We start from the raw sequence: 56,488 nt of genomic DNA, 5'->3' as shown, positions 1-56,488 counted from the left end.
ACCCCATCCGTTGGTACGTAGGCTCCGGCACGCCTAGCAATGGCAATCCGGCTTGTTCGCAAGATCAATCGCTGTTCACCAGCTTTGACAATTTCAATAACCTCAGCAACAACGCCAGTGCGATGCGCGATCTATTCGATCACGGCAATCCCCACGCAATGCGCATTGGTGACAACACCATGCTTCTTGATCAGGCTGATGGGATTGCCCCGGAATTCGTTCGCAGAATCAATAGCTGCAGCGCAGCCGGCAACCGTACTTGCGAGTACGTGACTGTGTTGGTCGTTGCACAGTCGCAGAACGCCGTCCCAACAAAGATCACGGGTTTTGCATGCCTGCACATCCTGTCCGGTACCGTCAACACTAGCGGGGGCAATGGCAACTACTACGTAACGGTCGAGTTAAGCACGCTATGTCAGAACAACTCGTCGGCAGGACTCTCCCAGCCCAACGCGGTTTACCGGGTGAGGCTTGTTCAATAGGCGCAACGCACTCGCGCGCCAGCTGACGTGGAGACCTCGAAAGTGGTGGTCAGCTGGTAGGCATCTCTTCACAGTGACAATGACGGAATGTCCGACCTGATCGGCCGTCAGTGCCCGAGTGCGAGTACCCAGTGAAACTCAACGAAGTCTCCCGCCTTCAGGTCGGCGACGCTGCCGTCGGCGAATGCTACGCCGCCGGAAGCGTGCCATCACAACAAAGCGGCCCGCCTGGACATCGGAGCCCAAGACCGCCCCCCGCAGTGCGGCCGCCGACTGCACCTGGGTGGCGCTGTCGGTGTCGTAGCGCAGTCCATTGAGGATGATGCTGCCCAGACCATCGGCCGCTCCGGTGCCGGCGGCGTCGGCGGTCACACGCCCGTGCCACCCGAGCCGACGCCGGAGCCGCCCATGCTGCTGTTGCCGGCGGTACTCGTGCCGCTTTCCGTGCTGTCTGTGACATCTGTGCTGTTGGAGTCCGCTCCCGCTCCTGCAGCAGGGGTGTCCTCTCCTGTGCCTGTCGCTGCCGCACCACCCGTTCCGACACCAAGACCAGCCGCCAGACCTCCGCTGCTGCCGCATGACAGCAGCAAGGCTACGAAGCCCGCGGAAAAGAGGCCGAGCGTGAATCGCTGCCAAGGGGGCTTGATCTTGTTCATGGCGTGGGCGCGCTTTCAGTCTGGTGGTCGGGGTGGTGGCACGCTCTCGTCTTCGTAATAGGTGTAGATGCCGACCCGGATGCGCCCCGTTGCTCCGGAAGGGGCGCGGTCGACCGCCTGCGTCATTTCCTGGGCCAGCTCGTGGTGCAGGGCGGCCCATCGCTCCCTGACCAGACGCTGTATCTGCTCGCATTCCTGCAGCGTGAGCCCGCGCGCATACACCGCGCGCTCGAGCATCCTGGGCTCCTCGCCCAGCGTGTTGGAGACGGCCGCCAGCAGATGGTCGCGGCCGTTGTCGCCCAGGAAGGCGAGCATCGATTGCAGGTCTTCCACCGGCACGAAGCCGTCGGTCGTGAGCTCGACCACGCCTTCTTCCTCGCTCACCATGTTCAGGCGCACCAGCTCGTCGAGGATGGTGCGGTGATGCACGTCGCCGCGGCTGCTCATCCGCGCCATGGCCTCGAAGGAGGGGGCAGCGTTGCCGGCGGTGATGGGCAGGCGCCGGAAGGATTCGTTCTGCGTAAGCATCTGCAACCACAACGTGAAAGTCTTGGCTGCTGCCGACAGTTCTGTGTGGGGCAGGGGGTCGACGGTGGCCCGTACCTTGGCGGTCACCGCCTTTCGGTTCAGGCCGGTCGTTATGGACAGTTGGCTCAGGTTAGGCCTGGGCACGCCCTGGCCGCGCCAGCTTCGCTGCGCCTCCTCGATCAGAAGGTCGCGCAGCAACTCCTCGAGGTGGGGATGCTTGACCCCCATCGCGAGGGCAAGCCTTACCACCGGGCGAAGAATGCGAGCGCAGGCAGCAAGAGCCCAGTCCAGCCGGTGTTCCATGGAAAAGAGCGTTATTCCATAAGGTACGTTTGAAAAAGGGTCTGCGGCGCCTACCGACGATGGCAGTTTGCGCACTATTGTCCTGCGCAATAGTTCTCATGTGAATTCTTTGGACTACTGTTTAAGCGTTATCCGGCGCCGGTTCCATCGGCCAAACGCCTTATGCAGGTCTCGCGAGTGCCTGCGACCAGGGCCTAGAAGGCAAGGGCGCCCGCCTCGGGGTGGCGAGCTTGCAACAGTCCATTCAATCCCGTACGCTGGCCCGAAGTCCACGCACCGTGTCCGAGGCTGCCAAGCGGGCCTTCCGGGACGCCAAGGAGTCCAGCCATGGCAAGCCGATCGAACGGCCTCGCGGCCGAAATGGAAGCAGTGCGAACACTGGCGCTCGTCGGTGCAGCCGCCGCCGGCAAGACCTCCCTTGCCGAAGCCATGCTGCACAAGGCGGGTGCCATCGGAGCCTGCGGCAGCGTGGAGCGCGGCAGCACCGTCAGCGACCACGATCCGCTCGAACGACGCATGCAGCACTCGCTCAACGCGTCCGTGATGCACCTCACCCATGCCGGCACGCGCATCCACTTCATCGACACGCCCGGCGGCCCCGACTTCCTCGGTCAGAGCCTGCCGGCGCTGGAGGCGGTCGAGACAGTAGCGGTGGTCGTCAATGCCGCCACCGGCATCGAGCCGATGACGGTGCGCATGATGGAGTACGCGGCCTCGCGCCACCTCGCCCGCATGATCATCGTCAGCAAGATCGACTCGCAGGGCATTTCGCTGGCAGGCCTGCTGGCCGACATCCAGGCGACCTTCGGCCGCGAATGCCTGCCGCTGAACCTGCCCGACGGGGTTGGCAGACAGGTTGTGGACTGCTTCTTCAACCGATTCGGGCAATCCGATTTCGGCCCCGTCGAAGCGGCGCACCGCGCGCTGGTGGAGCAGGTGGTCGAGGTCGACGCGGCCTTCGTCGACCGTTACCTGGAGGAGGGCGACGTGAGTCCGTCGGAGCTGCACGCGCCGCTCGAGCAGGCGCTGCGCGAAGGCCACCTGATCCCTGTGTGCTTCGTCTCGTCGCGCAGCGGCGCCGGTGTGGCCGAATTGCTGGACGTGATCGTCAAGCTCCTGCCTGACCCGACCGAGGCCAACCCGCCGGACTTCATCGTTGGCGAAGGCGCCGAGGCCAAGCCCATGGAGGCCAGGCCCGACCCGACGCTGCACGTGCTGGCGCACGTGTTCAAGGTCACGAGCGATCCCTATGTCGGCAAGCTCGGCATCTTCCGCGTACACCAGGGCACGATCACGTCCGACAGCCAGCTCTACGTCGGTGACGGCCGGAAGCCCTTCAAGGTGGGGCACCTCTTCATGCTGCAGGGCAAGGACCACGTGGAGGTCTCGCGCGCGCTGCCGGGCGACATCGTGGCGGTGGCCAAGGTCGAGGAGATCCATTTCGATGCCGTGCTGCACGACGCGGCGGAAGACAGCCACGTCCATCTCGCGCCGCTGGCGTTTCCCGTGCCGGTGCACGGGCTGGCCGTGGAGCCCAAGCGCCGTGGCGACGAGCAGCGCGCCTGGGAGATCCTCGGCAAGCTCGCGGCGGAGGACCCATGTTTGCGCATCGAGCACGTGGTTGCGACCAACGAGACGGTCCTCTACGGGCTTGGCGAGCTTCACCTGCGCACCGTGCTCGAGCGACTGCGCGAGGTGTACCGCTTCGAAGTGCAGACCAGGCCGCCACGAATTGCCTACAGGGAGACCGTGACCGCACCGGCAGAAGGCCATCACCGGCACAAGAAGCAGACCGGAGGCGCTGGCCAGTTCGGCGAAGTCTTCCTGCGTATCGAGCCGCTGGCACGTGGCGCGGGCTTCCAGTTCGCGGACGAAGTCAGGGGCGGCGCGATTCCGGGCCAGTTCATCCCGGCGGTCGAGAAGGGCGTGCGGGAGGTGCTGGTGTGTGGCGCGATTGCCGGCTACCCGGTGGTCGACGTCCGCGTCGTGGTGCACGACGGCAAGCACCACAGCGTCGACAGCAAGGACATCGCCTTCGCGACCGCCGGCCGCAAGGCTTTCATGGCTGCGATTCGCGAAGCCCGGCCGGTGGTGCTCGAGCCGATCGTGCAGATCGAGATCGACGTGCCCGAGCACTCTGTTGGCGACGTCACGAGCGATCTGTCGTCGCGGCGCGGCCTGGTCACCGGGACGTCGACCCTGGGAGCCGGTACCGTGGCAGTCGGCGGGCAGGTGCCGATGGCCGAACTGGCCAACTACCAGTCGCGGCTCAACGCCATGACCAGCGGACAGGGCCGCTACACCATCGCGCTGTCGCACTATGAAGCCGTGCCGCCGAGCGTCCAGCAGACGCTGATGGGGCAGTATCGGGGGCGGGAAGAGGACTGAAGCTTGGGTGGCAATTTCGCGTGCCTTCGAGTGCGCATGATATTTAACATAATGCACATTGTGTGGAATATGGACGAGTTCCACAGTTGCCCAGTGCACCCAGCATTAGCATCGAATCACCTCAAAAGCCCTCGCACCATGTCGAACGCCAGACTGCCTTCCTTCAGATTCCTCATCGGCTTCGAAGCAGCCGCTCGTCTGGGAAGCTACTCGCGCGCTGCTGACGAGCTTTGCATCTCCCAGTCCGCGGTCAGCCACCAGATTGCGCAGCTCGAGGAGCAAGTCGGCCAGCCGCTGTTTCGGCGCAAGGGCCGTGGCGTCGAGCTGACTGTCTCCGGGCGTCTGCTGCTCGACAGCGTGAGCAAGTCGCTCGACCAGATCCGCAGCGGCTTGAGCCGCATCGAAACCTACATGGACGACAGCCTTGTCACGGTGGTCTGTCCGGCGCCAGTCGTCAAAGGCTGGCTGCAGCCGCGCGTGGACAAGCTTCTGCAGGAGCATCCAGCGCTCTGTCCGATCATCTCCATCGACGAAACGGCTCGCTACATCGACGAGATGGACGTGGACATCGCCATCACCCGCGAGCCGCTCAGGCAGCGCGGCGTGCTCGAAGTTCCATTGCTGGACGACGAGCTCGTCGCGGTCGTGCATGCAGACTCCGGCGGCGAGCCCTCGGGAATGCTCTGCCTCGAAACCGACCTCACGAGCGACCGTATCGGCCCGTTCATCCGCGAGCACTTCGGCAGCCTGCGCAAGCTTGCGATCTACGACGATCCGCGCCTCCTGCTGGACGCAGCCTTGCGCGGGCATGGCATCGCGCTGGTGTCGCGCCTGCTGGCCGATGAGGCTCTGCGCAACGGCCAACTGCGACACCTCACCGCATACCCGAGCCTGCCGCTCGGCACGCTCTGGATCTCGCGCACCGAGGGTGAACCGCGCCTGCCGCTCGTTCGGCATGTATTCGAGAGCCTGCTGGACTACGCCAAGGCCTGACAACCAATTCATGAGCCTGATTGGCCAATCAGTCCAGAAAAGATCAATTTTTTAAATGAGTAAAGGTCGACAGAATCCGATGCCTCAGTAGTAACCCTAGATTTTCCCAATGACGACTCGACGTGCCCTGATGGGCCTTGGCAGCCTCGGATTCATGAGCGGACTCCTCTCCGCATGCGGCGGCGGCGGTAGTGGCGGCGGTGGCTCCCAAGCCTTTTTCCCCATGCCGGCCCCTGCTCCCACTCCTTCCTCGAACACATCTTCGCCCTCCCCGCAGCCGGCCGAAGCCTGGCGCATGCCCGACGAAAGCGCACCTCACCGCGCCGTCTGGATGGCCTTCGCCGCACGCGAGTCCGTATGGACTTCCGCCATGCGCCAGCCGGTGCAGCAAGCCTTGGCGCGCATCGCCAATGCCATCAGCGTCTACGAGCCGGTGAAGATGCTTGTCGGTGCCGACGATTTCGCTACGGCCCGACAGCTCTGCGGCTCCAACGTGCAGTTGATCCAGCACGAGATCGATGACCTCTGGATGCGCGACACCGGTTGCGTCTTCGTGCGCAATGCCCGTGGCGAGCGCGCCGCGGTGAGCTTCAATTTCAACGGCTGGGGCAACAAGCAGCCGCATGCCCGCGACGCCACGGTCGCTGCACGCATGGCCGAGCTGACCGGCGTTCCGCTGCTGCGCAGCCGGCTGGTGCTGGAAGGCGGCGGCATCGAGGTCGACGGACAGGGCACGGCCATCATCACCGAGAGCTGCGTGCTCAACGCCAACCGCAATCCGGGCGTCAGCAAGGCCGACGCCGAGGTCGAACTCAAGCGCCTGCTGGGCCTGGAAAAGATCATCTGGCTGCCGGGCATCGCCAACCGCGACATCACGGACGGCCACACCGACTTCTACGCCCGCTTCATCAAGCCTGGCGTGATCGTCGCCGCGCTGGAGAACTACGAGCAATCCTTCGACCACGCCGTGACCAGGCGCCACCTGGAGCTGCTGCGCACCGCCACCGATGCACAAGGCCGCGCGCTGAAGATCGTCGTGCTGGAAACGCCGTCCAAGGTGCGGCCCGAGTTCTCCCGCAAGGACTTCGCGGCAGGCTACGTGAACTTCCTGATCACCGACAAGGCCCTTTTCCTGCCCGAATTCGGCGATGCTGTCGCCGACCAGGCAGCTCGCAATGCGCTGGCGGCACAGTTGCCCAGCCACCAGATCGTGCAGCTGAACATCGACGCCATCGCCGCGGGCGGTGGCGGCATCCACTGCACGACGCAGCAAGAACCCGCGTAGGACTGACCGAAATGCGCATGCCCTCTCCCCTGCTGACCCGTCGCCGCCTGCTGGGCGGCCTGAGCCTCGCGCCGCTGGGCCTGGGCCTGCCGTCGATGGCGGCTGCATCCGAGTCCTGGCAGATGCCCGACGAAGGCGATCCGCACCGTGCCACCTGGATGTCCTTCGGTGCCAACGAAGACGTCTGGGGCCGGAGCCTGCTGAAGCCGGTGCGCGAGCACCTGGCGCTCATCGCGCGCACGATCGCGTCCTTCGAGCCGGTGCGCATGCTGGTGAACGAGGAAGACCACGACCTCGCGGCCCGCCTGTGCGGCAACCGGGTGCAGCTCGAAGTGCAGCCGGTCGACGATCTCTGGATGCGTGACACGGGCCCCGTCTTCGTGCGCAACGCCTCGGGCCAGTGGGCCGGGGTGGACTTCAACTTCAACGGCTGGGGCCGCAAGCAGGAGCATGAGGCCGACGCCGAAGTTGCCGGGTACGTGGCGGGCGCAGCTGGGGTGCAGCGGCTACGTACCCGACTCGTGCTGGAGGGCGGCGGCATCGAGGTCGACGGACAGGGCACGGCCATCATCACCGAGAGCTGCGTGCTCAACGCCAACCGCAACCCCGGACTGGGCAAGGAGGCCTGCGAAGCCGAACTGAAACGGCTGCTGGGCCTGCGCAAGATCATCTGGCTGCCCGGCATCGCGGGACGCGACATCACCGACGGTCACACCGATTTCTACGCGCGCTTCGCAGCGCCGGGCGTGGTGGTGGCCGGTCTCGACGAAGACCCCGATTCCTACGACCGTGCCGTGACCCGGCGGCACCTGGAAATCCTGAAGCAGGCCACCGACGCACGCGGCCAGCGGCTGCGCGTGGAAGTGCTCAAGGGACCGGAATCGGTGCGCAGGAAGCTCGAAACGCCCGAGTTCGCCGCGGGCTACATCAACTTCTACGTGTGCAACGGCGCTGTGATCGCGCCGCAGTTCGGCGATTCACGCGCCGACGGCAACGCCCGTTCATTGCTTCGCGAGCTGTTCCCGCGCCGCGAGGTGGTTCAGCTCGACATCGACGCCATCGCAGCGGGCGGCGGCGGCATCCACTGCACGACGCAGCAACAGCCGCGCTGAATTGAAGGGCGCCCCTCAGGGCCTTACCACTTGCCGTCCTTCGGGACGGCCTTGGCCGCGTTGGCCTTTGCGTTGGCAGCCGCGGCGATCATCGAAGCGGCTTCCGAGCGGTTCGCCTTGTTGGCGAAGTCGACGGCGGTCATGCCGAGCTGGTTCTTCATGGTGGTGTCGGCGCCCTCGTCCAGCAGCAGCTTCACTGCATCGTTGGAGCCGTACATGGCCGCCATCATCAGCGGCGTGGTGCCGTTGGGCGACTGCGCATCGATGAAGGCGAAGTTCTCGAGCAGCACTTTGATGATCGCGATCTGCCCGCTGGTGGCCGCGTAGTGCAGCGGTGTCCAGCCGGTCTTGTTGACGGCAGCGTCGCGCTTGAGCAACTGGTCGACCACGTCCTGCTGGCCCTTGATGGCGGCCAGCATCAGCGGCGTTTCGTCCTTCGGGCTGGCGATGTCCACGTCGGTCTGCGGCGCCTCGATCAGCACCTTGACGACCTTCGGCGAAGGCTCCCGCAGCGCGATCAGCAGGCCCGTCTGGCCATGCTCGTCGCGCGTGTTGGGGTCGAAGCCGCGCTGGATCAGGTTGCGCACGCCGCCGGCGTTGTCGCCGCGCACAGCCCTGAAAAAGTCTTCGAACGAACCAGCATGCGCGGCAAAAGATGCAGCAATGACAATGAGATAAATCGATTTCTTGAAGTAGTTTTTCATGATTTGACTTCCCTGAACAACGTTTCGAAGTTGTCGCTCGTGGCCTTGGCGACGGCCTCTACGGGCATCTTGCGCAGCTCTGCGATCTGTTGCGCCACGTAGGGCACGTATGACGGGTTGTTGGTCTTTCCGCGGTACGGCACCGGCGCGAGGTATGGGCTGTCGGTCTCGATCAGCATGCGGTCGAGCGGCACGAAGGCGGCCACGTCGCGCAGGTCCTGCGCCTTCTTGAAGGTCAGGATGCCGGAAAACGAGATGTAGAAGCCCAGGTCGAGCGCGGCGCGCGCCACTTCGGCGGTTTCTGTGAAGCAATGGAACACGCCGCCCGCCGCGCCTGGCGAGGCGTCCTCGCCCTCTTCCTTGAGGATCGCCAGCGTGTCCGCCGACGCTTCGCGCGTGTGGATGATCAGCGGCTTGCGGGTCTGCCGCGCGGCGCGGATGTGCACCCGGAACCGGTCGCGCTGCCATTCCATGTCAGAAATGCTGCGGCCGCCCTTGCGCTCTTCCATCTGGTAGTAGTCGAGGCCGGTCTCGCCGATGGCGACCACGCGCGGCCTCGCGGAAAGGCGCACCAGGTCTTCGACCGAGGGCTCGGCGATGTCCTCGTTGTCGGGGTGCACGCCCACGCTGGCCCAGAAGTTGTCGTAGCTCGCGGCCAGCGCCTGAACTTCGTCGAATTCCTCGAGCTTGGTGCAGATGCAAAGTGCCCGGTCGACCTGCGCCGCGGCCATGGCGGCGCGGATCTGCGGCATCTGGCCCGCGAATTCGGGAAACGTGAGGTGGCAGTGGGAGTCTGTGAACATCGGAAATGGTGGAGCGCGCGGCGCTCGCCCTTGTCTGGCCCTGATTCGGCCTTTGTATGGGAGGTGGCGCCGTCGACCGAGTTCCGCGTCACGAGGACGGCGGAGAACTCAGATGGTTTGCGTGGGGCGGTCGGAGGCCATCGAGCCGCCGAGCGCCGCCTCGATGCGCGCCTTCAGCTGGCGCGACTTCTCGTCGGAAGGAAAACGGATGCCAACGCCCGGGGCCCGGTTGCCGGCGGCACGCGGCGGCGTGATCCAGGCCACCTTGCCGGCCACCGGATAGCGTTGCGGGTCTTCAGGCAGCGTCAGCAGCACATAGACGTCGTCGCCGAGCCGGTATTCGCGCGAGGTCGGAATGAAGATGCCACCCTCGGCGAACAGCGGGATGTAGGCCGCGTACAGCGCGCCCTTTTCCTTGATGGCGAGCTGGATGACGCTCGGCCGGGCGGGTGTGGGGGTTGCTGCGGACGCAGCGGAGGCGGCAGGTTGGTTCATGGGCGACGAGCGGCAGAGTTTAGGGTGGTTCGCGCTTCGCTCACAAGCGCTTCGAGCATGAGGCCCGCATTGAACGGGTGCTCCGCGGTTCTCGCGGCGCTGGCGAGCGACTTCGACCAGCGCGCAAGCGCCAGCCGGGACGGCGCCGCGGGCAGATCGGCGGCATCGAAGAAACGTGGCGCGGCGCCGTTTCCGACAGCCATCAGGTCGTGGCAGAGCTTCTGCAGCGCGCCGACGGCCTGCGCGGGCGCGTGATCGGCCAACGCCCCCACTTCGCCGCGCACCATCGCCTTCGGAAGCAAGGCCCACGCCTTGGGCGACTGCCCCGAGCGCGCAAGCCGCAGGGCGTCGCTGGGCCGCCCGCCGGCGGCACGCAGCAGGGCCGCGGCATCGGCCGCAGGCACGTCCTGAGCGGTGAGCCAGGCCTCAGCCTCGGCGGTTTCAGGCCAGGGCAGCGTGAAGCCAAGGCAGCGGCTGCGGATGGTCGGCAGCAGTTGCCAGGCTGCCTCGCTGGCGAGCACGAAGCGGACGTCACCGACCGGCTCCTCGAGCGTCTTCAGCAGCGCGTTGGCGGTGATCGTGTTCATGCGCTCGGCCGGGTACACCAGCACCACCTTGCCTCGCCCGCGCGCACTGGTGCGCTGGGCAAAGCCGACCGCATCGCGCATCGCCTCGACGCGAATCTCGCGGCTGGGCTTGCGCTTCTTGTCGTCGATATCGGCCTGGGCCTTCTCGTCGAGCGGCCAGTTCAGCTCCTGCATGGCGACTTCGGGCATCAGCACGCAGAGGTCGGCGTGGGTGCGGACCTCGATCGCATGGCAGCTGGAACAGTGGCCGCAGGCGGTGCCCTCCTGCGTCGGCTGCTCGCACAGCCATGCGGAAGCCAAGGCCAGCGCCAGTTCGTACTGGCCGATGCCGGAGGGGCCCTGCAGCAGCCACGCATGGCCGCGCTGGCGCAGCAGTTCGGTGAGTGGCCGGCGCAGCCAGGGCGACAGTGCCTCGGCGCTCATCGAACCGCCCTGCCGTCCAGCACGCCACGCGCCAGCAGCTCCGACTCGACCTGCCGCCAGACCTGATCGCGCGCCTGGCTGGCATCGATGCGCACGAAGCGCTGTGCATCGGCGGCGGCACGGGCTGCATAGCCCTGCGCCACGCGGCGGAAGAACTCGACCGGCTGCGCCTCGAACTTGTCGGGCACCCGCGCGCCGGCCAGCCGCTGGGCGGCGATCTCGGGCGCCAGGTCGAACCACAGCGTGATCTGCGGCTGCAGCAGCGTGGAGGCGGGCAACGCAGCCCTTCCCGCCTGAACCCACTGCTCGAGCGTCGACAGGACGGCCGGATCGAAGCCACGCCCTGCGCCCTGGTAGGCGAAAGTGGCGTCGGTGAACCGGTCGCAAAGCACCACGTCGCCGCGCGCCAGCGCCGGCTCGATGACCTGCACGATGTGATCGCGCCGGGCGGCGAACACCAGCAGCGATTCGGTCAGCGGGTCCATCGGCTGTTCGAGGATCAGCCCGCGCAGCGTCTCGGCCAGCTGTGTACCGCCGGGCTCGCGCGTGCGCACGACCGTGCGCCCCTTCGCCTTGAACAGCGCCTCCAGCGCGTCGAGGTGGCTCGACTTGCCCGCGCCGTCGATGCCTTCCAGCGTCAGAAACAGGCCTTGGTCACTCATTGGGTCGCCTTCGGTTTGGAGTCGCCGCCGCCGCGCTGGTAGCGGTTGACCGCGCGGTTGTGGTCGTCGAGCGAACTGCTGAACTGGCTGGTGCCGTCGCCGCGCGATACGAAGTACAGCGATTTGCTTTGCGCCGGCTGCACAGCCGCCAGAAGCGCCGCCTTGCCCGGCATGGAAATGGGCGTGGGTGGCAGGCCGCCGCGCGTGTACGTATTCCAGGGGGTGTCGGTCTGCAGGTCTTTCTTGCGCAGATTGCCGTCGAAGGCGGTGCCCATGCCGTAGATGACGGTCGGATCGGTCTGCAGCGGCATGCCGATGCGCAGGCGGTTGGTGAATACGGCCGCGATTTCCGCCCGGTCGTTGGCCTTGCCTGTCTCCTTTTCGACAATGCTGGCCAGAATAAGCGCCTCATCGGCCGATTTCAGCGGCAGATCGGAGGAGCGGGCCGCCCAGGCGGCCTCTAGCTTCTTGTCCATGGCCCGCATCGCGCGCTGCAGCAGGGCGATGTCGGTCGAGCCCTTCGAATAGGTGTACGTGTCCGGAAAGAAACGTCCTTCCGGATGCAGGCCCGGCTTGCCGAGCTTGGCCATCAGCGCCTCGTCGGTCATGCCCACGCTCTCGGGCTTGAGCTGGTCGGCCTTGGCGAGCGCGGCGCGCACCTGCCGGATGTTCCAGCCCTCGACCAGCACCAGGCTGCGCGTGGCCTCCTCGCCGCGCACCAGGATGTTGAGCAGCAGCTTGGGCGTGACGCCGCGCTCCAGTTCGTAGCTGCCGGCACGCATCTGGCGGTCTTGGCCCGAGACGCGGAACCACAGGTAGAGCAACTGCGGCTGCACGTCCACACCCGTGTCGGCAACTGCCTGGGCAATGCCGCGCGGCGTGGTGCCGGGTTCGACCGAGAGGTCGACGCTGGGCGCCGGCAGTTTGAGCGGCTGGTGCACCCACCAGAGGCCGGCACCGCCGAGCGCGAGCGCGGCCAGGGCGGCGAGCAGGAAAAGCGTGAGGAAGAAGCTGCGCACGAGTCCGATGTGGGGATGACGGGAAATGAGCCGGGGCAACCTGAAAAAAACGGTGCCCTTGCGAACCGAAGGGCTGGAGCCCCTGCCGCCCCGAAGGGACAGGCACGGCCATGATAATTCAGCGATGACCACTGTCGTTCTCAATGGGGTGACCGCCCTCTCCCACCTTGGCGTGATCCGTGTCGAAGGCCCTGACGCCGCCAGTTTTCTCCACGGCCAGCTCACGCAGGACTTCTCCCTGCTCGGCGGCTCCGACGCCCGCCTCGCCGCGCTGTGCACCGCCAAGGGCCGTGTGATCGCAAGTTTCATCGGCATCAAGCCGCAACCCGAACTGATCCTGCTGGTGTGCAGCCGCGACATCCTCGCCGCCACGCTCAAGCGCCTTTCGATGTACGTGCTGCGCGCCAAGGCCAAGCTGACCGACGCCACTGAACAATTCGCGCTGTACGGCCTGGCCGGCACAGCCCTGACCAGCAACGGCCTCGACGCCGCGACCCCGCCCGGCAAGCGCACTGCCGTCGGCGACGAAATCAGTGCCGTGTCTCTTTATCCGGCAGATGGCGTGCCGCGTGCCCTCTGGATCGCACCGGCCGGCCATGCCGCCCCCGCGGGCCCGGTGCTCGACGACAACCTGTGGCAGTGGAGCGAGGTCCGCAGCGGCATCGTGACCCTGACCACGCCGGTCATCGAGGCCTTCGTGCCGCAGATGATCAACTACGAGTCGGTTGGCGGCGTGAACTTCAAGAAAGGCTGCTACCCCGGCCAGGAAGTGGTTGCGCGCAGCCAGTTCCGCGGCACGCTGAAGCGCCGCACCTATCTCGTGCAGGCCGATGCGCCCGTGTCCGCCGGACAGGAAGTGTTCGCCGCCGGCGACGCGGAGCAGCCCGTGGGCACCGTGGCACAGGCCGCGCCGGCGCCCGACGGCGGCTGGTCTGCGCTGATCTCGATGCAGATTGCCGCGCTCGAGGCCGGTGGCCTGCGCGCGGGCGCGGCCGATGGTCCGGCGCTCACTGTCGAGCCGCTGCCGTACCCCCTGCTAGAGGACATCTGAGCCTCCCGTCCCCTTACCCCCAACGCCCCTGAAAAAGGCGTTTGGCGCTATCGAACAGATGGCGCCATTTTTTTTGCGTGTCTTCTAACCCTGTTGCCGTTGCTGCGCCGTAGAAGCCAGCACCGATCAACTCCTGGCAAGGAAGACACACCATGAAGCGCAGACTCTTTTCCACCGCCCTGGCCCTCAGCGCCATGGTTTCGCTACCGGCCTGCGCGCAGAACCCGGAGCGCTCCTATGCGCCGCCAATGCCATCCAGCCGCATCGGCTCGCTGATGCAGATCAGCGTGGTCGACCGCGGCACCGGCGCCGAACTGCCGATCTACCGCCACCGCGGCGAATACTGGGTGGCCGGTCGTCCCGGTGCGCGCTACGCCATCCGGGCGCGCAACGCGATGGGCGAGCGCATCATGGCCGTGATGTCGGTGGACGGTGTCAATGTCGTCACGGGCGAAACCGCAGGCGTCCTGCAAAACGGCTATGTCTTCAGCCCGCGCGAGCGCAGCGACATCACCGGCTGGCGCAAGAGCGACTCGCAGATCGCGGCCTTCGAGTTCGCGGCGGCCGGCAACTCCTACGCAAGCCGCACCGGCCGGCCCGACGACGTGGGCGTGATCGGCGTCGCGATGTTCCGCGAGCGCATGCCGGAGCCGCCGCCTCCTCCGATCACACCCTTTCCGCGTCGCGACGAATACGGTGGATACGGCAGCGAGCGCGAACGCCGCAGCGAGTCATCGTCGTACCAGGGCGACGCGCGCGCGAAGGCGGGCTCGGCAGACAACGCTGCCCCGGCAGCCGAATCCTCCGCGGCAGGCAGCGTGGCCCGCCAGTCTGCCCCCAGCCCGAGCCTGGGCACCGCCCACGGCCGCCGCGAAACCTCGTATGTCGGCAAGACCACCTTCGAACGCGCGCAGTCGTCGCCCGACGAGGTGGTCCGAATCCGCTACGACAGCCGCGAGAACCTCATCGCCGCCGGCGTGATCCCGGTACCGCCCGCGCCACGCTGGCCGCGCCCGGCCGGTCCGTCGCCGTTCCCGGGTTCGGACGCGGGCTACGTGCCGGATCCGCCCAGCCGCTACTGAGAGGAAGAAGAGAGAAGAGACCGGCGCATCTCGATGTGCGGAATGCCGGCCTCTTCGAAGCCGTCGCCGTGCGGCACATAGCCCAGCCGCCCATAGAAGCGCTCGGCACTGCGCTGGGCGTTCAGCGCGACCACGCTGGCACCGCGCGCCTTGGCTGCGTCCTCGAGTGCCTGCATCACAGCGGCACCGTGGCCACCACTGCGCAGGCTGCGATGCACCGCCACGCGGCCGATATGCGAGATGCCGTTCTCGGCGGGCAACAGCCGGGCCGTGGCAATGACCTGTCCGAGACGGTTGCGCGCCACCGCGTGCAACACGACAGCGTCCTGCTCGTCCCATTCCATCGCTTCGGGAATGTTCTGCTCCTCGATGAACACGGCGCGCCGCAAGGCACCGGCGCCTTCGCCCAACGTGGCCCAGTCGCCCGTCTCGATGGTCCGCATGGACTCGCCGGCCTCGAACCCGGTCAGCACCTCGCGCAGGGCTGCCGGCACCGGCTTCGATGTCTGCGTGGCCGGGTCGGCGAACACATAGACCAGCTCGCAGCCCACCAGGAACTGGTCCTGCCGGAACAGCCCGCCCTCGAACACCATCGACGAATTGCCGATGCGCGCGCAGCGCATGCCCACGTCGAGCACGTCGTCGATGCGCGCCGAGGCACGGAAATCGACCGTCGCCTTGCGCACGTACAGGTCGCCGCCCATCGCGTGCATCGACTCCTCATACGGCAGCGCCAGCGCACGCCAGTAGTCGGAGATGGCGGTGTCGAAGTACATCAGGTAGTGCGCGTTGAAGACGATCTTCTGCATGTCGACCTCGGCCCAGCGTACGCGCAGGCGGTGGAAAAAGCGGAAATCGCTACGTTGCATTCATATCTCCGGAATAGTTGATGGAATCGAAAGATGGAAATGGATTGCGGCAATCCGAAGCGCCTCAGGTTCGGGCCGGTGAAGCCTGGCCCAGGGCGAGCAGATTCTTTTGTACCGCACGGCCCTTGCCACCGAGCTTGAGCTCTTTCAGCAGCCCCAGCGTGGTCGGGGGCAGCGCGCGCTGCGAGCTCAGTGCAATCTCGAGCAACAGTTCCATCAGCGCGGCCAAGTCCTTGGGTGGATTTTCGGCGTCCGCAGTCAACATTTCGCAGAGAACATCGAAGGCCGGCGCGGCCAGCCGGGCATCGGCGCGCACAGCTGCCTGCAGGCTCTTTCCGTAGCGTTTGGCCATCACGAGCGATGACGCTAGCAGCGCGCGCATCTGCGACCCCAACGCCGGCACGTCGAGCCGCGCTTCGGTGTAGGCATGCACGAGCGCATCGACGGCAAGCGCAGTCTGCCCAGGCTCCTTGCCCGCAAGAGCCAAAGCCAGCAACAGCACCGCCATCGGCTGCGAGGCGGTGACGGGTACCGAGGGATCGAGCAGCGGCACGAGATAGGCGCGGTTCTGCCACTGCGCCTCCCACCAGTCGAGGTTGTTGCCGATCTCGCGGCAGCCGGCCGCGAAGAAGCTCTCCAGCGACGACGGCAGCACCGTGGCGGCGTAGCGCAGCAGGGCTTCGTCGTAGTCACCCTCGATGCCGGCGCGGCGCACCGCGACGAGCGCGTGCGGCGTGTCTTGAGGTACCGCGACGGACGCCAGCAGGAAGTCGTGATGAACGTAGGTCTTGCCGTCGTAGGTGGAGCTCCTTGAACTCACCGACCATGTGTAGTGAGCAGCGTTCGCGCCGTCGGGGCCGAAATCTCCCAAGACCGCCAGTACTCGCGGATCGTCTCCGCCCGGGTGTCGAACGCGCGCGGCGGCCGCGAACAAGGCCTCCTGCACCTGATCGGCCTTGGTTGGAATGGCGACGCCATCCTCGCCGAGCGCGTGGCGCAGTGCCCGCACCAGCGGAACATCGGCCAGGCGGCGGGCCTTCTCCTGCAAGGCTGCCGCGCCTTGCCCCTGCACCGGAGCCAGCCGTAGCAGCCCCCTCACCTGCTCTCCCTGGATCGGTTCCGCGCCGCGCGCCTGATACGCCGCGATGCGCTCGACGAACACCGCCGCGTCGATGAATCCCCGTGTATGCGTGGCCGACGACAATGGTGCCAGGCCCCAGCCTCGTGCGGCCTGATTGACGAGATCGTCGATGCGCAAAGCCAGAAATTCGTCGGCCTGCGGCTTCTGCAAGCCGAGCCGACGCGGATCGTCGCGCAGGTCGGGCAGGCGCTCCCCGCTCGTGACGAAGACCAGCAACCGCGCCAGCCGGGCCGGCACCTCGCTGTGCAGCAGCTTGCGGGCTCGCTTGACCACGGGCGCGCACTGCTTCACCAGCGCTTCCGGCAGCGGCGCCATGCGCACCAGTGCCTCGACAACGCGCTCCAGCTCATCGACGTCGTTGGAGTTTTCGAGCACGAAAGCGATCCGTTCGACCAGCTCGGCGGCATCGGCGATCGGCACGAGCGCGCGGCTGGCGTCGAGCGGATCCATCGGGCCGTCTCCCGCACGTCCTGTCGGAGTCTGCTCGACGGCCACCGGCACCACGGCGAGTACAGAGGCATCCCCGAGCAGTGCCGCAAGCGCCGGCCGGTTGACCGCCGCCACGCTGTCGACATACGCCGCCAACTCACCTTTCGCCGCGTCGTCAACGCCCCAGCCCTTGAGCCGTTCGATGATCTTCTTCTGCAGGTCGGCAGCCTCGTGCACCAGTCCGCACAGCACCACCGCAGAGGCCTCATGCGCGAGCGAGGGTTCGCGCCTGACGACAGCCTCCGCCAGCTTCAGAGCGGCTTCGACCTGCGACTTGGCACTGGCGTAGAACGCCGGGCGCAGCGCGGCCAGCAGCGATGCTCCGTCGACGTGCCCCGCCGCCTGCAGCGTTTTCAGCGCACCGAGCGTCAGCGCGACGGTCGGCGGAATGCGGCTATGGCACAGGCCAAGGTAGCGCGCTGCAAACGGCGCCATCTCGTCCGCGTCGGGCGCCAGCGTCTCGTGAAAGCGCGAAAACCAGCCCGCGCGGAATTGGGGCCAGTCCTTCTCCAGCGTGCCGAGCGTCTTCTCGAGCAGCTGTGCGCGTGTGAATTCGCCCCGTACCGCGCCCTCCATGAAGATGTACGACCAGGAGTTCTTCGGCGAGTGGTTGTACTTGTCGACCGCGGACAGGTTGTGCTCGCCGGTCCCCTCCACGCCGAAGAGGCGCAGCACGGCCTGGTACAGCCCGGGGTCGCGCTCGAAATGCTGGTCCATCGTGGTCAGGCGGGAAAGCGCGCGCGGCAGGGCCATGAGGCCGATGGCGTACTCATCGCCTTGCGGGCGATCGATCAACCCCGCCGCGACGAGGTTCTGCACCGGCATGATGTGGGCCGCGAAGGCTTGCAGCCTGGCCTCGGCCGCCTGCTGCAGCGCGGCGCGCCAGCTGGTGGCATCGATGCCGAAGCGCTTGCACAGCGCCAAGACGGTTTTCTGGTCGAGCGCGACCCGCAGGCTCGCATGATCGAGCAAGGCCTTGGGCTCCATGCACACGACCACGGCAGCCTGCAGCGCGCGGTACTGCGCGGCCTGGGCCTCTCCGCCCCACAGGCGTGCGTACGGGCTGCCCTGCCAGTGGCTCGACCGCATGATCTGGCCCATCTTCTCGATCGATTCCGCACTGGCCTTGCGGCCGGCGGCAGGCATGGCCTCCAGGCTCGCGAGAGCCGTCTCGAAGTCGCCGCTGTAAACCGCCTGCTCCAGCGCGCCGGCCGGCACGAATGCCGGCAGTTCCTCTTCATTTCTCATTGCCCGCCTTCCGCCGCGAAGGCCGTCGCCTCCACCGCCAATACATGCTTGCAAGGGCCGCGCTCGCCCTGGTGCTTTGCATACCAGGGACAGGTGCAGCGCAGCTCCCCATCGATCTCCCGAACGCTGTACGAAGTGCCTGAGCTGCTCACTTGCGCCTCGACCGGGCTGGCGTTGGCGATGGTGACGGCACCGCGCGCCATGAGCTCGCGCGCATCGGCTAGGCGCGGGTGCATGTCCTCGACCGAAGACAGGTCAAACGGCAGCACGCGATGAAAGTAGCGCCGCTCGACCAGGTCGAAGCCCACAAGGCCGGAGGCGCCGAGGATGCGCAGGCTGTCTTCCACGCTCGCCTCGGCGATGTCCAGCGTACGCCCCAGCGCCGGCGCGTCGATCAGCGCCTGCCAGTTCAGTTGCGCCCTCACCTGCGACACGGCGCGCTCATCATCCATGCGCATCAGCGCGCGCAGCGCCTGCCCCTCGCCCGAGAAGCCGCGCCAGGGCTCGGCGCTGAGCGCCAGTGTGAGCCGTGCGCCCGGAAAATCCAGCACCCATGCGCTGGCCTGCTGCGCCTCGTCGGCGTGCACAGCGAGGCTTCGGGCCTTGGGCAGCAAGGCTTCGAGCACGCGAAGGCGGCTGGCATCGGTCACCCGCACGCCTTGCGGGTGCGGCTTCGTCGTGGTGAAGGGGCCTTTCGGCGACGGCACCACCCACAGCGGGGTGCGGCTGGTCGAAGCCCTGGGCAGCGTGCGAAGGAAGCGCAACGCCTCCAGCCCCTTGAGCTCGAAGCGCTGCCGCATGCTGGCCAGGTACGACTGCACCTCGACCATGCCGCGCAGCCAGCGCAACGGCAACGCCACCTTGCGCTCGACCACCTCGCTGTCGCCCGATTGCAGCGTCAGCGCATCGCGCCCGACCGAGAGCGCAAGCCCATCGGCATCGCGCATCCGGGCCAGCGCGGCGCGCATGGGAGCGTTGAAGTCGACATTCGTCGTGCCCTTGCCCATCACCTGCCCATCGTAGGAATCGGGCAGCAGGTCCACCCGCACATAGCAGCTGCAGCAAGAAGAAAAGCCCTCGAAGCGCAACAACTCGCCGCCGGCCGTGACCACCGGATCGGCCAGCGCGATGGCGCGTGCAACGCTGTTGGCGGGCGTGAAGAAGCGCGAGCCGACCACCAGGTGCACGGCACTCAGCAGCTCGGCGCACAGCCGGGGCTGGAGCAGCTGGCCCTCGAAGAAATGCGGATGCGCCGTGCCGCCGTCGGTCTGCGGGCTGGAGGTCGCAAGGCTCAGCCGCGGGCCCGACGGCTCCGCCAGCGCAGCCGATGCGTGCGCGTACCGGTAGGCATGCGCGACCGCGCTCAAGGCTGCAAGGCCTCCCGCAGTGCCCGGGCCGCATCATCCTGCGCTTGCAGCGCCTCCGGAATCGCCCTGCCCATCTTGATGAATTCGTGGATCACGCCGCGATAGATTTCCAGGTCGACCTGCACGCCCGCCGCGCGCAGCTTGTCGGCGTATGCGATGCCTTCGTCGACCACCGGATCGCTCTCCGCCAGCCCGATCCAGGCCGGCGCCACGCCGTCCACGTCGTCGGCCAGCAGCGGTGCGAAGCGCCAGTCGTCGCGGTCTGCCGGCGTGCGGACGTACTGCGCGAAGAAGAAGTCGATCATCGCCTTGGTCAGCAGCGGGCCGTTGACATGGCGCAGGTGCGAAGCGGTGTCCTGGTGCGCCGTGGTGCCGGGATAGATCAGCATCTGCAGCGAAAGCGGCAAACCCCCGTCGCGCGCGAGGATGGCGCACACGGCCGCGAGCGTGCCGCCGGCGCTGTCGCCACCCACCGCCAGCCTCGACGAGTCCACGCCGAGGCTCGCGCCTTGCTTCGCGATGAACTGGAAGGCGTCCCAGGCGTCGTTCGACGCGGTCGGGAACTTGTGCGCGGGCGCCAGCCGGTAGTCGATGGACACCACCGCGCAACCGCTCTTCGCGCTCAGCACGCGGCACAGCGTGTCGTGCGTGCGGATGTTGCCGACCGTGAAGCCGCCGCCGTGGAAATAGATCAGCACGGGCAGCACCGCCGAAGACGGCGCATACAGCCTCGCGGGAATCGCGTATCCGTCGCGGGCAGTGATGGTGAAGTCTTCGACACGCGCCAATTCAGGCTTGGGCACTTCGAGCACGCCCGCGCCTTTTTCGTAGGAGGCCTTGGCCTCGTCGGGCGTCTGCTGGTCGAGCGGTGGATGGCCGGCGCGCGCCATGCGCTCGACGACGCTGGCCATCTTCGGCGTGAGCCGCGGGCCGGACGGTGTTCCGGGCGCGACAGCGGCAAGGGTTTCTTTCGTGTGCAAGACGGGTCGCTCTTGTTAGATTTGGCTGGTCGGCAATCGTACTGCCCCGGGCTCCCCGAGGCCTTCATCCCCATGGCACTCATCCAATACCTCACCCAGATCCAGTTCGAGTTCGGCGCGATCAAGCTGCTGTCGGCCGAATGCGCGCGCATCGGCATCAATCGCCCGCTCATCGTCACCGATGCCGGCGTCCGCGCGGCCGGCGTGCTGCAGAAGGCGCTCGACGCCATCGCCGACCTGGAAGTCTCGGTGTTCGACCAGACGCCCTCCAACCCCACTGAGGCTGCAGTGCGTGCGGCCGTCGAGCTGTATCGCAGCGGCCGCTGCGACGGCCTCGTCGCCGTGGGCGGCGGCTCCGCCATCGACTGCGCCAAGGGCGTCGCCATCGCGGCCACGCACGAAGGCCCGCTCAAGACCTACGCCACCATCGAAGGCGGCTCGCCGCGAATCACCGAGCGCGCGGTACCGCTGATCGCGGTGCCCACCACCAGCGGCACGGGCAGCGAGGTGGCGCGTGGCGCCATCGTCATCGTCGACGACCATCGCAAGCTCGGCTTCCACAGCTGGTTCCTGATGCCCAAGGCAGCCATCTGCGACCCCGAACTCACGCTGGGCCTTCCGCCCCGGCTCACGGCCGCCACCGGCATGGACGCCATCGCGCATTGCATGGAGACCTTCATGTCGGCCGCGTTCAATCCGCCAGCCGACGGCATCGGCCTCGACGGGCTCGAGCGTGCCTGGGGCCACATCGAACGCGCGACGAAGGACGGCAGCGATCGCGAGGCGCGCCTCAACCTGATGAGCGCATCGATGCAGGGCGCGATGGCGTTCCAGAAGGGCTTGGGCTGCGTGCATTCGCTGAGCCACAGCCTGGGCGGCGTCGATCCGCGCCTGCATCACGGCACGCTCAACGCCCTCTTCCTTCCCGCGGTGATCCATTTCAATTCAGGCGCGGAGTCGGTGCAGAAGGAACAGCGCCTGCAGCGCATGGCGCAGGCCATGCATCTCGATTCAGCCGGCGATCTCGGCGATGCCATCCGCGACATGAATGCGCGCCTCGGCCTGCCCAAGGGCCTTGCCGAAGTGGGTGTGACGCCCGCGATGTTCGAGCAGATCATCGACGGCGCAATGGCCGACCATTGCCACAAGACCAACCCTCGCCTGGCCACGCGCGACGACTACAAGGCCATGCTCGAAGCCTCGATGTAAGAACCGCGTAAGGGGGCTGTAAGGGCTTCTTCTACGCCTCGTTCCAAAGGGGCGTTTCAGAGGGAAAAGACAGCGTTTTGCGGACCTCACGTCATTTATGTGACATAAGGGATTTCTAGACTGTCACCGAAGGTTTCCCAGCCGCGGAAGCCCAAGGGTCAGGGAAGTTCCGAATGCAGCGCACCGTCCAAGTTCACACCGTCCTGAGCGCCGAGCAGCTCAAGTTCCGCTCGATGCGGGGACAGGAAGGACTCTCCCGACTCTTCGAGTTCGAGGTGGACATGGTCAGCACCAGTTTCAGCCTCGACCTGAAGCAGCTGCTCGGCACTTCGCTCACGCTGGAGCTCGCCGATGAAGGCGGCCCGCGCTTCCTCAACGGCACCGTGGTGCGCTTCGAACTCGTGGGCCGCGCCAACGAAACCGGCCGCCACTACATCTACCGCGCACTGGTGCAGCCATGGCTGTGGTACCTCACGCGCACCACCGACTGCCGCATCTTCCAGAACAAGAGCGTGCCCGAGGTGCTCGACGAGGTGCTGGGCAAGTACGGCTTCCAGTTCGAGAAGCGCCTCACCGGCAGCTACCCCGCATGGGAATACTGCGTGCAGTACCAGGAGAGCGACTTCGCCTTCGTGAGCCGTCTCATGGAGCACGAGGGCATCGGCTACCACTTCGAGCACAGCAACGGCTCGCACCTGCTCGTGCTGGCGGATGACGCCGGCAGCTACAAGCCGCTGCCCGGCCACGCGAGCATCGCCTACCGTCCGCGCGACCGCGTGGTCAACGCGCTGGAGCCCTGCATCGACCAGTGGCGCGTGGCCGAGCAGATCACCTCGGGCCGCGTGATGCTCGACGACTTCGATTTCAGGAAGTCGCGCGCCTCGCTGCAAAGCGTGCAACAGGATCCGAAGCCGCACGAGCATTCGACCTACGAGGTCTACGAATGGCTCGGCGGCTACACCGAGCACCAGCAGGGCGACACCTACGCCAAAGTCCGCCTGCAGGAGCTGCAGTGCGCGCACGAGCTGGCCTCGGGCCACACCAACGTGGTCGGCATGGCGCCGGGCTACCTGTTCCAGATGACGCATTGCCCGCGCGAGTCGGACAACCGCGAATACCTCGTCACCGAAACCCGCTACGACCTGCAGGAGCCCGAATACTCGTCGGGCGGCAGCAGCGAATCGGTGTGCGAGTTCGACTTCACCGTACTGCCCTCCTCCGTGGCCTACCGCCCCGCGCGCAAGACGCCGCGCCCGCGCACCAACGGCCCGCAGACCGCCACCGTGGTCGGCCCCGAGGAAATCTGGACCGACCGCTTCGGCCGCGTGAAGCTGCAGTTCCGCTGGGACCGCTACGGCCAGTCCGACGAGAACAGCTCCTGCTGGGTACGCGTGTCGAGCAGCTGGGCCGGCGCCAACTACGGCACCATGCACATGCCGCGCGTGGGCCAGGAGGTGATCGTCGATTTCATCGGTGGCGAGCCCGACCGCCCCATCATCACAGGCCGCGTCTACAACAGCGACCAGATGCCGCCGTGGGAGCTGCCCGCCAACGCCACGGCCAGCGGCATCCTCACGCGCTCCAGCACCGGCGGCGCGGCCAACCAGGCCAACATGCTTCGCTTCGAGGATCGCACGGGCGCCGAGCAGATCCTGCTGCATGCCGAGCGCAATCTCGACGTCGAGGTGGAAGCCGACGAGACGCGCGACGTGGGCGGCAACCGCACCACCGTCATCCACGTCAACGAAAAGCTCGACGTCATCGGCACACGCACCACCACCATCACCGACAAGGAAACCGCCACCTACAACGGCGGCGAAGAACGGCTCGTGAACAGCGGTGGCGTCGAGACCATCAACGGCGGGCAGACCCGCACGGTCAATGGCGGCGAGACCGAGACCATCCACAACGGCGAGACGCGCATCGTGACGGACGGGCGCACCGAAACCATCTCCGGCGGCGAAACCCGCTCCATCACGGGCGGCCAGAGCGAAACCATCAAGGGCGGAGAGACCCGCACCATCACCGATGGCGCGACGTGGACCATCACCGGCGGCCTCACGGCCACGGTGGATGGTGCGGAGATGCTCACCACCAAGGGATCGCGCACCGAGAACATCACCGCGGGCGAGACCCGCAACATCACCGGCACCGTCACCGAGAACGTCAGTGTCGAGATCATCGTGAACGCGCCGAAGGTCACCTTCAACGTGCCCCAGCACACCATCAGTTCCTCGCAAGAGAACAACTGGCGGATCGGGCGCGCCAGCGGCTGCGTCTTCCGCTTCGGCGCCGTGGCGACCTCCTTCGACGTGTGGGGTGCCAGAGCACAGATCTACGCCGCCCTCAACCTGCAGCTCGCCACCGTGAAGATCGACATCTCGGCCTTCAAGAACAAGAACAACGGGCTCGCCCTGGAAACCTCGGGCGCCAACGTGAAGGCGGCGGGCGCCAAGATCCGCAGTGGCGGGCTCGCGATCCAGGCCAAGGTCATGAGCATCTTCAGCTAGCCCATGCAGTTCTGGTTGCCCTTGATCTCCGGTGTCCTGATCGTTGTCTTCCTGGCGTTCGTGGTCGTGCACACCCTTCGCAGCAACAGGCCCTACCGCGAGGAGGCGCGGCGCTACGAACGCCTCGTGACCCAGGGGCAGCCCGCGAGCGCCCAGGTGCTGGCCCTGCGGGAACTGGCGCAAGGCACTTACGACAACGACGTCGAACTGCGCGTGCGCACCGTCGACCTGGCTGGCCGCCCTCCCCTGGAGCAGACCTTCAAGACCCGCATCGCGCGCGAGCTGGTGGTCAATTTCATGCCGGGTCAGACGATCCACGTGCTGGTCGATCCGGCCGATTCGGAGGCGCTGGCCATCGACCGCCGCCAGTCGACCACGACCATTTCACGCTGACCTCGCGCATTTCCCTCCCGTTTCATGAAAGTCATCAAGCCGCTCCGGCTCAGCGTACTGAGTCGCCCGTTTCCATGGCAGCGACGCCAGCGGTTGGGTCTGACCGTGATCGCCATGACGGGCATGGATGCCGACGCGCCCGTGCTCTATCCCGACGCCGAACTCTGGCCACTGGTGGCCGAGGAAATCGGCGAGCAGGGCGTGCTCGACCTGGGCATGCCCAAGCGCAGCGCTGAATTCCTTGCCACGGGCCATGCCTACACCGCGCACCAGCAGATCCGAAACCAGTGCATGGTGAAGATGCGCGTCGGCTCGCTGGAAAAAAACCTGCGCGTGTCCGGCGACCGCTTCTGGCTCGACAAGCGCGCCACGCCGCCGCAGGATTTCGAGAGCATGCCGCTCGACTGGAAACACGCCTACGGCGGTGCTTCTTGCGCGGACAACCCGCTGGGCATCGGTGCCGATGAAGAAACGATCAACGGCGTGCGCACGCGCCGGCTTCCGAACATCGAGTCGCCCGATGCGCCCATCCAGCGCCCTGACCAGCAGCCCTCCCCCGCCGGCCTCGGCGCCATCGACGTGATGTGGCCCCGGCGCTTTGCCCGCATCGGCAAGGACTACGACGCCCGATGGGCGCAGGAAGATTTCCCGGCCTTTTCCGCCGACATGGACTGGCACCTGTTCAATGCGGCGTCCGAAGACCAGTGGTGGCGCGATGCCGACAGCATTCCCGCTGGCGCGCCCTACGAAATCTGGAACATGCATCCGCACAAGCCCTGCCAGGAAGGCCGGCTCCCGGATTGGCGCGCGCGCTGCTTCCTCACGCTGGCTTCCGAGGCCGGAGAGCCCACCTTCACCGACGTGCCGATGCGGATGACCACCGCCTGGTTCTTCCCGCACCGCGAGCGCATCGTGCTGATCTACCACGGCGTGGCGGACATCCGGGAAGACGATGCCGCCGACGTGCTCCACCTGATGCCAGCGCTGGAAGAAGCCGGAACCGAACCTCTGCCCGCCGGCCACTACCGGCGCATCCTGCAGCAGCGGCTCGATCCGGAAGACGGCGCGCTGCACAGCTTTCGCGACCGCGACCTCGTTCCCGCCGCAGCCATCGCTCCCTGGCTCGACACCATGTCGCTGAAAGACCGGCCGCTCGGCCCGCTGGCGCGCAACGCACACCGGCACGGCGAATGGATGCGCGAGCAGATGCGGCAGCAGATGATCGCCGACGGCCAGGACCCCGCGCGCTACTTTCCGCCGCAAGACGCCGGCGACGAACTGCCCACGCTGGACGCCCTGCCCGAGTTCGTCGCGCGCAGCAAGCGCCTGCAGGAAGAGGCCAGGCAGAAGCTCCATGCCCAGCAGCAGGAACTGTCCGAGACGCTTCGCGCGAATGCGAGCGAGGCCGGCCCCGGCATGAGTCCGCTGCTGGCACTGGCCGAGGGCCGCGAACGCTCTGCGTTCAAGGGGCCACCCGCCGCCGCAATGACGCCCCATCTGCGCAGCATGGCCGAATCCATCGCGGAAATGCCGGGCCAGCGCGCGGCGGAGATGGCCCCCGTCACGGAGCTTCTGGGTCGCGGCGAATTCATCGCCGCAGCCCAACGCAAGATGTACCTGAACAGCGCCCACCACCAGGACGCCGCCGATGCGATGACCGTCGAACGCGCGGCCGAGGTGCGCGAGCAGGCGACGGCAATCCTGGCCGCAAGCCGCGACTTCTCCGACATGGACCTGACCGGTGCCGACCTGTCGGGCATGGACCTGCGCGGCGCCCGCTTCGTCGGCGCGATGCTGGAGAGCGCCAACCTGCGCGGTGCACGACTCGACGACGCCGACTTTTCCCGCGCAGTGCTCGCACGCGCCTGCCTCGACGGCGCCTCGTTGCGCGGTACGCGCCTCACAGGTGCCAACCTGGGCTTCGCCCAGTGCAGGCACACCGTCTTCAACAGCGCCCATCTACGCAACGCCGTGCTCGAAAACATCATCTGCGAGGACTGCGACTTCAGCGATTCGCAATGGGAAGACAACACGGTGATCGAAGCCGCGTTCGTGCGCTGCAGCTTCCATCGCGCCAACCTCAAGGTGGTCATGTTCCTCGAGAAGGTGCGGCTGGAGCAACTGGACTTCGAAGGCGCCACGCTCTTCAAGCTGCACTTCGTGCGCTGCAAGCCCGGCGCGATCGGCTTTGCGCAGGGCAACCTCGAGAGCTGCGTATTCGTCGACGTGGAGGCCGATGGCCAAATCGATTTCTCGCATGCGACCCTGCGCACCACCTGCATCGTGGGAAGCAGCAGCTTTCGCGAAGCGAAGTTCGAGGGCGCCCACCTGCGCGAATGCAGCCTGCGTACGGTCGCGCTCTCGAAGGCCAGCTTCGCCGGCGCCCGGCTGGAGAACAGCGACTTGTCCGAATGCGATCTCTCGCATGCAGACCTCTCGCGCATCGACGCTCGCGACTCGCGCTTCGTGCGTGCCGACCTGCGGCATGCCAGCCTGCGGAACGCCGACCTGATCGACGCGAGCTTCCAGAAGGCCGACCTGCGCTTCACCGACCTGCGCGGCGCCAACCTGTTCCGTGCCGATGTTTCCCAGAGCCTCATGGACGGCACCACGCTGCTCGACGGCGCCTACACGCACCTGGCCAAGGTCTATCCGACACGCCAGGAAGCCGCGGCCGCATGACGCCGCACCGACTGCAGACCATGGTGCAGCGTGGCGAACCGATCCGGGAGCGAAGCTGCAGGGGCTGGCGCCTCGACGGCCTGGATCTCTCCGGCGGCGTGTTCATCGAAGTCGATTTCGCCGGCGTGAGCTGCATCGGCACGCGCTTCGAGGAAAGCCAGTTCGAGAACTGCACGCTCGATGGCGTGCAACTGAAGGACGCGCAGTTGAAAAAAGCCGCCTTCTCGCAATGCGCGCTCCCGTCGGCGGACCTGACGGCGGCCGTGCTGGACGACGCGATATTCCATCGCTGCCAGCTGCCCGGCAGCGACTTCTCGCAGGCCAGCGTGGTCGACACCAAGTTCATGGAAAGCACGCTCTCGCGCAGCCGCTTCGCCGCCGGGCTGCTGGACCGCACGCTGTTCTTCCAGTCGCCGCTGGATGGCGCGGACCTGTCGGGCGCCCGCCTGGACAAGGCGGTGTTCTATCAGGTCGACCTGCGCGAAACCGCGCTCTCCGGTGCGCGCTTCGAGCGGGTCGTCTTCGTCGAATCGCGCCTTGGCGGCCATGATTTCCCGAAGCATCACTTCCTGTCGTGCCAGTTCACCGATGCGGACCTCGAAGGCTGCAACTTCGAGGGGGCGCACATGGCGCAGTGCAACTTCAAGGGCGCAGTGCTTCGCGATGCGGTGCTGCGCGGCGTCCATGCGCCGCAGGCGCTGTTCCCCGAGGCCGACCTGAGCCGGGCCGACATGCGCGGCGCGCATTTCGACCAGAGCCTGTGGATCGACGCAGTCCTTGCCGCCGCCGATTTCGGCGAAGCCAGCCTGCAGCAATGCATCTTCCACCGGGCCGATTGCACCGGCACCCGCTTTGCCGGCGCGGACCTCACCTACGCGGACTTTTCCGAAGCTGTGCTGGAGGGCGCGAACTTCGATGCCCGCCTCTTCCGCACCCAGCTGCACGGAGCGCGCGACGTTCCCGACAGTCTGCGCGGCAACGCCGGCGTACTGCCCAACGACCCCGACCTGCACGAGGCGCAGCGCTGGTCCGCCCGGCGCAAGGCATCTCCCACCCCATTCACGAAAGGCGAAACCCCATGAAGAACATCGCGGCATTGCGCAACCCGCAAGCGGGCACGGCCGACGCTCCCGTACAGCGCCTGGGCAAGGTGGTCGAGTTCCTGCCCGAAGGATCGCTGTACCGCGTGGAATGCGACGACGGAGCATGGCAGTGCCGCCGCGCCGCCAGCTGCCTGCTGAGGCCGGAGCCGGGCGACACGGTGCTGATTTCGGGCCCCGACCGCTACCACGTGTACCTGATCGCCGTGATCGATCAGGCCGACAGCAGCTCCGCGCGCATCGAGACCGCTGGCCGCCTCACACTGGCCGCGCCGGTGGGCGGCGTGCACATCGAGAGCGGCGAAACCATCCGGCTGCAATCCGCCAGGACGGTGGAAGTCAGCGGCGAGCGCTTTGCCCTCGACGCGACCGAAGCCGACTGCAAGGTGGAGCGGCTCAATTACGTCGGCAACACGGTCAGGGCCATGGCGGCAAGCATCCATGTCGTCGGCCAGCTGTGCGAGACCGTGATGGATCGCCTGGTGCACATCAGCCGCACCGCCTTCCGCATGACCGAGCAGACCGAGCAACTGCGCTGCGGCCAACTCGACTACGAAGCCGCCGACCTCGCCCGCATCCACGCGGCGCAGACGGTGGTCACGGCGCAGGCGGTCGTGAAGGTCGACGCCAAGCAGATCCACATGGGCTGAACGAAGCTGCGAGAGGAGTAGACACCGTGTTCGCCAACTGCCAGATGATGGGCATGGACTTGGCCTTTCCCGACGTGTGCAAGACGCCGCCGGCCATTCCCATTCCCTACCCCAACTTCGCGCTGGGCCCGACCGCGATTCCCAATGCGTGGAACATCCTCTTCATGTTCGCGCCGGCGCACAACCTCGCGACCGTCACGCCGCTCACCAACGGCGACAACCCCGGCGTGACGCTGGGCGTGATCTCGCCTTCGGTCATGGGGCCCTCGCGCCACATCACCGGCTCGTTCACCGTGCTGCTCAAGGGCAGCCCGGCCACGCGCATGACCAGCCTCTCGGTGCAGAACCGCAGCAATGCGCTGGGCATGCGCATCGTGCCCAGCCAGTTCAAGGTGCTGATGCTGGCGCCCTGACCGGCGCCAACTCGACGTCAACCCGACGCCGCGGCGGCTATTCCGCCTTCACCCCGGCGGTGCGGATCACCTTGCCCCACTTCGCCGTCTCGGTGGTGATGAAGGCATCGAACTCCTCCGGCGTGCTGCCCGCCGGGATCGTGCCCATCGCATCGAGCTTCGCGCGCGTCTCGTCGCTCCTGATGATGCGCGCCACCTCTTCCGACATGCGCTTGACGATATCGCGCGGCGTGGCCGCCGGCGCCAGCATGCCGGCCCAGGTGCTGCCCGTGAAGCCCGCGAAACCCTGCTCGATGAAGGTGGGCACCTCGGGAGCCGCTGCGAGTCGCTTGTCGCCGGCCACGCCGATCAGCCGCACCTTGCCCGCCTTGGCCTGATTGATGAGCCCGGTGGGCGCGTCGAAGAAAAGCTGGATCTGCCCGCCCATCAGGTCGGTCAACGCAGGCATCGCCCCCCGGTATGGGATGTGGATCATGTACGTCTGCGTGAGCGACTTCCACAGCTCGGTGGTGAGATGCGCGGCCGAGCCGTTGCCCGACGATCCGAAGCTCACCTTGCCAGGATTGGCTCGCGCGTAGTCGATGAGTTCGCGCGCCGTCTTGAATGGTGCATCGACATTCACCGCGGCCAGCAGCGGCGACACGCCCATCAGGGAGACGCCCGTCAGGTCCTTGCGTGGGTCGTAGGGTAGCTTCGGGTACAGCGTGGTGTTGGCTGCATAGGCGGCGATGACCACGCCGAAGGTCGTGCCGTCGGGCGCCGCCTTGGCGATGGCATCGACGCCGATCAGGCTGTTCGCGCCCGGTTTGTTGTCGACCAGCACCGGCTGGCCGAGCCTTGTCTGCAGCCCAACCTGCACCAGCCGCGCCATCTGGTCGGTGAACCCGCCCGGCGTGTAGGGAACGACGATGCGGATCGGCTTGGAGGGCCATGCGCTCTGCGCGAACGATGGCAAGGCGAGGCTTGCCGCGGCGGTGGCTAGCGTGAATTGGCGGCGGGACAGCGTGGCTTGGGACATGGCGGCAGACACCCTTCTTCGTTGCTTCTTCGGAAATGGAGCGGGCCATTCTCGAAGCGCCGCGTGCCGGTACGGTCAGGGTTTGCCCGGCGGGCAGACGGATCACCGACCCTCGATGTACGCGAAGACCGCAGCCAGCCACAGCGCGACCAGCACAAGGCAGACCCACGCAGAAACCGCATTGAGTTTGTGCTGCCAAGCAGGTATCTCGCGCAGGTCGCGCGTCACCAGCGTGAGCAGCGCCTGACCGCCATTCAGAAAGGGCAGCGGCAGCAGATTCAATGCCGCGAGCTTCGCGGCGAGCATCCCGAGCAAAGGCAGGAAAGCATGCTCCTTGGCGAATGCCGTTGCATTTCCCACCAGTTGCCGTCCGGTGGACAGCGGATCGAACGCACCCGCAATGAGCTGCGCGAATCCATGGACCAGGCTCGGTATGGCCGCCCCCTGACGCAGCACCAGCGCGACGGCAATGAGCGCAGCCACGCCTGCCAGCGGTATCAGCACCTGCACCGCACGTGCCTTGTGATTGAAAGCATCGTCGAAGTAGTCAACCGGCTCGTCAAAGGGGACGCCCTCCTCCCGCGTGTCCTTGAACTGCACGCTGCCGCCAAGCGGCAGTGCGTGCAAATGGAAGATGCCGAGCGACAGCAGCCTCGGCCCGAAGCCCAACGACACCTTGCGCACGGCAATTCCACACCAGTGCCCCAGTGCCGTCATCGCGAAGAGATGAATGGAAACGAGCAATGCGATGGCGGCGATGAACTTCAGGAGCATGAGCATTTTTTCCAGATGGCTGTCATTGCAGGTGGCTGCGTGTGGTGCAGCTTCGTATCCGATTGTTAAACTATTTCGGGCGTTGTCCGGGAGCCTGTGCCTGCATCCGAAATGCAGATGCCGCCCCGGCGCGACTCATCAAAAACAGCAAGACAGTTCCTGGGAGCGAGGACATGATCGTTGGCATTGATCTGGGCACCACCAACAGCCTGGTAGCGGCATGGAGGGACGGGCAATCGGTGCTGATCCCCAACGGATTGGGAGACACGCTGACGCCTTCATGCGTGAGCATCGACGAAGACGGCACCGTGCTGGTCGGCCGCGCCGCGCGCGACCGGCTGCAGACCCATCCCGACCGGACCGCCGCGGTCTTCAAGCGCTACATGGGCAGCGACAAGACATTGCGGCTCGGCAAGCGCGAGTTCCGGCCCGAGGAGCTTTCGGCGCTGGTGCTGAAGGCACTGAAGGCCGATGCCGAAGCGGCGTTGGGCGAGCCCGTCACCGAAGCGGTCATCACCGTGCCGGCCTATTTTTCGGACGCACAGCGCAAGGCCACCCGCACGGCAGGCCAGATGGCGGGTCTGCGTGTCGACCGGCTGCTGAATGAGCCCACCGCCGCGGCCTTGGCGTACGGCATGCACAACATGGGCGCGGAAACCCGTTTCCTTGTGTTCGATCTCGGCGGCGGGACTTTCGACGTGTCGATCCTCGAGATGTTCGAGGGCGTGATGGAAGTCCGAGCCTCGGCCGGAGACAACTTCCTCGGCGGCGAGGACTTCGTTGCCGTGCTGATCGACCTGTTCTTCGAACGCAGCGGGCTCAAGGCCTCCCTGCGCAATGACGCGCATTTCATGCAGCAGCTGACGGGGGCGGCCGAGGCCGTCAAGCGCGCACTGAGCAGCCAGCCCAAGGCCACGCTGTCGGTCTGGCATGACGGTACGCAGCACACGCTGGACCTCGACGAAAGCACGCTCGAACAGGCCTGTACCACGCTGCTCAAGAGGCTACGCACGCCGGTCGAGCGTGCGCTGCGTGACGCCAATCTGCGCAGCGGGCAGCTAGACAACATCGTGCTCGCAGGTGGCGCAACACGCATGCCGATCGTGCGCCGACTGGTCACCACGATGTTCGGCCGCTTCCCGTCGATCGACTTCAACCCCGACGAGGTGGTGGCACTGGGCGCCGCCGTGCAAGCCGGGCTGAAGGCCAGGGATGCAGCTCTGAAGGAAGTGGTGATGACCGACGTGTCTCCATACTCGCTCGGCGTCGAGGTCAGCATGCGGATCTCCGAGACGGCGTCGTCACCAGGGCACTTCGACCCGATCATCGAGCGCAACAGTCCGGTGCCAATCAGTCGCGTCAAGACTTACTTCCCCACCAGCAAGAATCAGTTTCTGGTCGACCTCAACATCTTCCAGGGCGAAGCGCGCATGGTGCGCGACAACATTCATCTCGGGAAACTGCGTGTCGAACTGCCAGGCATCGCAGCGGAGGAATCGGGCGTGGACGTGCGCTTCACCTACGACGTGAACGGCCTGCTGCAGGTCGAAGCGACGGTGCAGAAGACGCAACAGAAATCGAGCGTGCTCATCGAGGGCAACCCTGGTCTGCTGTCGGAAAGCGAGATCGCCGAGCGGCTGAAGGAACTCGACGAACTGAAGATCCATCCCCGCGACACGCTGGAGAACCGCACGTTGCTGGCGCGTGCCGAACGGCTCTACCAGCAGCTGCGCGGCGACGTGCGCGCCTGGCTGGGCGCGCAGATCCGCGAGTTCGAGCACGTCCTGTCAACGCAGGACAAGCGAGTCATCTCACCAGCGCAGCGACGGCTCGAGGAGCAGCTGAACCACATCGAGCGCGAGGGCTTCATCCTCGGCGAAGACTGACGCGCACTGCGCTGGCCGAGGGCTCCAATGACCAGTTCCGTGCCGTTTCTCCGGTACCTGGATCTCGATGAGAGCGCGGACGAACGCTCCGTGCGCCGCGCCTACGCGCAGCGGCTGAAAACCGTCGACCAGGAGGCCGACCCTGAGAGCTTTCAGGCGTTGCGCGAGGCCTACGAGACCTCGATGCGATGGCTTCAATGGCGCTCGCAGCAGCAGGCGGAAAGCGACGAGCAGCCCGAGCATGTTCCTTTACCTCTTCAGGAGTCGGAGGCGGTTGCAGCAACCGAGCCCATCGCGGCGCCGCACGATCCGCGCGCAACGGCCGAGGTCTTGCGCGAGGAACTGGCGCAGGCCTTGCGCGACCGACAGCTCACCAGCCTCGCACCGGTGCGCGAGCACCTGCAGCAGATGCTCGACGATCCGCGTCTCATCGACATGGATGCGCGCTTCTTCTTCGAGTGGAGCGTCGCCGCCATCCTCGCGTCGGGCTGGCAGCCGGGGCACGAGCTGCTGTTCGAAACGGCCGTCGAACTCTTCGACTGGCGCAACGACAGGGCCCGGCTGCTGTCGCTGGGCCGCGAGGGCCAGATCGTGGACAGCGCCATCGTCGAACTCGAAGCCTTTCGCAGCCGCGGGGCCCCGATCTACAACGGTGCGTCCCGCGAGCAACTGATCGAAATGCTGCGCAGGAACGAGCGGCCCAGCGAGCACGTGCTGGCTATGTGCATATCCGCCGTCGAGCACATGCTGTCGCTGTACCCGCATTGGCTGCACATCGTGACCACACCGCGCAACGTCGAGCGGTGGAGCGAGCGGCCGCAGGAGCCTGCCAAGCCGGTCCGGCCACCGGCTGCACCGTCCAGGCCCGAGCCCCTGGGCCGCAAGATCGCCCTGGCCATGCTGCTCATCGTCGGGCTCTGCGTCCTGTTGTGGTGGAGCGCACCGGACGACAAGCCTGCCGCCACCGTTGCACAGAGGCCTGCGCGGGGCGCGTCCGAAATACCGGCAGGACCACCGCCGAAGTTCGCCGGTGAGGACACGATTGGCTCGCCAGCCACCTACCTCAGGCCCCCGCAGATCAGCTATCCCACGTTGGCCAGGCGCGCAGGGCTGCAGGGAGAAGTGATCGTCGGCGTGCTCGTTCGCAAGAACGGCGATATCGGCGAAGTGCGCGTCGTGCAGGGATCCGGGCATGCGCTGCTCGACGAGGCCGCGGTGCAGGGCGTGCGCACGGCCAGCTTCCAGCCGGCCCGGGTTGAGGGCCAGAACGTGGATGCGTGGTTCAAGGTACCAATCAATTTCCGGCTCGGCTCATGAGCACTCCATCGTTTCCCTTCCTGCAGCACCTCGGGCTCGATGACGAGGCGGACGAGCGCGCGATACGCCGCGCCTACGCGCAGCGACTGAAGCAGATCGACCAGGAAGCCGACCCCGAAGGCTTCCAGGCCTTGCGCGAAGCCTACGAGACCGCGATGGGTTGGGCGCACTACATGCAGCAGCGCGCAGCTGCCGCGGTGCAGGAGGACATGGCGGCAACGCCAGAGGAGCCGACACTGGAAGCGATGGGACCCGCGCCGCATTCGCCGTCGGACGAGGCGAGCGGCGAAGACACCACCCATACGCGGCAAGCCGACTCCGATGCCATCGCCCGGGCGGTATTGGACGCGCTGCTGGAACAGCTTCAGCACCGCCCACCGGAAGACTTGTCCGAAGGCCGCAAGCTCCTTGAAGGCATCCTCGACGATCCGCGGCTGCTCGACCTGGACGCGCAGTTCCTCTTCGAGTGGGGAATGGCCTCGATCCTCGCGCAGGGCTGGAGGCCCGGCCACGAGTTTCTTTTCGGTCCCGCCATGGCGTGCTTCAACTGGCGCGAGGATCGCGGTCGCCTGACGCGGTTGGGGCACGCTGGACGGTTCATCGACGTGGCCATCAACGAGTTGGAGATGTACGACCGCCAGCTGGACACCCGGCGTACGCCGCAGCGCGACCTGATCCGCCGCCTGCGCGATGCCCGCAGGCCGAGCGACCGGATGCTGATCCAGGCGTTGCCGCTGGTGGAGCAACTGGTCGCCACCTGGCCGAACTGGCTTCACATGGTGACCAACACGCAAAACGTCCTGAAGTGGCGGGAATGGGACACCGAGGTGCCGCGATGGCGCCGTGCCGTCACGGGCAAGCCGCATGGCACTGCGGCAAAGCCCAAGGCGAAAACCAAGCCACCGGAGAGCCAGAACTCTCAGAATGTCGCGGGCATGCTGTTTCTGGCACTGGCGTTGCTCGGGGGGCTGGGCAAGATGCTGTCACCGCCGAGCAACCCCTACACACCGCCCAGCTATCCGCACTTGGCCAATCCGGGTAATAGCCAGCCTGCACCGGTGCAAATACCTTCGATCGCTCCGGCAGCGCCATACACCGCATCGAGTCCGTCACCGGTCATGGCGGCGGTACCGGCACCAGCGGTGGCAGAGTTCAGCGCTGCAAAGAAGAGCGTGGCCGGCTTGACCAAGGGCAAGGTCGACGCAAAGAAATGCGCGGATACGTCGGAAATCCTGGGCTATCACGGCCGGGAGCATGAGAAAGGTAGCTTCGGCCCCGCCTTCGACCGGCTCGTGCTGGATTGCCTCCTCAAGCAACTGTGGCGGCCGCCGATACCGCTGGCGGCGGTGGATGTGTCGCTCAAGCGCCATCAGCAGCGGACCAAAGCGCTCTTGGACAAGGAGATCGCGACGGTGCGAGGCAACACTTGGGTTTCGCCCGCGATTACGTGGCGAGCGGACGCGCCGCCACCTCCTTCATCACCGCCGCCGCAACCCAAGCCGTCGCCTGCACCTCCGGTTCAACGAGCGGTAGACGACACAGGAGTCTGGCTGACACCGGGCTCGCCGTTGTCGAGAGCGGGTTCGTCTGGCCACCAGTAGGTTGCGCCGGAAAGCCTTGCGTTCACCGTGCCAGCGGCAACCGCATCTCGAACCGCGCCCCACCGCCACTCTCGTTCGCCGCCTCGATCCGCCCGCCGTGCGCATGCACAACGGCCTGCGACAAGGCCAGCCCCAGCCCCAGGCCCGGGGTCTTCTCGTCCGATCGCGCCGTGGCACCGCGATAGAAGCGCTCGAACAGGTGCGGCATCTCGTCGCCGCGTATGCCGGGGCCGCTGTCCGCCACGCTGATGACGGCTTCGTTCGCATCGGCATCCGCCCGCAGGCCCACGCGCACGGTGGTCCCGGGCGGCGAGAACTTGAGTGCGTTGTCGAGCAGGTTGGCGAGCGCGAGGCTGGCCGCACCGCGGGCGACCCGCGCGTCCACTGGCGGAGCGGGTTCCAGCGAAAGCGCGAGGCGCCGCTCGCGCGCCAGCGGCTCCAGCCGCCTCAGCGCCTCTTCCGCCAGTTGGTTCAGCGACACCGTCTCGGCCGCGTCGCGCTCCTGGCCCGAATCGAGTCGGGCCAGCACGAGCAGTTCTTCCACCAGCAGCGTGAGCGACTCGACCTCCTCCAGCGAGGAGCGCAGCGTCTCCACGTAGGTAGCAGGTTCGCGCGGCCTGCGCAGGGCCAGCTCCAGCTCGGTGCGCAGGCGCGAGAGCGGCGAGCGCAGCTCGTGCGAGGCATCGGCGGTGAAACGCCGTTGCGCCTCCATGCCCTGCTCGATGCGCGCCAGCATGTCGTTGAGGGTGTCCACCAGCCGCCCGATCTCGTCCTTGGTTCCGGGGTGCGGCAGTCTCTCGCCGAGGGTCGCGTCTCCGATGCGATGCGCCTGCCGCACCACATCGTCGATGGCGCCGAATGCGCGCCGGGTGATGAGCGCGCCCGCGGCGCCCAGCGCCAGCAGCAGCGCGCAGCCGAGGATCAGGAACAGCACGCTGGCCATGGCCACCGTGCGGTTCACATCGTCCAGCGAGCCCGCCACCTGCACCGCGAGCTGCGAGCTGCGGCCCGGCACGGGCACCGAGACCATGCGCGTCGGCTCCTCGCCGTATCCGTCGAGCGTCTCGAACACGGTTTCGCCCGCCGCAAGCCGCTGGCGCAGTGCGAGCGGAATGGGCAGCTGCGCCTCGCCGAGGTTGCTGCTGCGCGCCAGCACGCGGCCGTCCGTATCGACGATCTGCACCAACCGGTCGAGCCGCACGAACGACGGCGCGCCGGGGCCCGGCGGGGCTTCGTGCACGATGACGGTGTCGCCCTCGCCGGCCGACAGCAGCATGCCCATCTCGGTCTCGGCCAGCGCCAGCAGCGCCGCGTCGAGCTCGCGGTGCACGTTGCGCGAGAACACGAGGTAGGAGCCGAAGGCGGCGACCGCCATCACCACCACGATCGCGCTGACGTGCGCCAGCGCCAGCCGCTTGCGAAAGCTAAGCATGCGCGGTGCCGCCCCCGGAGCTGTCTTCCGCCGGCGCCAGCCTGAAGCCGCGTCCGCGCACGGTCTGGATCAGCGGTTCGGCCGGCGGCGCATCCACCTTGCGGCGCAGGTTGCTGATGTGCACGTCGATCAGGTTGTCGATGGCGATCAGGTCGTCCTTCCACACCTGCTCGGCAAGGCGCGAGCGGCTGACCACCTCGCCGGCGTGGCGCAGCAGGATCTGCAGGATCGCGAATTCCTTGTGGGTCAGGTCGAGTACCGTGCCGCCGCGCAGCACGCGCTGGCTCATTGGGTCCAGGCTCAGGTCGGCCAGCGAGAGCACGATCGGCCGCACGAGTTCCGAGCGGCGCAGCAGCGCGCGAACGCGGGCCAGCAGTTCGTCGAAGGCGAAGGGCTTGGTCAGGTAGTCGTCGGCGCCGGTGTTCAGGCCGGCCACGCGGTCGCTCAGCGCGTCACGGGCGGTGAGCATGAGCACGGGCGTCTTGCAGCCGCGCAGGCGCAGGTCGCGGCACAGCGTGAGGCCGTCCTTTCCGGGCAGCATCCAGTCGAGCACGATCAGGTCGTAGGCGATGACGAATGCCTCTTCGTCGCCCTCCTCCGCCGTATGCACGACGTCGACGACGAAGCCTTCTTCCTGCAGGCCGCGCGCCAGCAGCCGGGCGGCCTTGCGGTCGTCTTCGATCAGCAGAATTCTCATGGCGCGGATCATGCCCCGGCTTCCTGACTTCACCCTGCCGGGGAGGCCGGACGGCGCTTCCTGAAGATTTCTTCAGGATTTCTTGGGAGCTTCTTCAGGCGCCATTTCATACGCTCCCCGGCAGGAGACGGGAGCGGATCGAGGGCATGGGAAGAGGTCCCATGCACGGCGCGCCCGTCCCGCGACGTCCGTATCGCGATGAAGAAGAAATCCCTCTACCAGATCACACCCGCACGCATCGTCTTCGGCTTGATGACCTGCGCGGCCCTGTGCGTCGACTCGTTCGACAACCCCGCCCATGCCGCCACCACGGCGGCCGCCGCTCCGGCGCCGATGCTGGTGCGCCAGGGCAACCGCCTGAGCGTGCCCGCCGGCTCCCCGCTGCGCGAGCGGCTGCTGGTCGCCACGGTCGGCCAGGACGCCCTGCCGCACGAGGTCAGCCTGCCCGCCACGGTGGAAGCCAACCCGGCCAGCACCGTCAACATCCTGCCGCCGCTGACCGGCCGGCTGCTCGAGCTGAAGGTGCGCCTGGGCGATACCGTCAAGCGCGGCCAGTTGCTCGCCACGATGAGCTCGCCCGACCTGGCGCAGGCCGTGGCCGACGCGCAGAAGGCCCGCGACGCGCTCGACCTGGCGCAGCGCGCGCTGGTCCGGGCACGCGGCGTGAACGAGGCCGGCTCCAACGCCATGAAGGACGTGGAAGCCGCCCGCAGCAGCGTCGCCCAGCAGACCGCCGAACTGCAACGCAGCGAAGCCCGCCTGCGCAGCCTGGGTGCGGAAGGCGGCGGCGCGCAGGCCGGCCAGGTGCTGAAGATCGTCGCGCCCATGGCCGGCACGGTCACGGCGCTGAATGCCGCCGCGGGCGCGAACCTGAACGACGCCAACGCGGTGCTGATGACGGTGTCGAACCTCGATTCGGTCTGGGTCACGGTCAATGTGCCCGAGAGCGTGGTCGGCACAGTCGCACCTGGGCAGAACGTGGTGGTCACGCTGGCCGCCTACCCGGGCCGCAGCTTCACCGGCAAGGTCGCCTTCGTGAGCGCGGTGCTCGACGCGGACACGCGCCGTGCCCGCGCGCGCATCGTCTTTGCGAACCCCGACGGGCTCTTCAAGCCCAACATGTTCGCCACCGCGGTGCTCGGCGTGCCGCAGGGCTCGCAGCCGCAGGTGCCGGCCTCGGCGTTGCTGATGAACAACGACAGCGTGAGCGTCTTCGTCGAGGCCGAGCCCTGGACCTTCGTTCGGCGCACGGTGGAGCTGGGCCGCGAAGACGGCGACAGGGTACGCATCCGCAGCGGCCTGGCCGCGGGCGAGCGCGTGGTGGTTCGTGGTGGTGTGCTGCTGAATGATTAATCTCATCATCACCCAGTTCTTCCGCCGCAGGCACCTGGCCTGGGCGATGTCGGTGGCGCTGGTGCTCTTCGGTGCGTGGTCGTGGACGCAGATGACGGTCGAGGCGTACCCCGACCTCGGCGACGTGAACGTGCAGGTCACCACGCAGGTCAACGGCCTGGCCGCCGAGGAGATCGAGCAGCAGATCACCACGCCGCTGGAGCGCGCGCTGAGCAACACGCCGGGGCTGGCCTCGATCCGCTCGAGCAGCACCTTCGGGCTGTCGCTCATCACCCTGACCTTCAAGGACGGCACCGACGACTACTTCGCACGCCAGCGCGTGACCGAGCGCATCGGGCAGGTCAGCCTGCCCTCGGGCGCGCAGCCCGGCCTGGGCCCTGTGGCAGGGCCGGCCGGCGAGATCTATCGCTACACGCTGGAGTCGGACACGAAGAACCTGATGGAGCTGTCGGAGCTGCAGCGCTGGAAGGTGATTCCCGCGCTCAAGCAGGTGGCCGGCGTGGTGGACATCAACAACTTCGGCGGATTCACCAAGGAGTTCCAGCTCGAACTCGACCCGTCGCGCATGCAGAAGTACGGGCTGGTGCTCAACGACGTGGTCACGGCCATCAACAACAACAGCGCCAACGCCGGCGGCGGGCGCATCGCGCGCGGCGACCAGAGCTATGTGGTTCGCGGCATCGGCCAGATCCGCACGCTGGACGACCTGGGCACGGTGGTGGTGGCGCAGAGCAACGGCTCGCCGGTGCAGGTGCGCGACCTCGGGCGGCTGCAGTTCGGCCACCAGGAGCGCGGCGGCATCCTCGGCAAGGACACCAACCCGGACACCATCGAAGGCATCGTGCTGATGCTCAAGTACGAGAACCCCTCGCGCGTGCTGGAAGGCGTGCACAAGAAGATCGACGAGCTGCAGGCCGAGCTCGCGCCCATGGGCGTGAAGATCGTGCCCTACATCGACCGCGACGACCTGGTGAAGCTCACGGTCGACAAGGTGACGCACACGGTGCTCGAAGGCATGGCGCTGGTGTGCTTCGTGCTCATTCTTTTCCTGGGCAGTCCGCGCAGCGCGGTGGTGGCTGCGGTGGCCATTCCGATGTCGCTGGTGACGGTGTTCATCGTGATGCACTTCACCCGCATGCCGGCCAACCTGTTCTCGCTGGGCGCGATCGACTTCGGCATCATCGTGGACGGCGCCATCGTGGTGATGGAAGCGATATTGCGGCGACGCGAGGAAGAGCCGAACGCCACGCTCACCGAGGGCAACATCCTCGAGACGGTGAGCCACGTGTCGGGGCCGATCTTCTTCGCCACGCTGATCATCATCACCGCGTACTTTCCGCTCTTCGCCTTCGAGCGCGCCGAGGGCAAGCTGTTCAAGCCGATGGCCTTCACGGTGGGCTACGCGCTGGTGGGCGCCCTGCTCTGCGCGCTGACGCTCATTCCAAGCCTGGCCTACGTGGCGCTGCGCAAGCCGAGCAAGCCCTTCGTCAACAAGCCGCTGGTGTGGCTCACGGCCGCGTACCGCCGGGTGCTGGCGAGGCTGCTGGAAGTGCCGGCCATCGCCTACGGCCTGAGCGTGGCCGCGCTGGCCGCGGTGGTGGTGCTGGGCGCCACGGCCGGGCGCGAGTTCCTGCCGGACATCGACGAAGGCGCCCTGTGGCTGCAGGTTCAGCTGCCATCGGGCCTGTCGCTCGACAAGGCCAGCGAGATGGCCACCGAGCTGCGGCACGTGCTGCTCGAGTACCCCGAGGTATCGTACGTGGTGACGCAGCTCGGCCGCAACGACGACGGCACCGACCCGTGGACGCCCTCGCACATGGAGGTGCCCGTGGGCCTCAAGCCGTACAGCGAGTGGCCGGCCGGCGTGAAGAAGGCGGACTTCGTGCGCACGCTGACCGAGCGCTTTGCGCGCATGCCGGGCTTCGACGTGGGCATCAGCCAGCCGATCATCGACGGCGTGAACGACGCCGTGGGCGGCGCGCACAGCCCGCTGGTGCTGCGCATCTACGGCGACGACCTGAAGGAGAGCCGGCGCATCGGCAACCAGATCGTCGAGCTGCTGGGCACGGTGCGCGGCACGGCCTCGGCCTCGCTGTTCCAGGAGCCGCCGATTCCGCAGGTGGTGATCCAGTTGAACCGCGAGGCGGCGGCGCGCTTCGGTGTCAATGCAAACGACGTGGCCAGCCTGATCCAGACCGGCATCGGCGGCGCGCCGGTGATCACCGTGTATTCGGGCAACCGCACCTACAACGTGTCGGTGAAGATGCCGAAGAGCGCCAAGGGCAACACCGAGGCCATCGGCGCGCTGCTGCTCAACAGTTCGAGCGGCGCCAAGGTGCCGCTGTCGCAGGTGGCCGACATCCGGCTGCAGACCGGCGAAAGCACCATCTCGCACGAGATGAACGAGCGGCAGATCACGGTGCGCGTGGACAACCGCGACCGCGACCTGGCCTCCTACCTCGACGAGGCACGCGACCGCATCGCGAAGGAGGTGAAGTTCGACGCCACGAAGTTCCGCCTGCAGTGGGCCGGCCAGTTCGAGAACCAGCAGCGCGCACAGGCCCGCCTGAGCGTGTCGCTGGCCATCGTGGTCAGCATCATGGCGGTGCTGCTGTTCTTCCAGTTCGGCAAGATCCGGCAGGTGGTGCTGATCCTGGGCGTGGTGCCGATGGCCACGCTGGGCGGGCTGATCGCGGTGCACGTGGCGGGCGAAACGCTCAACGTGGCCACCGCCGTGGGCTTCATCGCGCTGTTCGGCGTCTCGATACAGAACGGGATCATCATGGTCGCGAACTTCCGGCGCGTGCGCGGCGAAGGGCTCGCGCTGCAGGCCTCGGTGCTCGAAGGCGCAACCGAGCGGCTGCGGCCGGTGCTGATGACGGCCACGGTGGCATCGGTCGGCATGCTGCCGGCGGCGCTGGCCACCGGCGTGGGCACCGACGTGCAGCGCGGGCTGGCGACGGTGGTGGTCGGGGGGCTGGTGGTGTCGACGCTGCTCACGCTCTTCATCCTGCCAACCCTGTTCTTCGCTATGGAACGCGTGTTCGAACGCAAGGGCTGGGGCGCGCGCTCGCGCCGCGACCGCTAGGAAGGCTGGAGACGAACGAAATCATGAGCAAGAAGACAAGAACAACGAGCCTCGGACTCGCCGCGCCCGCGGCGGCGGGCATCGCGCTGCTGCTGGGTGGCTGCGCGGTCGGGCCCGACTATGCGCGACCGTCGCTGGACCTGCCCGCGCAGTACACGGCCGCGCCGCCCGCCAGCAAGGAGGCCGAGGGCGTGCCGCTGGCGCGCCTGTCGCCCGAGCTCGACGTGCCTGCCCAGTGGTGGCAGGCCTTTCGCAGCGAGCCGCTGAATGCGCTGGTCACGCAAAGCCTGGCCGGCAACCCGACCATCGAGGCGGCCGATGCCGCTCTGCGTGCGGCGCAGGAGAACGAGGCGGCCGGTCGCGCCGCCTTCTGGCCCACCGTGGCGGTGGGTTACTCGCCCACGCGGCAGCGTGTGGCCAGCGCGGTGGCAAGCCCGGTGTCGTCCAACGCGAACCTGTACACGCTGCACACGGCGCAATTGACGGTGTCGTACACGCCCGACGTGTTCGGCGCCACCCGCCGGCAGGTGGAAGGCGCACAGGCGCAGACCGAGCTGCAGCGCTTCCAGACGCTGGCCGCGAAGCTCACGCTGAGCAGCAATGTGGTGACTGCCGCGATCACCGAGGCCTCGCTGCGCGCGCAGCAACGCGCCACGCAGAACATCATTGCGGGGCAGAAGGAAGTGCTCCAGGCCTACCGCAAGCAGTTGGCGCTGGGCCAGGCTGCACCGGCCGACGTCGACGCACAGGAGGCCGCGCTGGCTGCCACCGAGGCCACGCTGCCGCCGCTCGACAGGCAGCTCGCACAGCAGCGCAACCTGCTGGCCGCGCTCGCGGGCCGCTATCCGAGCCAGGGCGTCGAGGCCCGTTTCGATCTCGATGCCCTGCAACTGCCCTCGGAGCTGCCGCTGACCCTGCCCTCCAGCCTGGTCGAGCATCGCCCCGACGTACGCGCGGCCGAAGCACAGCTGCAGGCGGCCAGCGCCGCCATCGGCGTCGCGGTGGCGGCGAGGCTGCCGAACGTGACGCTGGGCGTGAACTCGTACGGCTCGTCGGCGTACAAGCTGTCCGATCTGTTCAAGGCGTCCTCGCTCTTCTGGACCGTGGCCGGGAGCGTGACGCAGCCCATCTTCGACGGCGGCGCGCTGAAGCACCGCGAAGCCGCCGCCCGGGCCTCGTTCGACGAGGCGGCGGCGCAATACCGTGCGACGGTGCTCGCCGCCTTCCAGGACGTGGCCAACACGCTCGAAGCCATCGACGCCGACACCCGTTCACTGCAGGCGGCCGTGAAGGCGGAGCGCACGGCCTCGCAGAGCCTGGCGCGCACGCGCACGCAGGTGCAGCTCGGCGATGCCAGTGCGCTGTCGCTGCGCGTCGCGCAGCAGGCGCAGCAGCAGGCGCTGCTCAATCTCGTGCAGGCCCGCGCGCTGCGGCTGACCGACGCGGCCGCCCTCTTCCAGGCGCTCGGCGGCGGCTGGTGGAATACGCCGCAACCTGCCATCGTCTCGTCTTCTTCCATTTCTCCCGCATCGCCATGAACATCATCCGCCACGACATGGGCCCCCGCTTCAGCGAGATGGTGACCGTCGACATGGGCGCCGCGCGCCTGCTGTATCTCTCGGGCCAGGTGGCCGAGAACCCGTCGCTCGACATCACCGGGCAGATGCGCGAGATCCTGCATCACATCGACGACATGCTCGCCACGCAGGGCGCCACCAAGAAAGACTTGGTGAGCGTGACGATCTACCTGCGCACGGTGGGCGACTACGCCGCGATGAACTCGGTGTGGGACGAATGGGTGCCCGCCGGCCACACGCCCGCCCGCGCGACGGTCGGGGCGAAGCTGATCGACTCCGAATACCGGGTCGAGATCCAGGCCACGGCGGCGATCGGACCGGCGCCGTGAGGGGCGTACGACGCGCGACCTTCCTCCTGGCGCTGGCGCTCGGCGGCTGCTCGGCCTTCGACGCGCATTCCTTCGACCACTCCGCTGGCTGGCGGGCGGCCCAGGTCGTCAGCGTCGGGCGCACCGGCGATCTGGTCGCAACGGCTGACCGCGATTGCGGCGCGGACGGCGGCGCCGATGCGCGCTATGCCGTCGTGCGCTACCGCAACGGCGGGGTGCACACGCGCTCGCTCGGCACGGGGCGCTGGCCCGCGGGAGCCGCGCTCAAGGTCGGCGATGCGGTGGAAGTGAACATCCTCGACTGCGCCGCGCCGCTGGCGCTGGCGGGTCAAAGGGGCAGCATGCCGGGCGCGCCGTCGCGCTGAAGCCAGTCCTGGAACTCGTCCGACAGCCGCTGCGCCTCGCGCGTGGCGCGGCCCCATGCGCCGATGCGCGCCTGCGCGTCGTTGGCGAAGTGGATGAAGTCCTTGCGGTCGGGCAGCTTGCCGTTGGGCAGGGTCCGCACCCATTCCGGGTCGGGTGCGAGCACCACCATGCGGTCGAGAAAGCCGCTGGCCTTGTGGCGCCAGCGCAGGCCCTTGTCGAGCCAGCCCGGCACCACCGCCTGCTGGAAATGCGGATACAGCACGATGCCTTCGTCGGCCGGCTGGTAGTCGAGGTGCAGGTGGTAGTCGGTGATGCCGCCGTCCCAGTAGGCGCCGCGCGGCGCGCCCGGGATGTCGTGCACCGCCGCCAGGAGGAACGGGATGGAGCACGAAGCCTGCAGCACCATGTTGAAGTTGGCCTCGCTCAGCGCATGCTGGCGCGTGCGGAAGTCGCGCGTGGCAAAAGGCAGCGCCGCGCCGGGCGTGGAGAACACGCAGCGCTCCAGCCACGCGCCCAGGCTCTTGCGATGCAGGCTGTTGGTGGCGAAGGCGCCGAGGTAACCCACCGGCGTACGCGCCCTGCCCTCGCGCCCGAGGATGTGGCGGCCGCGCGATGTCACCACATGCAGCCGGTAGCGCGGATGGCTCAGCACCTCGCCGATGCGCCCGCCATAGAAGGATTCGAGGCTCTCGGCGAAACGCTCGCTGAGCTGGCGCGGGCTGAGCCGCTTCTGTCCCGGCGGCACTTCGAACTGCTGGTGCACGTAGTCGTGCTCGAAGCGCTCGAAGGCGGCATCGGAATCGGCCAGGCATGCCGTGGAGAGCCGCCAGGCGCCGATGGACGCGCCCACCAGGTGCACCTGCTGGCTCGACTGCGGCAGCCAGCGGCCGAAGATGAAGCGGTCGAGCGGCCCGAGGATCAGGCCCTTCGGCCCGCCGGCCGCACCGGGAATGGTGCGCACGTCCTGCGGGCGCAGGCCGTGTTGCTCGATGTGCTTGCGGGCCGCGGGGCCGGCGTAGATGCGCAGGGCTTTCATCGTCATGCCGGTCGCGTCAGCAAGAACCGTGCGGCATGGCTTACTTGCGCAGCCCCTGCAGCTTGGCGAAGGCGTTGGCCATCTGGCCTGCCGGCTGCGGCGAGTTGTCGCGGCGGCCTTGCTGCTGCTGGCCGCGGCCTGCGCCCTCGAAGCGGTTGTCGCGCGGGCCGTCGCGGCGCGCGGGCGCGGCGTCGAGCTTCATCGACAGGCCGATGCGCTTGCGCGCCACGTCCACTTCCATCACCTTGACCCTTACGATGTCGCCGGTCTTGACGACCTCGCGCGCGTCGTTCACGAACTTGTGGCTCAGCTGGCTCACGTGGACCAGGCCGTCCTGGTGCACGCCGAGGTCGACGAAGGCGCCGAACTGGGCCACGTTGCTCACGGTGCCCTCGAGCACCATGCCCTCCTTCAGGTCGGCAATGTCTTCCACGCCGTCGTTGAAGCGCGCCACCTTGAAGTCGGGGCGCGGGTCGCGGCCGGGCTTCTCGAGTTCGCCCAGGATGTCCTTGACGGTGATGACGCCGAACTTCTCGTTGGCGAACAGCTCGGGCTTCAGCGTCTTGAGCATGTCGGCGCGGCCCATCAGCTCGGCGATGGGCTTGCCGGTCTTCACGATGATCTGCTCGACCAGCGGATAGGTCTCGGGGTGCACGCCGGTGATGTCGAGCGGGTCGGCGCCACCGCGGATGCGCAGGAAGCCCGCGCTCTGCTCGAAGGCCTTGGGGCCGAAGCCGGTCACGTCGAGCAACTGCTTGCGGGTGGAGAACGCGCCGTTCGACTCGCGCCAGCGCACCACAGCCTTGGCCACGCTGGCCGAAAGGCCCGAGACGCGGCTGAGCAGCGGCACGCTGGCGGTGTTGAGGTCCACGCCCACCGAGTTCACGCAGTCTTCGACCACGGCCTGCAGGGTGCGCGCGAGTTCGCTCTGGTTCACGTCGTGCTGGTACTGGCCCACGCCGATGCTCTTGGGGTCGATCTTCACCAGCTCGGCCAGCGGGTCCTGAAGGCGGCGCGCAATGGAGGCGGCGCCGCGCAGGCTCACGTCCACGTCGGGCATTTCCTGCGAGGCGAATTCGCTGGCGGAGTACACCGAAGCGCCGGCCTCGCTCACCACCACCTTGTCGACCTTCATTTCGGGCGCGCCGGCCTGCGCAGCCATCTTGGCCAGCAGCTTGATGAGGTCGGCGGCCAGCTTGTCGGTCTCGCGGCTGGCGGTGCCGTTGCCGATGGCGATCAGGTTCACGCCGTGCTTGGCGCACAGCTTGCCCAGCGTGTGCAGCGAGCCTTCCCAGTCTTTTCGCGGCTCGTGCGGGAACACGGTGGCCGTTTCGACCAGCTTGCCGGTCGAATCGACCACGGCCACCTTCACGCCGGTGCGGATGCCCGGGTCCAGGCCCATCACGACGCGCGGGCCGGCGGGCGCTGCCAGCAGCAGGTCGCGCAGGTTGTCTGCGAACACCTTGATGGCGACCTTCTCGGCGTCTTCGCGCAGGCGGGTGAACAGGTCGCGCTCGGTGGAAAGCGCCAGCTTGACGCGCCAGGTCCAGGCCACGCACTTGCGGATCAAGTCGTCCGACAGGCGGGCCGAATGGCTCCAGCCCAGGTGCAGCGCGATGCGGCCTTCGGCGATGCTGGGCTTGCCCGGCTCGGGCTCCACGGGCAGCACCAGCTTGGCGTCGAGGATTTCAAGCGCGCGGCCGCGGAACACGGCCAGCGCGCGGTGCGAGGGCACGCGGCCGATGGGCTCGTCGTACTCGAAGTAGTCGCGGAACTTGGCGACGTCGGCGTTGTTCTCGTCCTTGCCGGCCATCAGGCTGGAACGCAGCAGGCCTTCGTTCCAGAGCCATTCGCGCAGGCTCTGCACCAGCGCGGCGTCTTCGGCCCAGCGCTCGGAAAGAATGTCGCGCACGCCGTCGAGCACGAGCGGCACGGTGGAGAAATCGGGGCCCGGCTTGCCGTCGTCGAGCGTGGTGGCGGGCTGCAGGAAGGCCTTGGCTTCCACGGCGGGGTCGAGCGTGGGGTCGGCCAGCAGCTTGTCGGCCAGCGGCTCGATGCCGAATTCGCGGGCGATCTGGCCCTTGGTGCGGCGCTTCTGCTTGAACGGCAGGTAGAGGTCTTCGAGCTCCTGCTTGGTGGGCGCCAGCTCGATGGCTGCGCGCAGCTCGGGGGTCAGCTTGCCCTGCTCGTCGATGGCCTTGAGGACGGCCACGCGGCGGTCCTCGAGTTCGCGCAGGTAGGAAAGACGCGCTTCGAGTTCGCGCAGCTGGGTGTCGTCGAGGCCATCGGTGGCTTCCTTGCGGTAGCGGGCGATGAATGGAACCGTGGCGCCTCCGTCGAGCAGTTCGACGGCGGCCTTCACCTGGTTCTCGCCGACCTTGATCTCGACGGCGAGCTGGCGAATGATTTTCTGCATGTCTTGAGCGCGTCCCTGGCAAAGCGCGGGAGTTTGCCATAGGCGAGTACGGCTTCCACCCCGGGTGGCCCGGCGGGCGTGTTACAGCTTGCTTTCGAGCTCCGGCGGCACCTCGGCCTGCGGCAACTCGGCCGCCGTGCGGGGCACGACCAGGCGCACGCACAGGCCGTGCGGCGCGACGGGGCCGATGTCGAGTTCCGCCCGGATCGCCTCGGCGCGCGAATGCATGCTGCGCAGCCCCTTGCCGAGGCTGCCGGAGAAGCGCTCCTCCCCCGCCGGAAGGCTGCCCGGCGGCCCCAGCCCCCGGCCGTTGTCGCGCACTTCGAGCACCATCGCCCGGTCATGCTCCCGCAGCGCGACGAGCAGTTCGACGCGGCTCGCGCGGGAATGGCGCAAGGCGTTGGACAAGGCTTCCTGCGCCACGCGGCAGACCTGCGATGCGGTTTCCGCCGGTATCGGGAAGGCTTCGGACTCGGCCGAGACACTCCATTCGAGGGCGATGCCCATGCGCTCGAACGCGGGCCTCAGCCGGTAGCGCAGGTGGCCCAGCCTCTCGACGACGGTGCTGTCGCCCTGGTCGTCCAGGTCGTCCACCGTCATCTGCAGCTCGAGCAGGCAGGCCTGCAGCGCCATCGAGAGGCTGTCGGAGCCGCCGGATCCGGGGTTCTGGCTGGCCAGCAGCGCCACCAGCCGGGAGCCGACGCCGTCGTGCAGGTCGTTGGCGATGCGACGGCGCTCCGCCATCACCGCCTGGACCTGCCGGTAGCGCGACGCGCGCCGCTGCGAGAAGTACCAGATGCCCAGGATCATGCCCAGCACCAGCACATTGACCACCTGCAGGGCCCAGAAGGTGAACGGCATGTCCTGCGCCATGACGGTGATGGCGGAACCGGCCCGGATCACCTGCGCGGCCACCGGCGTCAGGTGCAGCGCGCCGGCCAGCGCCGCCCACATCAGCAACCGCCGGCGCGAGACGCGCGAGTACAGCCACGTCAGCAATACGAGCCACGAGCCGATCGACAACCACACGAACTGGTCTTCCAGAAGGTGCGGAAGATGAAGGACCTGCGGCGCGAGCATGGCATGCCCTAAAGAAGTCCCCGGTGGGAGGCGAAGCTCACCGCCTGCGCGCGGGTATGGGCGTGCAGCTTGCGGTAGATGTTCTTGACGTGCGCGTTAACCGTCTGGGCGCTGATGGTGAGCTGCAGCGCGATCTCCTCGGTTACGTAGCCCGTTGCTACAAGTCGCAACACTTCGCGCTCCCGTGCGGATAACGTCGCCTTGCTGTCCGGCGGGCGTACCGGGTTCACGTTGGAGCGCTTGTGGTCGAGGTGCACGAGCAGCCTGCGGGCCAGCCGCGGAGTGATGGCTGCACCGCCGTTCACCACCTGCAGCACGGCCTGCGCATAGCTCTGGAACCACGCGTTCTTGACGAGGTAGCCGGAAGCTCCGAGCTCGAAGGCATGCAGCACCTGGGGTTCGTCCTCGAGCGCGGAAATGACGATGATCTCGGCCGCGCTGCGATGCCGCTTGGCCTCCTCGATCAGCTCGAATCCGCTGCCGTCGCCGAGGCGGATGTCGACCATCAGCACGTCGAACTCGTGTTGCATCAGCAGTCGGCGTCCCTCGCGCAGGGTACCGGCCTGCCCTTCGAGCTGGATGCGCAGGTCACCCAGCAATTCCTGGGCGATGACGCGTCGCACGAAGGGGTCGTCGTCCACGAGCAGGACGCGCACCGGCTTGGTCTGCTGCCCTGTAAGGAAATCGGGCCATGGAAGGGTATCAGCGGAGGGAGAAAGTAGCCCGCCGAACTGCCCAGGGTTCGAATATTTCCTAGACCCATTCCCTGAATCTGTCAACGAAATGTCGAGATCGCTTTCCATTTCAGCCCCTTTGTGACAACTAGTGCATCTTGTTCGTGACTAAAAGTTAATCCATTTCCATTCAGATTTTGAATTTCAGTTTTTTTGATTACTTTGGTTGCATTCTGTTGCGACTCGCGACCGCTGTCCATCGAAAGTTGTACTTTCCTCCTCTGTCACCGCACGTACAAGCCCTTTTTTCAGGCCCCGCCGAAGAGGCCGAACCACGCCTTTCGCCATAGCCTTGCTCTACCCAGCACTGGGCATTTTTCGTTCGCTTCCCTGCCAAGAAACTGCACCCCGGTCGACGCGGAATGCCATTTCAGCCCCCGCTACTGACCGTCAGCTGATGGCCGGGTGGTCCGGCGATCGGGTTCGTTTCACTACCAACTCTCGAGGAAGCATCATGAAGAAGACACTCATCGCGATCGCAGTGGTCCTGGTCGGAAGCGTCGCCTCCGCCACAAGCACCACGGCCCTTGCAGCCACCAGTACGACGACTGGCTCTTCCAGCTCCGCCGGCTCGGTGGCAGCCAGCTCCGGCACCGGCAGCGCACTCAGCTACAACGCAGCCAACTCCAGCTCGTCGGCCACCGCCAACGCGGCAGGCGGCGCGGTCAGCTTCCCGGGCCTGCGCATCGGCGGTGCCTCGGCAAGCGGCTCGGCAACCACCCAAGGCAGCGTGACCAGCATGGCCGCGACGACCGGCAACGGCCTGGCCGTAGGCGGCGCCAACGCACAGGCCAATGCAGGTGCGGCATCCAACGCCAACTACAGCGCGGGCGGACCGAACTCCGTGAGCGGCAGTGCCGGCGGTACCGCCACCTCCACGACCAACAACACGGCCGCAACGGCCGCGGGTCCTGGCGGCGGTCTTGCCATCGTGACGCGCACCTCCGGCACGACGTCGGGCTACAGCGCCTCTTCGGGCGCCGTCAACGGCTTCATCAACGGCACCACCACCTCGGCGACGGCTGGCTCGACCGGCGGCTCCTTCGGCGTGACGAACATCAGCCTCGGCAATGCAGGCGGCTTCAGCAACGGTGGCGGCACCGGCGGCCTGGCTGGCGCTGGCGCCACCGCATCGGCACCCTGAACTTCACCGGCACCGGTTGTTGCACTCAGAGAAATGGGGAGGGGTACGCCCCTCCCCGGCTACCAAAGGAGTCGAGAACATGAAAAAACTTATCGTCCTGACCTTGCTGGGCTTGTCCGCGGGCGCAATGGCGCAAACGACGGCGGGCGGAGCCAACAACCAGTCATCGAGTTCAGCCACCACCTCGGCCCAGGGCAACAACCAGGCCGTCAACTTCAACACCACGAACCCCTCGACGGTGACCCAGAACGTCAACAGCAGCGGCGCGACGACCAGCACCATCGACTACCGGGGCAGCTACACGATCAAGAACGTGCCATCGGTCAACGGTCCCAACCTGACGACGAGCAACGACACCTGCATGGGCAGCACCAGCGCCAGCGCGAATGGCGCGGGCGTCGGCCTCAGTTTCGGCACCACCTGGACAGACGAGCACTGCAAGCGCCTGAAGATGAGCCGCGAGCTCTGGAACAAGGGCATGAAGGCAGCCTCGCTCGCCATGGACTGCATGGACCCCGCAGCCCTGGCCGCCCTCGAGATGACGGGCACGAAATGCCCGCAATCGATGACTGCGGAAGAACGCGTCACCGCCTACGGTCCGCAGGCGTCGGCCAGCGGCGCGCCCCCTTCGCCGCCGCGCCCGGTGGCAGTGGCTCCGGTCGCGCCCCCCGTACCACCCGCGCCTGTGGCGCCGCAACCCGTGGCCGCCGTCGCACCGGCTCCCATGCCCGCTCCCGCCGCCCCAGCGGTCGCACCACTGCCGCCACCGCTGGCGCCTGTCGCCGAGGCCGCGCCGCAGCAGGTTGTCATGGTGCCGGAAGAGCCGCCGACCGCCGTGGCGACGCCTGTCGTCAGCGCGACGGTGACGCCGATCGACCCCGGCGACGTGGCCGCCATCCGCGCCGCACATATGCTCGGCGCCCGGCACGACGACGGCGCGGGCCCGTTGACGACGGTCCCGCAATGACCGCGTGGAGCGCGAAATGACCAGGACCGTACTCCTGCTCTGGCTGGCGGCCTGCTGCGCGGCAACGGCCTCGGCGGCCGCAGCCGTGCAGCCCGTGCTGCGCGTCGAGCGGATGAACATGGGCAGCGGCCTGCAGAACGCACGGGGCACCGAGAACGCCCAGCCAGTCGGGTCCCTGGGCGTCTGGCATGTACCGCAATACATGCCGGGCTATCCCACGGCAGCGACGATCTGGCCGCGCGTGATCGTCATCCAGTGCAATGACGACCTGTGCGCCGGCTACGAGGTCACGCCTGAACTGGGCCGCGGCGAATACCTCTTCTTCGTGCCGGCGAACAAGTAGGCGGGCAACCGGGCGGCGGCGCGGACCGGGGCCGCGTTGCCTTACCCTCGGGGAATGACATCCCTGCTGCGCGTCCTGCGCGCCCTGCTTCGCGCCATCGCCACCGCGCTTGTCGTTCCCCTGCTGCTCTTCGAGGAGTGGGGCTGGGAGCCGCTGGCCGCGCTTGCCGCCCGGCTGTCCCGCCTTCCCCTGTGGGCCGCTCTCGAAGACAGGCTGCGCCGGCTGCCGCCCTGGGGGGCGCTGCTGGCGTTCTTCGTGCCGGTGCTCCTGCTGCTGCCGGTGAAGGTGCTGGCCCTCTTCCTGTTCAGCCGCGGCCATGCCGCCACGGCCCTCACCGTGCTGATACTGGCCAAGCTGGTAGGCACGGCCATCGTCGCGCGGATCTTCCAGCTGGTCGAAGGGCCGCTGATGCGCATTCCATGGTTCGCCCGCTGGTATCCGCGCTGGAAGGCCTGGAAAGACCGTGTGCTCACCCTCGTCCGCCAGAGCAGACCCTGGCGCGTGGTGCGGGCGCTGAACCGACGGATTGCCCGAGGCTGGCGGCGATTCAGGGAAGGTTGAGGGGCAATTTTACCCGGGCATATTGCCAACCTAATTTAGCCCGGGTAATATTTAGGAAATGAACCCCTCTACGGAAAGCCGCCGCGCCCTCATCCGGCAATACAAGGAAACTCCCCGCCCCGCCGGGGTCTACGTCATCCGCAACGAATCGAATGGCCGCGTCTACGTGGGCGGCAGTCTCGATGTCGAAGGCTCGATGAACCGCGCCCGCTTCGAGCTGAACATGCGCACCCACCGCAGCAAGGCGCTGGGACGCGACTGGATCGAGCATGGCGCGGACCGCTTCAGCTTCGAGGTGGTCGACCGGGTCAAGGAGCGCGAAGACCCCGCCTTCGATCGCAAGGCCGAGCTCGACAGGCTTCTTTCGCTATGGCAGGAAGAGCTCCGGTGCTTCGGGCCGAACGGCTACAACACGCCCTGAAACACGCCTCGAACGCCCACGCAACGCATGGCAACGAGATGACGCGCACCAAAGCGCGGCAGCGAGTAGATTACGCACCTCGTTTCCCTTGGTACCCCCCAGGAACAAAACACTCGAATGTCATCTGACACCTCCCCAACCACCCTGACCGTGTTCTTCGGCTTCCAGCGCGTCGCCCAGGGCAGCAAGGCCGAAGTGCTCGAACAGCTGCGCCGCCGCGACGACCCCGGGCCCTATCTCGTGTTCGACGACCAGACCGGCGCGCAGCTCGACCTCGACATGCGCGAGCCGCTGCCCGAACTGCGCGACCACGACACCGAGCATCGCGACGATGCCCCGCGCGGCGTCGGCCGGCCCAAGCTCGGCGTGATCGCACGTGAAGTCACGCTGCTGCCGCGCCACTGGGACTGGCTCGGACGCCAGCCCGGCGGCGCGTCGGTCGCGCTGCGCAAGCTGGTCGACGACGCCCGCCGCGTGAACGCGGGGCGCGACATCGTGCGCGCCGCGCAAGAGGCCACCTACCGCTTCATGACCGCCATCGCGGGCAACCTGCCTGGCTTCGAGGAAGCCAACCGTGCGTTGTTCGCCGGCGAGGAGCAACGCTTCAACCAGCTGATCGCCCCCTGGCCCGCCGACGTGCGCGCCCATCTGCAGAAACTGTCGGCCGCGGGCTGGCCCACCCAATGAGAACAACACCCGAGACAACCGGCGCCGGCGGCGGCGCGGACCCCAGCGGCCTGCAAGGCGTGCCAGTGGCGCCGGTCAACGCACCGCGGCCCCTGTGGAAGGTCTTTCTTTTCTTCCTGGCGCCGATGTTGCTCAGCAACATCCTCCAGTCGCTCTCGGGCACGCTGAACAACGTGTACGTGGGCCAGATGCTCGGCGTGGGCGCGCTGGCGGCGGTGTCGAGCTTCTTCCCGGTGATGTTCTTCTTCATCGCCTTCATCATCGGCCTGGGCGCCGGTGCCTCGGTGCTCATCGGGCAGGCATGGGGCGCGCGCGACGTCGCCAAGGCCAAGGCCGTGGCAGGCACCACGCTCACCGTCGGCGTGCTGATGGGGCTGGTGATCGCCGTGTTCGGCGGCGCCTTCACCACGCCGATGCTGGCCGCGCTGGGCACGCCGCCCGACGTGCTGGCCGACTCCACGCGCTATGCCCGCATCATGCTGATCGCGATGCCGGGCGTGTTCCTGTTCCTGCTGTCCACCGCGATGCTGCGCGGCGTGGGGGACACCGTCACGCCGCTCTTCACGCTGCTGATCTCCACGCTGATCGGGCTGGTGGTCACGCCCGCGCTCATCCGCGGCTGGGGCGGGCTTCCGCAACTCGGCGTGGCGAGCGGCGCATGGGCGTCGGTGCTGTCCTTCATCGTGGCGACCACCTGGCTGGGCTTCCGGCTGCGCCAGCAGAAGAGTCCGCTCGCGCCCGATGCGGAGTTCATGCGCAACCTGCGCATCCAACCGCAATTGCTGAAGGCCGTGCTGCGCATCGGCGTGCCCACGGGCGTGCAGATGATCGTGGTGGCGCTGGCCGAGGTGGTGCTGCTGTCGATGGTCAACGGCTTCGGCTCGAATGCCACGGCGGCCTACGGCGCTGTGAACCAGGTGGTGGCGTACGTGCAGTTCCCGGCCATCTCGATCGCCATCACCGCGTCGATCCTCGGCGCGCAGGCCATCGGCGCGGGCCGCGCCAACCGGCTCGGCGCCATCGCGAAGACGGCGCTGCTCATGAACCTCGTGCTGACCGGCGGGCTCGTGCTGCTGGGCTACCTGTTCTCGCGGCCGCTGATGGGCTTCTTCATCACCAGCGCGCCAGTGATCGAGATCGCGCAGACGCTGCTGCACATCATGCTGTGGAGCCTGGTGGTCTTCGGCATGGCCTCGGCGCTGTCGGGGATCATGCGCGCGAGCGGCTCGGTGCTGGTGCCCACGCTGATTTCCATCGTCTGCATCCTGGGCGTGGAAGTGCCGGTGGCCTGGGTCATGAGCCACCGCATCGGGCTCGACGGGATCTGGGTGGCCTACCCCGTGACCTTCGGCGCGATGCTGCTGCTGCAGACCGCGTACTACCAGCTGGTGTGGCGCAAGAAGGCGATCCACAAGCTGGTGTAGCCGCCGCGCCGCCTACTTGCCGTCGAAGGCCCGCTGCACCTCGGCCAGATCGAGCTTGACCATCTTCATCATGGCCTGCATCGCGCGGTTGGCCTTGGCCTCGTCCTTGTCCTGGAACATGCGGATCATGGCCGTGGGCGCGACCTGCCACGACACGCCGTAGCGATCGGTGAGCCAGCCGCACTGCACCGGCTGGCCGCCGCCTTCGAGCAGCCTTTCCCAGTAGTAGTCGACCTCGGCCTGTGTCTCGCACGGCACGAACATCGAGATGGCCGGGTTGAACTTGTATTCCGGCCCGCCGTTGAGAACCATGAACTTCTGCCCGTCGAGCTCGAAGGTCGCGGTGAGCAGCGAGCCCTTGCGGCTTGGGTTGGCATCGCCCCAGAGCAGCGTGTCGGTCACGCGCGAGTTCGGAAAGATGCTGCTGTAGAACTTCAGCGCGTCCTCTCCGTTGCGGTCGAACCATAGGCAGGGAACGATCCTTTGCATGGGGTCTCCTTCGCTTGAATGATGAACCTGAGAGTTCAGTATCAAAGCGGCGAGCGGTGCTTGTCAATCCGTGCGACGGCTGTCAGCGGGAAGTTCCCATGCGGCGCATCAGGCGATGCGATAG

Annotated in this window: 50 protein-coding genes (1 of these 50 cut by a window edge); 29 read left to right on the top strand and 21 right to left on the bottom strand. The window is 67.3% G+C overall.

The window, feature by feature from the left end:
• Nucleotides 1-482, top strand: the end of a protein-coding gene (locus EJO71_RS33365; RefSeq protein WP_125952882.1) for a pilus assembly protein TadG-related protein. Its footprint begins 709 nt before the window's first position; the window shows 482 of its 1,191 coding nt (coding positions 710-1,191); the start codon falls outside the window, past its left edge; the stop codon is at nt 480-482.
• 368 nt (nt 483-850) lie between these two features.
• Here the strand turns inward: EJO71_RS33365 and EJO71_RS33360 are convergent, their stop codons facing one another.
• Both EJO71_RS33360 and EJO71_RS33355 read right to left on the bottom strand, forming a co-directional pair.
• Nucleotides 851-1,138: a hypothetical protein gene (locus EJO71_RS33360; RefSeq protein WP_125952883.1), complete on the bottom strand. Its 288-nt coding sequence runs from the start codon at nt 1,136-1,138 to the stop codon at nt 851-853.
• A gap of 15 nt (nt 1,139-1,153) precedes the next feature.
• On the bottom strand, nt 1,154-1,969 hold the full coding sequence (locus tag EJO71_RS33355) for a DUF6502 family protein (protein WP_125952884.1): 816 nt from the start codon (nt 1,967-1,969) through the stop codon (nt 1,154-1,156).
• Between the two features lie 327 nt (nt 1,970-2,296).
• On the opposite strand from EJO71_RS33355, the gene fusA reads away from it, so the two are divergent.
• The 4 genes from fusA to EJO71_RS33335 all read left to right on the top strand — a co-directional run bounded on the left by fusA (nt 2,297) and on the right by EJO71_RS33335 (nt 7,747).
• The gene (gene fusA, locus EJO71_RS33350; RefSeq protein ID WP_125952885.1) at nt 2,297-4,357 is read left to right on the top strand and encodes an elongation factor G; all 2,061 of its coding nucleotides are present in this window, start codon (nt 2,297-2,299) and stop codon (nt 4,355-4,357) included.
• 138 nt (nt 4,358-4,495) lie between these two features.
• Nucleotides 4,496-5,350 carry a LysR family transcriptional regulator gene (locus tag EJO71_RS33345; RefSeq protein ID WP_125952886.1) on the top strand — a complete coding sequence of 285 codons (855 nt, stop codon included), beginning with the start codon at nt 4,496-4,498 and terminating at the stop codon, nt 5,348-5,350.
• A gap of 295 nt (nt 5,351-5,645) precedes the next feature.
• On the top strand, nt 5,646-6,635 hold the full coding sequence (locus EJO71_RS33340) for an agmatine deiminase family protein (RefSeq protein WP_125952887.1): 990 nt from the start codon (nt 5,646-5,648) through the stop codon (nt 6,633-6,635).
• A gap of 95 nt (nt 6,636-6,730) precedes the next feature.
• On the top strand, nt 6,731-7,747 hold the full coding sequence (locus EJO71_RS33335) for an agmatine deiminase family protein (protein ID WP_125952930.1): 1,017 nt from the start codon (nt 6,731-6,733) through the stop codon (nt 7,745-7,747).
• A gap of 23 nt (nt 7,748-7,770) precedes the next feature.
• On the opposite strand, the gene EJO71_RS33330 is transcribed toward EJO71_RS33335, so the two are convergent.
• The 6 genes from EJO71_RS33330 to mltG all read right to left on the bottom strand — a co-directional run bounded on the left by EJO71_RS33330 (nt 7,771) and on the right by mltG (nt 12,440).
• On the bottom strand, nt 7,771-8,451 hold the full coding sequence (locus tag EJO71_RS33330) for an ankyrin repeat domain-containing protein (RefSeq protein ID WP_125952888.1): 681 nt from the start codon (nt 8,449-8,451) through the stop codon (nt 7,771-7,773).
• Nucleotides 8,448-9,254 (bottom strand): TatD family hydrolase, encoded by an 807-nt coding sequence (locus EJO71_RS33325; protein WP_125952889.1) that lies wholly within the window; start codon nt 9,252-9,254, stop codon nt 8,448-8,450. Before EJO71_RS33325 ends, EJO71_RS33330 begins: the two co-directional genes overlap by 4 nt.
• Nucleotides 9,255-9,362: 108 nt before the next feature.
• Nucleotides 9,363-9,749, bottom strand: coding sequence for a PilZ domain-containing protein (locus EJO71_RS33320; protein ID WP_125952890.1), 387 nt, complete (start codon nt 9,747-9,749; stop codon nt 9,363-9,365).
• The gene (locus tag EJO71_RS33315) at nt 9,746-10,759 is read right to left on the bottom strand and encodes a DNA polymerase III subunit delta' (RefSeq protein ID WP_125952891.1); all 1,014 of its coding nucleotides are present in this window, start codon (nt 10,757-10,759) and stop codon (nt 9,746-9,748) included. The genes EJO71_RS33320 and EJO71_RS33315 overlap by 4 nt, the downstream gene beginning before the upstream one ends.
• Nucleotides 10,756-11,421 carry a dTMP kinase gene (gene tmk / locus EJO71_RS33310; protein WP_125952892.1) on the bottom strand — a complete coding sequence of 222 codons (666 nt, stop codon included), beginning with the start codon at nt 11,419-11,421 and terminating at the stop codon, nt 10,756-10,758. Before tmk ends, EJO71_RS33315 begins: the two co-directional genes overlap by 4 nt.
• Nucleotides 11,418-12,440 (bottom strand): endolytic transglycosylase MltG, encoded by a 1,023-nt coding sequence (gene mltG, locus EJO71_RS33305; protein ID WP_125952893.1) that lies wholly within the window; start codon nt 12,438-12,440, stop codon nt 11,418-11,420. The genes tmk and mltG overlap by 4 nt, the downstream gene beginning before the upstream one ends.
• Nucleotides 12,441-12,564: 124 nt before the next feature.
• On the opposite strand from mltG, the gene EJO71_RS33300 reads away from it, so the two are divergent.
• Nucleotides 12,565-13,491 carry a folate-binding protein YgfZ gene (locus EJO71_RS33300; RefSeq protein ID WP_125952894.1) on the top strand — a complete coding sequence of 309 codons (927 nt, stop codon included), beginning with the start codon at nt 12,565-12,567 and terminating at the stop codon, nt 13,489-13,491.
• Between the two features lie 152 nt (nt 13,492-13,643).
• Entirely contained in the window at nt 13,644-14,573 is a 930-nt protein-coding gene (locus EJO71_RS33295) for a hypothetical protein (RefSeq protein WP_125952895.1), read from the top strand.
• Here EJO71_RS33295 and EJO71_RS33290 read toward each other — a convergent pair.
• The 4 genes from EJO71_RS33290 to EJO71_RS33275 all read right to left on the bottom strand — a co-directional run bounded on the left by EJO71_RS33290 (nt 14,567) and on the right by EJO71_RS33275 (nt 20,598).
• Complete coding sequence (locus tag EJO71_RS33290) at nt 14,567-15,442, bottom strand: YbgC/FadM family acyl-CoA thioesterase (protein ID WP_125952896.1); 876 nt, start codon at nt 15,440-15,442, stop codon at nt 14,567-14,569. The two genes, EJO71_RS33295 and EJO71_RS33290, sit on opposite strands and share 7 nt — an antisense overlap.
• A gap of 64 nt (nt 15,443-15,506) precedes the next feature.
• Nucleotides 15,507-18,290 (bottom strand): DUF6493 family protein, encoded by a 2,784-nt coding sequence (locus EJO71_RS33285; RefSeq protein WP_125952897.1) that lies wholly within the window; start codon nt 18,288-18,290, stop codon nt 15,507-15,509.
• Between the two features lie 26 nt (nt 18,291-18,316).
• Nucleotides 18,317-19,687 carry an SWIM zinc finger family protein gene (locus EJO71_RS33280; RefSeq protein ID WP_125952898.1) on the bottom strand — a complete coding sequence of 457 codons (1,371 nt, stop codon included), beginning with the start codon at nt 19,685-19,687 and terminating at the stop codon, nt 18,317-18,319.
• Nucleotides 19,684-20,598, bottom strand: coding sequence for an alpha/beta hydrolase (locus tag EJO71_RS33275; RefSeq protein WP_240651604.1), 915 nt, complete (start codon nt 20,596-20,598; stop codon nt 19,684-19,686). The genes EJO71_RS33280 and EJO71_RS33275 overlap by 4 nt, the downstream gene beginning before the upstream one ends.
• Before the next feature lie 141 nt (nt 20,599-20,739).
• Between EJO71_RS33275 and EJO71_RS33270 the strand changes: the two genes are divergently transcribed.
• The 7 genes from EJO71_RS33270 (at nt 20,740) to EJO71_RS33240 (ending at nt 29,624) form a co-directional block, all read left to right on the top strand.
• On the top strand, nt 20,740-21,876 hold the full coding sequence (locus tag EJO71_RS33270) for an iron-containing alcohol dehydrogenase (RefSeq protein ID WP_125952900.1): 1,137 nt from the start codon (nt 20,740-20,742) through the stop codon (nt 21,874-21,876).
• 173 nt (nt 21,877-22,049) lie between these two features.
• Nucleotides 22,050-24,386, top strand: coding sequence for a type VI secretion system tip protein VgrG (tssI, locus tag EJO71_RS33265; RefSeq protein ID WP_125952901.1), 2,337 nt, complete (start codon nt 22,050-22,052; stop codon nt 24,384-24,386).
• Between the two features lie 3 nt (nt 24,387-24,389).
• Nucleotides 24,390-24,779 carry a DUF3592 domain-containing protein gene (locus EJO71_RS33260; RefSeq protein WP_125952902.1) on the top strand — a complete coding sequence of 130 codons (390 nt, stop codon included), beginning with the start codon at nt 24,390-24,392 and terminating at the stop codon, nt 24,777-24,779.
• A 24-nt stretch (nt 24,780-24,803) separates the two neighbouring features.
• Nucleotides 24,804-27,461: a DUF2169 domain-containing protein gene (locus EJO71_RS33255; RefSeq protein ID WP_125952903.1), complete on the top strand. Its 2,658-nt coding sequence runs from the start codon at nt 24,804-24,806 to the stop codon at nt 27,459-27,461.
• The gene (locus tag EJO71_RS33250; RefSeq protein ID WP_125952904.1) at nt 27,458-28,543 is read left to right on the top strand and encodes a pentapeptide repeat-containing protein; all 1,086 of its coding nucleotides are present in this window, start codon (nt 27,458-27,460) and stop codon (nt 28,541-28,543) included. Before EJO71_RS33255 ends, EJO71_RS33250 begins: the two co-directional genes overlap by 4 nt.
• Complete coding sequence (locus EJO71_RS33245; RefSeq protein ID WP_125952905.1) at nt 28,540-29,211, top strand: DUF3540 domain-containing protein; 672 nt, start codon at nt 28,540-28,542, stop codon at nt 29,209-29,211. The genes EJO71_RS33250 and EJO71_RS33245 overlap by 4 nt, the downstream gene beginning before the upstream one ends.
• A 26-nt stretch (nt 29,212-29,237) precedes the next feature.
• Nucleotides 29,238-29,624: a DUF4150 domain-containing protein gene (locus tag EJO71_RS33240; RefSeq protein WP_125952906.1), complete on the top strand. Its 387-nt coding sequence runs from the start codon at nt 29,238-29,240 to the stop codon at nt 29,622-29,624.
• Between the two features lie 37 nt (nt 29,625-29,661).
• On the opposite strand, the gene EJO71_RS33235 is transcribed toward EJO71_RS33240, so the two are convergent.
• Both EJO71_RS33235 and EJO71_RS33230 read right to left on the bottom strand, forming a co-directional pair.
• Entirely contained in the window at nt 29,662-30,642 is a 981-nt protein-coding gene (locus EJO71_RS33235) for a tripartite tricarboxylate transporter substrate binding protein (RefSeq protein ID WP_125952907.1), read from the bottom strand.
• Between the two features lie 102 nt (nt 30,643-30,744).
• Nucleotides 30,745-31,416 carry a site-2 protease family protein gene (locus EJO71_RS33230; RefSeq protein ID WP_164546972.1) on the bottom strand — a complete coding sequence of 224 codons (672 nt, stop codon included), beginning with the start codon at nt 31,414-31,416 and terminating at the stop codon, nt 30,745-30,747.
• 173 nt (nt 31,417-31,589) lie between these two features.
• On the opposite strand from EJO71_RS33230, the gene EJO71_RS33225 reads away from it, so the two are divergent.
• Genes EJO71_RS33225 through EJO71_RS33215 form a run of 3 tightly spaced genes read left to right on the top strand, consistent with a single transcriptional unit; the run spans nt 31,590 to nt 36,220 of the window.
• Nucleotides 31,590-33,302: a molecular chaperone HscC gene (locus EJO71_RS33225; protein ID WP_125952909.1), complete on the top strand. Its 1,713-nt coding sequence runs from the start codon at nt 31,590-31,592 to the stop codon at nt 33,300-33,302.
• Between the two features lie 27 nt (nt 33,303-33,329).
• Nucleotides 33,330-34,619 (top strand): energy transducer TonB, encoded by a 1,290-nt coding sequence (locus EJO71_RS33220; protein WP_125952910.1) that lies wholly within the window; start codon nt 33,330-33,332, stop codon nt 34,617-34,619.
• Nucleotides 34,616-36,220, top strand: coding sequence for a J domain-containing protein (locus EJO71_RS33215; RefSeq protein WP_125952911.1), 1,605 nt, complete (start codon nt 34,616-34,618; stop codon nt 36,218-36,220). Before EJO71_RS33220 ends, EJO71_RS33215 begins: the two co-directional genes overlap by 4 nt.
• A 22-nt stretch (nt 36,221-36,242) precedes the next feature.
• Here EJO71_RS33215 and EJO71_RS33210 read toward each other — a convergent pair whose 3' ends face one another.
• Nucleotides 36,243-37,652, bottom strand: a complete 1,410-nt coding sequence (locus EJO71_RS33210; protein WP_125952912.1) for an ATP-binding protein — start codon at nt 37,650-37,652, stop codon at nt 36,243-36,245.
• The gene (locus EJO71_RS33205; RefSeq protein ID WP_125952913.1) at nt 37,645-38,349 is read right to left on the bottom strand and encodes a response regulator transcription factor; all 705 of its coding nucleotides are present in this window, start codon (nt 38,347-38,349) and stop codon (nt 37,645-37,647) included. The genes EJO71_RS33210 and EJO71_RS33205 overlap by 8 nt, the downstream gene beginning before the upstream one ends.
• Nucleotides 38,350-38,547: 198 nt before the next feature.
• Between EJO71_RS33205 and EJO71_RS33200 the strand changes: the two genes are divergently transcribed.
• Genes EJO71_RS33200 through EJO71_RS33180 form a run of 5 tightly spaced genes read left to right on the top strand, consistent with a single transcriptional unit; the run spans nt 38,548 to nt 45,061 of the window.
• On the top strand, nt 38,548-39,702 hold the full coding sequence (locus EJO71_RS33200; RefSeq protein WP_125952914.1) for an efflux RND transporter periplasmic adaptor subunit: 1,155 nt from the start codon (nt 38,548-38,550) through the stop codon (nt 39,700-39,702).
• Nucleotides 39,695-42,790: a CusA/CzcA family heavy metal efflux RND transporter gene (locus tag EJO71_RS33195; protein ID WP_125952915.1), complete on the top strand. Its 3,096-nt coding sequence runs from the start codon at nt 39,695-39,697 to the stop codon at nt 42,788-42,790. Before EJO71_RS33200 ends, EJO71_RS33195 begins: the two co-directional genes overlap by 8 nt.
• A 23-nt stretch (nt 42,791-42,813) precedes the next feature.
• On the top strand, nt 42,814-44,328 hold the full coding sequence (locus tag EJO71_RS33190; protein ID WP_125952916.1) for an efflux transporter outer membrane subunit: 1,515 nt from the start codon (nt 42,814-42,816) through the stop codon (nt 44,326-44,328).
• On the top strand, nt 44,325-44,696 hold the full coding sequence (locus tag EJO71_RS33185) for a RidA family protein (protein WP_125952917.1): 372 nt from the start codon (nt 44,325-44,327) through the stop codon (nt 44,694-44,696). Before EJO71_RS33190 ends, EJO71_RS33185 begins: the two co-directional genes overlap by 4 nt.
• A complete protein-coding gene (locus EJO71_RS33180; protein ID WP_125952918.1) occupies nt 44,693-45,061 on the top strand; it encodes a hypothetical protein in 369 nt (122 codons plus the stop codon). The genes EJO71_RS33185 and EJO71_RS33180 overlap by 4 nt, the downstream gene beginning before the upstream one ends.
• On the opposite strand, the gene EJO71_RS33175 is transcribed toward EJO71_RS33180, so the two are convergent.
• From EJO71_RS33175 to EJO71_RS33160, 4 genes are all read right to left on the bottom strand, one after another.
• On the bottom strand, nt 45,025-46,098 hold the full coding sequence (locus tag EJO71_RS33175; protein WP_125952931.1) for a phospholipase: 1,074 nt from the start codon (nt 46,096-46,098) through the stop codon (nt 45,025-45,027). The genes EJO71_RS33180 and EJO71_RS33175 overlap by 37 nt on opposite strands.
• Nucleotides 46,099-46,138: 40 nt before the next feature.
• On the bottom strand, nt 46,139-48,514 hold the full coding sequence (locus EJO71_RS33170) for a Tex family protein (protein ID WP_125952919.1): 2,376 nt from the start codon (nt 48,512-48,514) through the stop codon (nt 46,139-46,141).
• Nucleotides 48,515-48,595: 81 nt separating this feature from the next.
• The gene (locus EJO71_RS33165; RefSeq protein WP_125952920.1) at nt 48,596-49,594 is read right to left on the bottom strand and encodes an ATP-binding protein; all 999 of its coding nucleotides are present in this window, start codon (nt 49,592-49,594) and stop codon (nt 48,596-48,598) included.
• A gap of 8 nt (nt 49,595-49,602) precedes the next feature.
• The gene (locus EJO71_RS33160; RefSeq protein WP_125952921.1) at nt 49,603-50,397 is read right to left on the bottom strand and encodes a response regulator transcription factor; all 795 of its coding nucleotides are present in this window, start codon (nt 50,395-50,397) and stop codon (nt 49,603-49,605) included.
• A 385-nt stretch (nt 50,398-50,782) separates the two neighbouring features.
• Between EJO71_RS33160 and EJO71_RS33155 the strand changes: the two genes are divergently transcribed.
• From EJO71_RS33155 to EJO71_RS33125, 7 genes are all read left to right on the top strand, one after another.
• The gene (locus tag EJO71_RS33155) at nt 50,783-51,472 is read left to right on the top strand and encodes a hypothetical protein (protein ID WP_125952922.1); all 690 of its coding nucleotides are present in this window, start codon (nt 50,783-50,785) and stop codon (nt 51,470-51,472) included.
• Between the two features lie 79 nt (nt 51,473-51,551).
• Entirely contained in the window at nt 51,552-52,439 is an 888-nt protein-coding gene (locus tag EJO71_RS33150) for a hypothetical protein (RefSeq protein WP_125952923.1), read from the top strand.
• 16 nt (nt 52,440-52,455) lie between these two features.
• Entirely contained in the window at nt 52,456-52,782 is a 327-nt protein-coding gene (locus EJO71_RS33145) for a hypothetical protein (RefSeq protein ID WP_125952924.1), read from the top strand.
• Nucleotides 52,783-52,836: 54 nt separating this feature from the next.
• Nucleotides 52,837-53,343, top strand: a complete 507-nt coding sequence (locus EJO71_RS33140) for a hypothetical protein (RefSeq protein WP_125952925.1) — start codon at nt 52,837-52,839, stop codon at nt 53,341-53,343.
• A 58-nt stretch (nt 53,344-53,401) separates the two neighbouring features.
• Nucleotides 53,402-53,764 (top strand): GIY-YIG nuclease family protein, encoded by a 363-nt coding sequence (locus tag EJO71_RS33135; RefSeq protein WP_125952926.1) that lies wholly within the window; start codon nt 53,402-53,404, stop codon nt 53,762-53,764.
• A 117-nt stretch (nt 53,765-53,881) separates the two neighbouring features.
• On the top strand, nt 53,882-54,451 hold the full coding sequence (locus tag EJO71_RS33130) for a DUF2239 family protein (RefSeq protein ID WP_125952927.1): 570 nt from the start codon (nt 53,882-53,884) through the stop codon (nt 54,449-54,451).
• Complete coding sequence (locus tag EJO71_RS33125; RefSeq protein WP_125952928.1) at nt 54,448-55,875, top strand: MATE family efflux transporter; 1,428 nt, start codon at nt 54,448-54,450, stop codon at nt 55,873-55,875. The genes EJO71_RS33130 and EJO71_RS33125 overlap by 4 nt, the downstream gene beginning before the upstream one ends.
• Before the next feature lie 12 nt (nt 55,876-55,887).
• On the opposite strand, the gene EJO71_RS33120 is transcribed toward EJO71_RS33125, so the two are convergent.
• On the bottom strand, nt 55,888-56,364 hold the full coding sequence (locus EJO71_RS33120) for a VOC family protein (RefSeq protein ID WP_125952929.1): 477 nt from the start codon (nt 56,362-56,364) through the stop codon (nt 55,888-55,890).
• Nucleotides 56,365-56,488: the final 124 nt, after the last annotated feature.

Origin of the sequence: Variovorax sp. 679, from assembly GCF_003952185.1 — a bacterium.
Lineage (GTDB): Bacteria > Pseudomonadota > Gammaproteobacteria > Burkholderiales > Burkholderiaceae_C > Variovorax.
Note: the sequence above shows the minus strand (reverse complement) of the source record. Positions and strands in the feature narration are given on the sequence as shown.

Bases quoted from the DNA above. Each gene is read 5' to 3' on its own strand.
- EJO71_RS33340 (WP_125952887.1), top strand. From the start codon at position 5,646: ATGCCCGACGAAAGCGCACCTCACCGCGCCGTCTGGATGGCCTTCGCC.
- EJO71_RS33145 (WP_125952924.1), top strand. From the start codon at position 52,456: ATGACCAGGACCGTACTCCTGCTCTGGCTGGCGGCCTGCTGCGCGGCA.
- EJO71_RS33320 (WP_125952890.1), bottom strand. From the start codon at position 9,749: ATGAACCAACCTGCCGCCTCCGCTGCGTCCGCAGCAACCCCCACACCC.
- EJO71_RS33200 (WP_125952914.1), top strand. From the start codon at position 38,548: ATGAAGAAGAAATCCCTCTACCAGATCACACCCGCACGCATCGTCTTC.
- tmk (WP_125952892.1), bottom strand. From the start codon at position 11,421: ATGAGTGACCAAGGCCTGTTTCTGACGCTGGAAGGCATCGACGGCGCG.
- EJO71_RS33275 (WP_240651604.1), bottom strand. From the start codon at position 20,598: ATGGCCAGCGTCGTCGAGCGCATGGCGCGCGCCGGCCATCCACCGCTC.
- EJO71_RS33300 (WP_125952894.1), top strand. From the start codon at position 12,565: ATGACCACTGTCGTTCTCAATGGGGTGACCGCCCTCTCCCACCTTGGC.
- EJO71_RS33205 (WP_125952913.1), bottom strand. From the start codon at position 38,349: ATGAGAATTCTGCTGATCGAAGACGACCGCAAGGCCGCCCGGCTGCTG.
- EJO71_RS33165 (WP_125952920.1), bottom strand. From the start codon at position 49,594: ATGCTCGCGCCGCAGGTCCTTCATCTTCCGCACCTTCTGGAAGACCAG.
- EJO71_RS33245 (WP_125952905.1), top strand. From the start codon at position 28,540: ATGAAGAACATCGCGGCATTGCGCAACCCGCAAGCGGGCACGGCCGAC.
- EJO71_RS33120 (WP_125952929.1), bottom strand. From the start codon at position 56,364: ATGCAAAGGATCGTTCCCTGCCTATGGTTCGACCGCAACGGAGAGGAC.
- EJO71_RS33190 (WP_125952916.1), top strand. From the start codon at position 42,814: ATGAGCAAGAAGACAAGAACAACGAGCCTCGGACTCGCCGCGCCCGCG.
- EJO71_RS33255 (WP_125952903.1), top strand. From the start codon at position 24,804: ATGAAAGTCATCAAGCCGCTCCGGCTCAGCGTACTGAGTCGCCCGTTT.
- EJO71_RS33230 (WP_164546972.1), bottom strand. From the start codon at position 31,416: ATGCTCCTGAAGTTCATCGCCGCCATCGCATTGCTCGTTTCCATTCAT.
- EJO71_RS33355 (WP_125952884.1), bottom strand. From the start codon at position 1,969: ATGGAACACCGGCTGGACTGGGCTCTTGCTGCCTGCGCTCGCATTCTT.
- EJO71_RS33175 (WP_125952931.1), bottom strand. From the start codon at position 46,098: ATGAAAGCCCTGCGCATCTACGCCGGCCCCGCGGCCCGCAAGCACATC.
- EJO71_RS33325 (WP_125952889.1), bottom strand. From the start codon at position 9,254: ATGTTCACAGACTCCCACTGCCACCTCACGTTTCCCGAATTCGCGGGC.
- EJO71_RS33345 (WP_125952886.1), top strand. From the start codon at position 4,496: ATGTCGAACGCCAGACTGCCTTCCTTCAGATTCCTCATCGGCTTCGAA.
- EJO71_RS33210 (WP_125952912.1), bottom strand. From the start codon at position 37,652: ATGCTTAGCTTTCGCAAGCGGCTGGCGCTGGCGCACGTCAGCGCGATC.
- EJO71_RS33335 (WP_125952930.1), top strand. From the start codon at position 6,731: ATGGCGGCTGCATCCGAGTCCTGGCAGATGCCCGACGAAGGCGATCCG.
- tssI (WP_125952901.1), top strand. From the start codon at position 22,050: ATGCAGCGCACCGTCCAAGTTCACACCGTCCTGAGCGCCGAGCAGCTC.
- EJO71_RS33330 (WP_125952888.1), bottom strand. From the start codon at position 8,451: ATGAAAAACTACTTCAAGAAATCGATTTATCTCATTGTCATTGCTGCA.
- EJO71_RS33315 (WP_125952891.1), bottom strand. From the start codon at position 10,759: ATGAGCGCCGAGGCACTGTCGCCCTGGCTGCGCCGGCCACTCACCGAA.
- EJO71_RS33135 (WP_125952926.1), top strand. From the start codon at position 53,402: ATGAACCCCTCTACGGAAAGCCGCCGCGCCCTCATCCGGCAATACAAG.
- EJO71_RS33235 (WP_125952907.1), bottom strand. From the start codon at position 30,642: ATGTCCCAAGCCACGCTGTCCCGCCGCCAATTCACGCTAGCCACCGCC.
- EJO71_RS33290 (WP_125952896.1), bottom strand. From the start codon at position 15,442: ATGCAACGTAGCGATTTCCGCTTTTTCCACCGCCTGCGCGTACGCTGG.
- EJO71_RS33295 (WP_125952895.1), top strand. From the start codon at position 13,644: ATGAAGCGCAGACTCTTTTCCACCGCCCTGGCCCTCAGCGCCATGGTT.
- fusA (WP_125952885.1), top strand. From the start codon at position 2,297: ATGGCAAGCCGATCGAACGGCCTCGCGGCCGAAATGGAAGCAGTGCGA.
- EJO71_RS33270 (WP_125952900.1), top strand. From the start codon at position 20,740: ATGGCACTCATCCAATACCTCACCCAGATCCAGTTCGAGTTCGGCGCG.
- EJO71_RS33150 (WP_125952923.1), top strand. From the start codon at position 51,552: ATGAAAAAACTTATCGTCCTGACCTTGCTGGGCTTGTCCGCGGGCGCA.
- EJO71_RS33260 (WP_125952902.1), top strand. From the start codon at position 24,390: ATGCAGTTCTGGTTGCCCTTGATCTCCGGTGTCCTGATCGTTGTCTTC.
- EJO71_RS33155 (WP_125952922.1), top strand. From the start codon at position 50,783: ATGAAGAAGACACTCATCGCGATCGCAGTGGTCCTGGTCGGAAGCGTC.
- EJO71_RS33160 (WP_125952921.1), bottom strand. From the start codon at position 50,397: ATGGAAAGCGATCTCGACATTTCGTTGACAGATTCAGGGAATGGGTCT.
- EJO71_RS33140 (WP_125952925.1), top strand. From the start codon at position 52,837: ATGACATCCCTGCTGCGCGTCCTGCGCGCCCTGCTTCGCGCCATCGCC.
- EJO71_RS33195 (WP_125952915.1), top strand. From the start codon at position 39,695: ATGATTAATCTCATCATCACCCAGTTCTTCCGCCGCAGGCACCTGGCC.
- EJO71_RS33250 (WP_125952904.1), top strand. From the start codon at position 27,458: ATGACGCCGCACCGACTGCAGACCATGGTGCAGCGTGGCGAACCGATC.
- EJO71_RS33225 (WP_125952909.1), top strand. From the start codon at position 31,590: ATGATCGTTGGCATTGATCTGGGCACCACCAACAGCCTGGTAGCGGCA.
- EJO71_RS33125 (WP_125952928.1), top strand. From the start codon at position 54,448: ATGAGAACAACACCCGAGACAACCGGCGCCGGCGGCGGCGCGGACCCC.
- EJO71_RS33360 (WP_125952883.1), bottom strand. From the start codon at position 1,138: ATGAACAAGATCAAGCCCCCTTGGCAGCGATTCACGCTCGGCCTCTTT.
- EJO71_RS33185 (WP_125952917.1), top strand. From the start codon at position 44,325: ATGAACATCATCCGCCACGACATGGGCCCCCGCTTCAGCGAGATGGTG.
- EJO71_RS33215 (WP_125952911.1), top strand. From the start codon at position 34,616: ATGAGCACTCCATCGTTTCCCTTCCTGCAGCACCTCGGGCTCGATGAC.
- EJO71_RS33220 (WP_125952910.1), top strand. From the start codon at position 33,330: ATGACCAGTTCCGTGCCGTTTCTCCGGTACCTGGATCTCGATGAGAGC.
- EJO71_RS33170 (WP_125952919.1), bottom strand. From the start codon at position 48,514: ATGCAGAAAATCATTCGCCAGCTCGCCGTCGAGATCAAGGTCGGCGAG.
- EJO71_RS33130 (WP_125952927.1), top strand. From the start codon at position 53,882: ATGTCATCTGACACCTCCCCAACCACCCTGACCGTGTTCTTCGGCTTC.